This is a genomic window from Sporosarcina saromensis (assembly GCF_033253735.1).
In the GTDB taxonomy this organism is placed as follows: Bacteria; Bacillota; Bacilli; order Bacillales_A; family Planococcaceae; genus Sporosarcina; species Sporosarcina saromensis.
The window spans coordinates 1-57,671 of the sequence record NZ_JAUBDI010000002.1 but is presented as its reverse complement, the minus strand read 5'-3'; the positions used below and the strand labels follow the sequence as shown (position 1 = coordinate 57,671).

At 41.8% G+C, this 57,671-nt stretch carries 52 protein-coding genes and 1 pseudogene (1 of these 53 running past the window's edge); 41 read left to right on the top strand and 12 right to left on the bottom strand.

Annotation, left to right across the window (positions count from 1 at the left end; genetic code table 11):
* The 5 genes from recN to QT711_RS02870 all read left to right on the top strand — a co-directional run.
* Positions 1-399 carry the 3' portion of a DNA repair protein RecN gene (gene recN / locus QT711_RS02890; protein WP_317942010.1) on the top strand. The gene continues 1,299 nt to the left of window position 1, outside the view, so the window shows 399 of its 1,698 coding nt (coding positions 1,300-1,698); the start codon falls outside the window, past its left edge; its stop codon occupies positions 397-399.
* 117 nt (positions 400-516) lie between these two features.
* Positions 517-1,488, top strand: a complete 972-nt coding sequence (locus tag QT711_RS02885) for a SpoIVB peptidase S55 domain-containing protein (RefSeq protein ID WP_317942009.1) — start codon at positions 517-519, stop codon at positions 1,486-1,488.
* 230 nt (positions 1,489-1,718) lie between these two features.
* The gene (gene spo0A / locus QT711_RS02880) at positions 1,719-2,507 is read left to right on the top strand and encodes a sporulation transcription factor Spo0A (RefSeq protein WP_317942008.1); all 789 of its coding nucleotides are present in this window, start codon (positions 1,719-1,721) and stop codon (positions 2,505-2,507) included.
* Positions 2,508-2,700: 193 nt separating this feature from the next.
* Positions 2,701-4,269, top strand: a complete 1,569-nt coding sequence (locus tag QT711_RS02875; protein ID WP_317942007.1) for a FapA family protein — start codon at positions 2,701-2,703, stop codon at positions 4,267-4,269.
* Positions 4,262-4,966: a glycerophosphodiester phosphodiesterase gene (locus QT711_RS02870; protein ID WP_317942006.1), complete on the top strand. Its 705-nt coding sequence runs from the start codon at positions 4,262-4,264 to the stop codon at positions 4,964-4,966. Before QT711_RS02875 ends, QT711_RS02870 begins: the two co-directional genes overlap by 8 nt.
* A gap of 58 nt (positions 4,967-5,024) precedes the next feature.
* On the opposite strand, the gene QT711_RS02865 is transcribed toward QT711_RS02870, so the two are convergent.
* Positions 5,025-5,255, bottom strand: a complete 231-nt coding sequence (locus QT711_RS02865) for a DUF2627 domain-containing protein (protein ID WP_317942005.1) — start codon at positions 5,253-5,255, stop codon at positions 5,025-5,027.
* Positions 5,256-5,381: 126 nt separating this feature from the next.
* Here QT711_RS02865 and QT711_RS02860 point away from each other — a divergent pair, with 126 nt between their 5' ends.
* From QT711_RS02860 to QT711_RS02805, 12 genes are all read left to right on the top strand, one after another.
* Positions 5,382-7,418 carry a sigma 54-interacting transcriptional regulator gene (locus QT711_RS02860; RefSeq protein ID WP_317942004.1) on the top strand — a complete coding sequence of 679 codons (2,037 nt, stop codon included), beginning with the start codon at positions 5,382-5,384 and terminating at the stop codon, positions 7,416-7,418.
* Positions 7,419-7,435: 17 nt separating this feature from the next.
* Positions 7,436-8,344: a phosphate butyryltransferase gene (gene yqiS, locus QT711_RS02855; RefSeq protein ID WP_317942003.1), complete on the top strand. Its 909-nt coding sequence runs from the start codon at positions 7,436-7,438 to the stop codon at positions 8,342-8,344.
* A 30-nt stretch (positions 8,345-8,374) separates the two neighbouring features.
* The gene (locus QT711_RS02850; RefSeq protein ID WP_317942002.1) at positions 8,375-9,472 is read left to right on the top strand and encodes a Leu/Phe/Val dehydrogenase; all 1,098 of its coding nucleotides are present in this window, start codon (positions 8,375-8,377) and stop codon (positions 9,470-9,472) included.
* 31 nt (positions 9,473-9,503) lie between these two features.
* A complete protein-coding gene (gene buk / locus QT711_RS02845; protein WP_317942001.1) occupies positions 9,504-10,586 on the top strand; it encodes a butyrate kinase in 1,083 nt (360 codons plus the stop codon).
* Between the two features lie 29 nt (positions 10,587-10,615).
* A complete protein-coding gene (gene lpdA, locus QT711_RS02840; RefSeq protein WP_317942000.1) occupies positions 10,616-12,043 on the top strand; it encodes a dihydrolipoyl dehydrogenase in 1,428 nt (475 codons plus the stop codon).
* A gap of 50 nt (positions 12,044-12,093) precedes the next feature.
* A complete protein-coding gene (locus tag QT711_RS02835) occupies positions 12,094-13,101 on the top strand; it encodes a thiamine pyrophosphate-dependent dehydrogenase E1 component subunit alpha (RefSeq protein ID WP_317941999.1) in 1,008 nt (335 codons plus the stop codon).
* A complete protein-coding gene (locus tag QT711_RS02830) occupies positions 13,101-14,084 on the top strand; it encodes an alpha-ketoacid dehydrogenase subunit beta (protein WP_317941998.1) in 984 nt (327 codons plus the stop codon). The genes QT711_RS02835 and QT711_RS02830 overlap by 1 nt, the downstream gene beginning before the upstream one ends.
* A 19-nt stretch (positions 14,085-14,103) precedes the next feature.
* A complete protein-coding gene (locus tag QT711_RS02825; protein ID WP_317941997.1) occupies positions 14,104-15,423 on the top strand; it encodes a dihydrolipoamide acetyltransferase family protein in 1,320 nt (439 codons plus the stop codon).
* A gap of 1,643 nt (positions 15,424-17,066) precedes the next feature.
* Positions 17,067-18,737 (top strand): methylmalonyl-CoA mutase family protein, encoded by a 1,671-nt coding sequence (locus tag QT711_RS02820; protein WP_317941996.1) that lies wholly within the window; start codon positions 17,067-17,069, stop codon positions 18,735-18,737.
* Complete coding sequence (gene scpA, locus QT711_RS02815; protein WP_317941995.1) at positions 18,734-20,887, top strand: methylmalonyl-CoA mutase; 2,154 nt, start codon at positions 18,734-18,736, stop codon at positions 20,885-20,887. The genes QT711_RS02820 and scpA overlap by 4 nt, the downstream gene beginning before the upstream one ends.
* Before the next feature lie 71 nt (positions 20,888-20,958).
* Positions 20,959-21,975, top strand: coding sequence for a methylmalonyl Co-A mutase-associated GTPase MeaB (meaB, locus tag QT711_RS02810; RefSeq protein WP_317942321.1), 1,017 nt, complete (start codon positions 20,959-20,961; stop codon positions 21,973-21,975).
* 80 nt (positions 21,976-22,055) lie between these two features.
* A complete protein-coding gene (locus QT711_RS02805) occupies positions 22,056-22,496 on the top strand; it encodes a BrxA/BrxB family bacilliredoxin (protein ID WP_317941994.1) in 441 nt (146 codons plus the stop codon).
* Positions 22,497-22,819: 323 nt separating this feature from the next.
* On the opposite strand, the gene prli42 is transcribed toward QT711_RS02805, so the two are convergent.
* A complete protein-coding gene (prli42, locus tag QT711_RS02800; protein ID WP_317941993.1) occupies positions 22,820-22,915 on the bottom strand; it encodes a stressosome-associated protein Prli42 in 96 nt (31 codons plus the stop codon).
* A gap of 114 nt (positions 22,916-23,029) precedes the next feature.
* Between prli42 and mce the strand changes: the two genes are divergently transcribed.
* Genes mce through rnz form a run of 6 tightly spaced genes read left to right on the top strand, consistent with a single transcriptional unit; the run spans position 23,030 to position 28,815 of the window.
* On the top strand, positions 23,030-23,434 hold the full coding sequence (mce, locus tag QT711_RS02795; RefSeq protein ID WP_317941992.1) for a methylmalonyl-CoA epimerase: 405 nt from the start codon (positions 23,030-23,032) through the stop codon (positions 23,432-23,434).
* A 2-nt stretch (positions 23,435-23,436) separates the two neighbouring features.
* Positions 23,437-24,984 carry an acyl-CoA carboxylase subunit beta gene (locus tag QT711_RS02790; RefSeq protein WP_317941991.1) on the top strand — a complete coding sequence of 516 codons (1,548 nt, stop codon included), beginning with the start codon at positions 23,437-23,439 and terminating at the stop codon, positions 24,982-24,984.
* Positions 24,985-25,011: 27 nt separating this feature from the next.
* Complete coding sequence (locus QT711_RS02785; protein ID WP_317941990.1) at positions 25,012-26,142, top strand: M20/M25/M40 family metallo-hydrolase; 1,131 nt, start codon at positions 25,012-25,014, stop codon at positions 26,140-26,142.
* Positions 26,142-26,618, top strand: a complete 477-nt coding sequence (locus QT711_RS02780) for a chemotaxis protein CheW (protein WP_317941989.1) — start codon at positions 26,142-26,144, stop codon at positions 26,616-26,618. Before QT711_RS02785 ends, QT711_RS02780 begins: the two co-directional genes overlap by 1 nt.
* A 56-nt stretch (positions 26,619-26,674) precedes the next feature.
* Positions 26,675-27,865: a DNA polymerase IV gene (locus QT711_RS02775; RefSeq protein ID WP_317941988.1), complete on the top strand. Its 1,191-nt coding sequence runs from the start codon at positions 26,675-26,677 to the stop codon at positions 27,863-27,865.
* A gap of 8 nt (positions 27,866-27,873) precedes the next feature.
* Complete coding sequence (gene rnz, locus QT711_RS02770; RefSeq protein ID WP_317941987.1) at positions 27,874-28,815, top strand: ribonuclease Z; 942 nt, start codon at positions 27,874-27,876, stop codon at positions 28,813-28,815.
* A gap of 48 nt (positions 28,816-28,863) precedes the next feature.
* Here rnz and namA read toward each other — a convergent pair whose 3' ends face one another.
* The 4 genes from namA to QT711_RS02750 all read right to left on the bottom strand — a co-directional run bounded on the left by namA (position 28,864) and on the right by QT711_RS02750 (position 33,805).
* Positions 28,864-29,883 (bottom strand): NADPH dehydrogenase NamA, encoded by a 1,020-nt coding sequence (namA, locus tag QT711_RS02765; RefSeq protein WP_317942320.1) that lies wholly within the window; start codon positions 29,881-29,883, stop codon positions 28,864-28,866.
* 496 nt (positions 29,884-30,379) lie between these two features.
* Positions 30,380-31,216: a pyrroline-5-carboxylate reductase gene (gene proC, locus QT711_RS02760; RefSeq protein WP_317941986.1), complete on the bottom strand. Its 837-nt coding sequence runs from the start codon at positions 31,214-31,216 to the stop codon at positions 30,380-30,382.
* 306 nt (positions 31,217-31,522) lie between these two features.
* Positions 31,523-32,641: a hypothetical protein gene (locus tag QT711_RS02755; RefSeq protein ID WP_317941985.1), complete on the bottom strand. Its 1,119-nt coding sequence runs from the start codon at positions 32,639-32,641 to the stop codon at positions 31,523-31,525.
* Positions 32,642-32,653: 12 nt separating this feature from the next.
* Positions 32,654-33,805 carry an SPFH domain-containing protein gene (locus QT711_RS02750; RefSeq protein ID WP_317941984.1) on the bottom strand — a complete coding sequence of 384 codons (1,152 nt, stop codon included), beginning with the start codon at positions 33,803-33,805 and terminating at the stop codon, positions 32,654-32,656.
* A gap of 165 nt (positions 33,806-33,970) precedes the next feature.
* On the opposite strand from QT711_RS02750, the gene QT711_RS02745 reads away from it, so the two are divergent.
* The 4 genes from QT711_RS02745 to QT711_RS02730 all read left to right on the top strand — a co-directional run bounded on the left by QT711_RS02745 (position 33,971) and on the right by QT711_RS02730 (position 37,754).
* The gene (locus tag QT711_RS02745; protein ID WP_317941983.1) at positions 33,971-34,915 is read left to right on the top strand and encodes an MBL fold metallo-hydrolase; all 945 of its coding nucleotides are present in this window, start codon (positions 33,971-33,973) and stop codon (positions 34,913-34,915) included.
* Positions 34,902-35,660: an SDR family NAD(P)-dependent oxidoreductase gene (locus tag QT711_RS02740; protein WP_317941982.1), complete on the top strand. Its 759-nt coding sequence runs from the start codon at positions 34,902-34,904 to the stop codon at positions 35,658-35,660. Before QT711_RS02745 ends, QT711_RS02740 begins: the two co-directional genes overlap by 14 nt.
* A 313-nt stretch (positions 35,661-35,973) precedes the next feature.
* Positions 35,974-36,891: an HPr(Ser) kinase/phosphatase gene (gene hprK / locus QT711_RS02735; protein ID WP_317941981.1), complete on the top strand. Its 918-nt coding sequence runs from the start codon at positions 35,974-35,976 to the stop codon at positions 36,889-36,891.
* A 32-nt stretch (positions 36,892-36,923) separates the two neighbouring features.
* Positions 36,924-37,754, top strand: a complete 831-nt coding sequence (locus QT711_RS02730) for a DUF2785 domain-containing protein (RefSeq protein ID WP_317941980.1) — start codon at positions 36,924-36,926, stop codon at positions 37,752-37,754.
* Positions 37,755-37,839: 85 nt separating this feature from the next.
* Here QT711_RS02730 and QT711_RS02725 read toward each other — a convergent pair whose 3' ends face one another.
* Complete coding sequence (locus tag QT711_RS02725; RefSeq protein WP_317941979.1) at positions 37,840-38,496, bottom strand: helix-turn-helix domain-containing protein; 657 nt, start codon at positions 38,494-38,496, stop codon at positions 37,840-37,842.
* A gap of 298 nt (positions 38,497-38,794) precedes the next feature.
* Between QT711_RS02725 and QT711_RS02720 the strand changes: the two genes are divergently transcribed.
* From QT711_RS02720 to QT711_RS02705, 4 genes are all read left to right on the top strand, one after another.
* A complete protein-coding gene (locus QT711_RS02720) occupies positions 38,795-40,297 on the top strand; it encodes a BCCT family transporter (protein WP_317941978.1) in 1,503 nt (500 codons plus the stop codon).
* 30 nt (positions 40,298-40,327) lie between these two features.
* Positions 40,328-42,376 carry a CocE/NonD family hydrolase gene (locus QT711_RS02715; RefSeq protein ID WP_317941977.1) on the top strand — a complete coding sequence of 683 codons (2,049 nt, stop codon included), beginning with the start codon at positions 40,328-40,330 and terminating at the stop codon, positions 42,374-42,376.
* Positions 42,377-42,488: 112 nt separating this feature from the next.
* Positions 42,489-43,622, top strand: coding sequence for a M24 family metallopeptidase (locus tag QT711_RS02710; protein ID WP_317941976.1), 1,134 nt, complete (start codon positions 42,489-42,491; stop codon positions 43,620-43,622).
* Between the two features lie 24 nt (positions 43,623-43,646).
* Positions 43,647-44,159, top strand: a complete 513-nt coding sequence (locus QT711_RS02705; RefSeq protein WP_317941975.1) for a DUF2179 domain-containing protein — start codon at positions 43,647-43,649, stop codon at positions 44,157-44,159.
* A 761-nt stretch (positions 44,160-44,920) separates the two neighbouring features.
* Here the strand turns inward: QT711_RS02705 and QT711_RS02700 are convergent.
* Positions 44,921-45,367 carry an OsmC family protein gene (locus QT711_RS02700; RefSeq protein WP_317941974.1) on the bottom strand — a complete coding sequence of 149 codons (447 nt, stop codon included), beginning with the start codon at positions 45,365-45,367 and terminating at the stop codon, positions 44,921-44,923.
* A 109-nt stretch (positions 45,368-45,476) separates the two neighbouring features.
* Between QT711_RS02700 and QT711_RS02695 the strand changes: the two genes are divergently transcribed.
* Positions 45,477-46,076 carry a manganese efflux pump MntP gene (locus QT711_RS02695; protein WP_317941973.1) on the top strand — a complete coding sequence of 200 codons (600 nt, stop codon included), beginning with the start codon at positions 45,477-45,479 and terminating at the stop codon, positions 46,074-46,076.
* Between the two features lie 42 nt (positions 46,077-46,118).
* Here QT711_RS02695 and QT711_RS02690 read toward each other — a convergent pair whose 3' ends face one another.
* Positions 46,119-47,297 carry an MFS transporter gene (locus QT711_RS02690; RefSeq protein WP_317941972.1) on the bottom strand — a complete coding sequence of 393 codons (1,179 nt, stop codon included), beginning with the start codon at positions 47,295-47,297 and terminating at the stop codon, positions 46,119-46,121.
* A 271-nt stretch (positions 47,298-47,568) separates the two neighbouring features.
* Here QT711_RS02690 and QT711_RS02685 point away from each other — a divergent pair, with 271 nt between their 5' ends.
* On the top strand, positions 47,569-47,748 hold the full coding sequence (locus QT711_RS02685) for a hypothetical protein (protein WP_317941971.1): 180 nt from the start codon (positions 47,569-47,571) through the stop codon (positions 47,746-47,748).
* Between the two features lie 114 nt (positions 47,749-47,862).
* The gene (locus QT711_RS02680; protein ID WP_317941970.1) at positions 47,863-48,717 is read left to right on the top strand and encodes a YitT family protein; all 855 of its coding nucleotides are present in this window, start codon (positions 47,863-47,865) and stop codon (positions 48,715-48,717) included.
* A gap of 55 nt (positions 48,718-48,772) precedes the next feature.
* On the opposite strand, the gene QT711_RS02675 is transcribed toward QT711_RS02680, so the two are convergent.
* Positions 48,773-49,156 (bottom strand): SLAP domain-containing protein, encoded by a 384-nt coding sequence (locus QT711_RS02675; RefSeq protein WP_317941969.1) that lies wholly within the window; start codon positions 49,154-49,156, stop codon positions 48,773-48,775.
* Positions 49,157-49,315: 159 nt separating this feature from the next.
* Here QT711_RS02675 and ytxJ point away from each other — a divergent pair, with 159 nt between their 5' ends.
* Positions 49,316-49,642 (top strand): bacillithiol system redox-active protein YtxJ, encoded by a 327-nt coding sequence (gene ytxJ, locus QT711_RS02670; RefSeq protein ID WP_317941968.1) that lies wholly within the window; start codon positions 49,316-49,318, stop codon positions 49,640-49,642.
* A 111-nt stretch (positions 49,643-49,753) separates the two neighbouring features.
* Here the strand turns inward: ytxJ and QT711_RS02665 are convergent, their stop codons facing one another.
* Positions 49,754-50,734: an LCP family protein gene (locus QT711_RS02665; RefSeq protein ID WP_317941967.1), complete on the bottom strand. Its 981-nt coding sequence runs from the start codon at positions 50,732-50,734 to the stop codon at positions 49,754-49,756.
* A 294-nt stretch (positions 50,735-51,028) separates the two neighbouring features.
* Here QT711_RS02665 and QT711_RS02660 point away from each other — a divergent pair, with 294 nt between their 5' ends.
* Positions 51,029-51,259 (top strand): hypothetical protein, encoded by a 231-nt coding sequence (locus QT711_RS02660; protein ID WP_317941966.1) that lies wholly within the window; start codon positions 51,029-51,031, stop codon positions 51,257-51,259.
* A gap of 270 nt (positions 51,260-51,529) precedes the next feature.
* Here the strand turns inward: QT711_RS02660 and QT711_RS02655 are convergent, their stop codons facing one another.
* Positions 51,530-51,919 (bottom strand): NUDIX hydrolase, encoded by a 390-nt coding sequence (locus QT711_RS02655; RefSeq protein WP_317941965.1) that lies wholly within the window; start codon positions 51,917-51,919, stop codon positions 51,530-51,532.
* A gap of 750 nt (positions 51,920-52,669) precedes the next feature.
* Here QT711_RS02655 and QT711_RS02650 point away from each other — a divergent pair.
* The 5 genes and pseudogenes from QT711_RS02650 to QT711_RS02630 all read left to right on the top strand — a co-directional run bounded on the left by QT711_RS02650 (position 52,670) and on the right by QT711_RS02630 (position 57,595).
* Positions 52,670-53,284, top strand: a complete 615-nt coding sequence (locus QT711_RS02650; RefSeq protein WP_317942319.1) for an MOSC domain-containing protein — start codon at positions 52,670-52,672, stop codon at positions 53,282-53,284.
* Positions 53,285-53,625: 341 nt separating this feature from the next.
* Positions 53,626-55,428, top strand: coding sequence for a glutamine--fructose-6-phosphate transaminase (isomerizing) (glmS, locus tag QT711_RS02645; protein ID WP_317941964.1), 1,803 nt, complete (start codon positions 53,626-53,628; stop codon positions 55,426-55,428).
* Between the two features lie 379 nt (positions 55,429-55,807).
* Positions 55,808-56,479 carry a DNA alkylation repair protein gene (locus QT711_RS02640; protein WP_317941963.1) on the top strand — a complete coding sequence of 224 codons (672 nt, stop codon included), beginning with the start codon at positions 55,808-55,810 and terminating at the stop codon, positions 56,477-56,479.
* A gap of 33 nt (positions 56,480-56,512) precedes the next feature.
* Positions 56,513-56,661, top strand: a pseudogene (locus tag QT711_RS02635) (DUF3658 domain-containing protein); the annotation flags it as partial.
* 457 nt (positions 56,662-57,118) lie between these two features.
* Positions 57,119-57,595: a GNAT family N-acetyltransferase gene (locus QT711_RS02630; RefSeq protein ID WP_317941962.1), complete on the top strand. Its 477-nt coding sequence runs from the start codon at positions 57,119-57,121 to the stop codon at positions 57,593-57,595.
* The last annotated feature ends 76 nt before the right edge of the window (positions 57,596-57,671 follow it).

Sequence of the window (57,671 nt, the reverse complement as noted above, 5' to 3'; positions counted from 1 at the left end):
GCTTCAGGTGGCGAACTTTCAAGGATTATGTTAGCGTTAAAAACAATCTTTTCAAAACATCAAGGTATTACTTCCATCATTTTTGATGAAGTGGATACAGGTGTGAGTGGACGAGTCGCACAAGCAATAGCGGACAAAATCGCAATGATTGCTACACATTCGCAAGTATTGTGCATTTCCCATTTACCACAAGTTGCGGCGATGGCAGATCATCATTTCTTCATTTCCAAAGATGTAAAAGGTAACCGTACAACGACAGCTGTAACCGAAATTGTGGATCTTGACAGGACGAAAGAGCTGTCAAGAATGCTTTCTGGTGCAGAAATTACTGCGCTAACACTTCAACATGCCGAAGAGTTATTGACAATGGCAGAAGAAAGAAAAGAGCAATTTCGTTAACGGATTAACTGGAATCGGTGGCGCATACTTTTGTATGCGTTTTTTCTTTATTTAACCTTTCATAAGTTCGGTTTGAAAGGACATACCAATAGTATCTTTCAGCCGAGGAGGTGAACCATGGGATGGAGTAAACGAGTCAAGTTGTCCGTTTCGTTCGCTGCGATTTTGTTTTTTCTCCCGTTCCATCATGAAACATCAGCATTGGCAAGTGAACAAGTGATACCGATGGGGCACTCCATAGGGATTCAAATGGAATTGTCGGGTGTGTTTGTCACGAACGATGTGCTATTGAATGGCGATAATTGGTTACGGGCCGGAGATGCTGTCGAACAAATTGATGATGCTGTCATAAGTAATCTGAAGGATTTTGAATCCGTTATGGCAACAGCTACATCAAAGCAAAATGTGTTGAAAGTGAAGCGACACGATTCGACACTTGAAATTTCAGCAGACCAAGAAGCCGTAAAACGCCTTTTACCCTTCTTGAAAGACCGGACAGAAGGGACAGGTACGTTAACTTACGTCGATCCAAAAAAAGGGACGTATGGTGCGCTCGGCCATCAAATCGTGGACAGTTCTTTGAAATCTCCACCTACCTTTAGACACGGCGCAATTTACCTCTCTGAAATTGAACAAATTAAGAAAAGTACTCCAGGAACCCCGGGTTATAAAATTTCCACCATCATTGCTGATGAAGACTATTTAGGCACCATTCAAACGAATGGGATTTATGGGATTTTCGGCATCTGGAATGATGCTTATAAGAAAGTGTTAGCGAAACCACTCGATATTATGCAACCATCCGAATTACAAACAGGGGACGCAGAGATTTTTACAACTGTAAAAGGGACCGATGTCGAAACGTTCTCCATCCGGATAACGCAAATTGAAGACGAACAATTTCATTTTGTATTAACGGACCCCGAATTGCTGAAAACAACGGGTGGCATTTTACAAGGAATGAGTGGAAGTCCTGTTATCCAAGAAGGAAAATTTGTCGGTGCAGTCACACACATGTTTGTGGATGAACCGACGAAAGGTGCAGGGTTGTTTTTAGTAACGATGAGAAGTGGGGAAAAAAATAAGTAAGTGTTACATGAACAATGGCTACAAAAAAAGGTCAATCCTGCGTGGATTGGCCTTTTTTATAAATTTCGGTCGAAAATTAGCGAAACCATCGTACGGAAGGTCTATTTTTAAAGAAATAAGAGGATAATCTATTTGTTTGTCGAATTTTTCCTTTACAGCAAACTAAATTCATGCAAATAATGGAACAAGACGTTTTGCCATGGATGAAAAATGAGTAGGGGGAAAAAGGGATGGGGAAATTGAAAGTTGCAATAGCAGATGACAATAAGGAACTCGTAAAAACGATGAATGTTTATTTTGATCAGCATGAAGAGCTTGAAGTGATTTGGAATGCACATAATGGGAAGGTCTGTTTAACGATGCTCGAGGACAAAAAACCGGATGTCCTGCTTCTCGATATTATTATGCCTCACCTTGATGGAATCGCAGTTCTAGACACCATTAAAGGAAATCCTGATTTTGCTGATATGCATATCATTATGCTAACTGCATTTGGTCAAGAAGACGTAATGGCACAAGCTGGAGGACTTGGTGCTTCTTACTTCATGTTGAAGCCATTTGAGTTTGATCGGCTAGTTTCTCAAATATTCCAAGTCGTCGGCGCGCAAAAGCAAGTGAAACCAACTCTTCAACAACCAAGTGAACAAGACCCTGCATTAACACAACGTGCTTTAGATACAACAATCACTTCCATCATTAAGGAGATTGGTGTTCCGGCTCATATTAAAGGGTACGCGTTTTTGCGGGAAGCCATTCAAATGGTTTATATGGATGTTGAATTACTCGGTTCAGTTACAAAAGTGCTCTATCCCGATATTGCCGATAAATATAAAACTACGCCATCTCGTGTAGAACGAGCAATTCGTCATGCAATTGAAGTGGCATGGAACAGAGGGAATTATGACGTAATTTCTAAAACATTTGGTTATACTGTCCATCACCTGAAAAGCAAACCTACAAATAGCGAATTCATTGCAATGATTGCGGACAAAATACGATTGGAACATCTAGTAAGCTAATTTTCTTAAACAATTAATCTTGCATTCATACAAATCGATTCTAGTACAATCCACGCATTCTTTTACGAAAGTAGAAGGGGGCGTTTTTTTTGTTTTGCAGTGTAATGACGAAAATTTTCATTTATCAACTATTAAAACATGCCCCAACGTACTATAATGGTTAGAATAGCTTGAATTAAAGAGGTGTCCAACTATGTTAGTTGAAAATGATTTTTTCACTTTATATATCGAGGGAGAAGAAGTGTTCATTGACTTACAAAAAATCGGATTCCCGTTAAAGTCTTTTGAATTGATAACAAATCAGCATCCACGAATAAAAATCAGTTCGTTCCCAGAATTGCGCAAAGCGCTTATGGAAGTAGGGGAAAAACATAAAATCGGTTACTATTTACCGATTATAGATATTCAAGTAAGCCAAAACAAAATGCGTGCCGATGTACTCTTTAATGTGACGTCTAGTCAGTTGGAAAATGAGAAGGCGCGTTTAATTAGCCAAGCCGAGAAAGCACTTGATGAATATGGAATCGTTTTTGGAAGAACGAATTTAGCCGAATCTGCTATTTACCCTTGCACACCTATTGTTGCAGCTGTCGGGCAAGACCCTGTTAAAGGGCAAGATGCGAAAATTACCTATATTGCGCGACCTGAAAGAAAACCGGTCATTCGTGAAGATGGGATAGCGGATTATTATGAAATGAACTTTGTGACTCATGTGCAAGAAGGTGATTGGTTAGGTGAAAAAATTCCTCCACAAGAGGGAATACCAGGAAGAGATATTTTCGGTGTGGAAATTGCAGCGTTAAGAGGAACGGACGCAAAATTACTATATGATCGGAAAGCTGTCATTGAAGTAGACGAGGATGGTAAAACTGTTCTTCGTGCAATGTTCGGGGGCGCACTAGAATTCATAGATGACGATGTTGTGAGTGTCAGTCGCGAGCTGATCATCAATGGGGATGTAGGTCCAGAAACCGGTTCGATCACCTTTGAAGGTGCTGTCACAATATATGGAACAGTTTTGGCGGGCTACTCAGTTAAAGCAACAGGAGATATATCGATTGAAGGAAACGAAGGCGTAACGAATGCAAAAGAAATTTGCTCGTCAGAAGGTGATATTTATATTAAAGGCGGCGCGTTCGGTGGAGATATGTCCTTAATCGAAGCAAGTGGTGATCTGTTCATTAAGCACGCAAACAATTGCAAAATCTATGCAAAAAATCTGTACGTAGGTTTATATATACTCGGATCCGAAGTAGTCGCTGATCACGTTTTAGTGGATAAAAATCGCGGGAAAATCATTGGTGGCCGAATCGAAGCACTTTTTAGTATCGAATCCGCATATGCCGGAAATGTACATGAACGCTTGACGCACTTAATTGCAAAAGGGATTGACAAAGATCGAATTTACGAAGACATCCAACAGATGGCGCAAGAATTAAAAGATTTACAGACAACTGTTTCAACCCTCGAAGAACAATTGGCTAAAATCGATCAACTTAGCGGTAACCAGTTACTCGGTGAGCAGGCAAATGTCTATGCAAAGTTAAGAGCAACGCTAGATGCAAGTAGAAGTAAAATGTTCGAACTAGACCAAGACATTCAAATGGGACTTCGTAAAATAAAGGTCGCAGAACCACCACGAATTCATATAGCTAAAGAGGCTCACGCGGGTGTCGTCATTCAAATCGGTCGACTGTCAAGAACAATTACGTCAACGACTATGGGAACATTTGAAGTGATTGACCAGGTGTTACATGTCTAGACGGCTTGTGTTTGCACATAGAGGAGCCTCAGGTAGCCGATTTGAAAACACGTTATCTGCGTTTAGTGCAGCAGTGCAACAACGTGCAGATGGAATCGAACTCGATGTGCAAGTGACAGCAGACGGTGTCCCGGTTGTTGTGCACGATGAGGATTTGGTACGTGTTGCGGGTATTCGACGTAAAGTTTCCGACATGTACGCGAGTGAATTGCAAAACATTCGAGTCGGAAAGCGATTTATCCGCTCTCTATTCGGGCATCCAATTCCAACATTACGGGAAGCAATCTCTTTTTGTGCAATCAATCAATTGGCACTCAACATTGAACTAAAAGCCTCTGTTGCAGAGAATTGTTCAATTTTAGAGGAGATCATTGACATGGCAGGTTTGTTGGATAACGTACATATTTCTTCGTTTGACGAAACACTCATTCAACAAATTAAGACATTGCATCCTCAAATGGAGACCGCGTTACTTCTTCGAAAGAAAACGACAGATTGGGATTCATTACACAGGTATACGTTTGCAGATGGCTTTCACTTTCATAAAAGATTGTACAAGGAACCTTTTTTGAGTAAGCTGGAAGCGAGTGGAAAGCGCTTACGGGTTTATGGTGTAACGGGGAACGAGCCGTTTGTACAATCTCCCTCTGCAGCAGTTGTTGGATGGATTACAGATTTCCCGCAACGATTTTCTTGAGGACATAGGTAAAGGGCTATCGGAATATCCGATAGCCCTTTACCTATGAAGAAAAGTTTTATTTCAATCGTTCTTGTACTCGCCCTTTTCTACGATCTCTGCGTAATAGAAATCCTGCAAAAAACCATAGCCCTGCACCAAACATCAGAAAACCTACCGTAAACTGAAGCCAAATGAAAGGGAACAGACTGAATTGAATGCCAAATATGGAATCACGCATTAATTTAATGCCACCAGCCGTGATCAATATAGGGATTAAAAGAACAATAAACGCTGCCATACGTGCCATATTATCAATCTCCTTACTGTTTTTAATTTTACCTGCTCATGAAATATTGTCAAGACAGGCGCAGTCGTGTATGATAGAAATAGATTTGCAAAAGATTGCATGCTGCAAAAAGGAGATTGAATATCCTTGCAAAATGTTCTCATCGTAGGAGCGGGTTCTGGTGGTACAATCATTCTGAATCTCCTCTTGAATTTAGATTTCATGAAAGTAAAAGCAATTATTGACAAAGACGAGCAAGCACCTGGACTGCGTATTGCAAAAGAAAAAGGAATTTCATACGGCACGGATTGGAAAGAATTCATGGTAGATGACATTGACATCGTTTTTGATGTCACAGGGGATGATGCGGTTTTCAATGCGTTATTAGCAAGTGTTCAACCGAGCACTTTACTTATCCCGGGGTCAGTTGCAAATCTTTTGGTTGGTTTGTTGAACGAAAATGATCGGTTCATTAGAAGTATGCAAACGCAAATGGATCGCCAACGCCTTATTTTTAATTCAATCGATGAAGGGATGATCGGGGTCGATCGTCACGGGACAATTGATTTTATTAATGAAAGCGCTTGCATGATGTTAGAAGTTTCTGATAGTTATGCATTAGGAAAGCCTATTCACACGATTATCCCTGAAAGTAATTTGCCGAAAGTTTTCAAAACAGGTAAGCCTGAGCTAAACATTGAACTCGTGCTGCCGAATGGGCTGGAAATTGTCAGTTCTAGGTACCCATTGTTAACTGCCGAGGGAGAAGCATTCGGAGCTTTTGCGGTGTTTAAAGATGTGTCGGAAGTTGTTCAGTTGGCCGAAGAAATTACCGATTTGAAATCCATTAAAACGATGCTTGAAGCGATTATCCATTCAAGTGACGATGCCATTTCTGTCGTAGACGAAAAAGGCAATGGCATTATGGTCAACCCTGCGTATACACGAATTACAGGACTTACAGAAGACGAAGTGATCGGTAAACCAGCGACTGTGGATATTAATGAAGGCGAAAGTATCCATATGAAGGTACTCCAAACACAGCAACCGGTTCGTGGTGTCAATATGCGCATTGGAGAAGACAACCGAGATGTTATCGTCAATGTCGCACCGATTATCGTTGACAAGCAAATGAAGGGAAGTATCGGCGTCATCCACGATATTACAGAAATGCGGAGCTTGATGAAAGAATTGGATTGGGCTCGTCAAATCATCCGTAAGCTGGAGGCGACGTATTCATTTTCGGATATCCGAGGCACGTCGATGAATATTTCAATTGCGATCGACCAAGCTGAAATAGCAGCAAAAACGGTCATTCCTGTTATGTTGAGGGGGGAACCGGGTACTGGCAAAGAATTGTTTGCAAATGCAATTCATAGTGGCAGTGAGCGGAAAGCACACAAATTCATTCGACTGAACTGCAGTGCAATCGATCCTTCCATTATGGAAAGAGAACTGTTCGGGGAAGCGCAGCATGAAAGTTTGAAAAACCGACGAATTGGATTGTTGGAGGAAGCAGCTGATGGGACGCTTTTTCTAGATGAAGTGACTGATTTGCCGATCAGTACCCAAACAAAACTGCTTGACTACTTACAAGAAACGAGTATTCCTTTGTCACCCGACGAATTGACGGGAACGAAGAAAGCACGAATCATTGTCGCAACTTCAAAGAATTTGGAAAAGGCCATAAATGATGAAACCTTTAATATGGAGCTCTATTATTTTTTAAATCGTCTATCCATCCAAATTCCACCTCTTCGTACGAGAAAGTCTGATATTCCCGCTATTGCAAAACACTTGTTAGTCAAGTTGAACCAAGAGTTTGGCATGAATGTGGAGACATTAACGGAAGAAGCCTTGGACAGTTTACAACAATACGATTGGCCAGGAAATGTACGTGAATTGGAAAATGTTCTTAGTCGAGCGATGATTTATATGAAACCCGGCACAACAAAAATCCATGACACAGACATTAAAAGATCACTTTCCACAAATGGTGAGAAAACGGGAGAGCCTGTATTACCTGAGAAGAGCACGCTCGCATCCATAATGGATGAATACGAACGATCCGTTTTGGAGAAGGCATTGGAAGAACATGATGGCAATAAATCACTGACAGCAAATCGTTTAGGAATCTCGTTGCGTTCCTTATACTACAAACTAGAGAAATACAAACTCATCTAATGACAAGGAGGCAACTGATGAAAACACTTGAAGCGTTAGTCGATGAAACAGCTACATCCGGTACACGCATTGTATCCGTAGCATGTGCAGCAGATAAGGAAGTACTTGCTGCTGTTGAAATGGCGATGATGAGAGGGATTGCTTCGTTTATCTTAATAGATGACGAAGACCATTTACATACGATGATCAACAAGGAATTTCCTGAACTTGTCCGTCATCCAGCCATCCAGATCGTTCATAGCAACTCGAAGAAAGACGCTGCGGAAAAAGCAGTGCGAGCTGTATCGAGCGGGCAAGCACATGTGTTAATGAAAGGGAACGTACCGACTGCTACACTGTTGAAAGCTGTATTGAATGGTGACTACGGGCTGCGGACCGGTAAAGTATTGTCACATGTAGCTGCTTTTGAAGTGACGGGGTATGAGCGGTTATTGTTCGTGACAGATGCAGGCATGAACATTGCTCCTACGCTAGAAGAGAAAGCACAAATCATTCAAAATGCTGTCGTTGCAGCACGTGCTTGTGGCGTAACCTTGCCAATTGTAGCACCTTTAGCTGCAATTGAAACAGTCAATCCAAAAATGACGCCGACGATGGATGCCGCTGCACTCGTCGTGATGAACAATCGTGGCCAAATAACGGATTGCATCGTGGATGGACCGTTAGCTCTCGATAATGCAGTGTCCATCGACTCTGCAAAACATAAAGGCATAACAAGCGATACGGCAGGTAAGGCGGACATCTTACTTGTGCCTTCAATCGAAGCAGGGAATATTTTGTATAAATCATTGATGTATTTCGCCAACGCAAAAGTAGGCGGTATCATACAAGGTGCTAAAGCGCCAATTGTCCTCACGTCCAGATCGGACAGTGCGGAAAGTAAATTGTATTCGTTAGCACTTGCAATCCAAACATCAAAACAATAACATCGGGCAAACCGAAGGAGGATATTACTCATGGAAATTTTCAACTATATGGAGAAACACGATTACGAACAATTAGTCATCTGTCAAGATAAAACATCGGGGTTAAAGGCGATTATTGCCATTCACGATACGACATTAGGACCTGCTTTAGGTGGTACTCGCATGTGGACATATGCAAGTGAAGAAGAAGCGATTGAAGATGCACTTCGTCTTGCGAAAGGTATGACATATAAAAATGCTGCAGCTGGTCTAAATCTTGGTGGAGGAAAGACGGTTATAATTGGAGATCCGAGAACCGATAAGAACGATGAAATGTTCCGTGCATTCGGCCGTTTCATTGAAGGGTTGAACGGACGTTATATTACTGCTGAAGATGTTGGTACAACAGAAGCGGACATGGATTTAATCCATTTGGAAACAGATTATGTAACAGGCGTATCAGCTGAATTCGGTTCTTCAGGCAACCCATCCCCTGTAACTGCATTCGGAGTATTTAAAGGCATGCAAGCAGCTGCAAAAGAAGCATTCGGAACAGATTCTCTTGAAGGTAAAGTCGTTGCTGTTCAAGGTGTAGGAAATGTAGCGTATACACTCTGTGAGTATTTACATGAAGCAGGCGCGAAATTGATCGTAACGGATATTAATAAGGAAGCTGTGCAACGTGCAGTAGATGCGTTTGGCGCAACTGCAGTTGAAACAGACGAAATTTATTCGCAAGATGTAGACATTTTTGCACCATGTGCATTAGGTGCAATTATTAATGACGAAACGATTCCACAATTAAAAGCGAAAGTCATTGCAGGTTCAGCAAACAACCAATTGAAAAACCCGGAACATGGAGATTTGATTCACGAAATGGGCATCGTCTATGCGCCTGATTACGTTATTAACTCTGGTGGTGTTATTAATGTCGCAGATGAGCTAGCGGGTTACAATAGTGAACGTGCGCTAAAACGTGTTGCTGGAATTTACGATACGATTGAAAAAATCTTCGCGATTTCAAAACGTGACAATATCCCATCTTATGTTGCAGCGGATCGTTTAGCTGAGGAACGAATTGCTCGGGTAGCGAAGTCACGTAGCCAGTTTTTACAAAATGAAAAAAGTGTTTTGACTCAAAAGAAATAATAGCAACGCTAACATCATTGGGGGAATTATTGTGCAAGAAAACAGTTATACAATCCTTGTCATCAATCCAGGCTCAACATCAACGAAAATAGGTGTCTACAACAATGAACAATTAGTACTTGAACAGACCATCAGACACACTAACGAGGAACTTGCACAATATGCTTCAATTATTGACCAATATAGTTTCCGTAAAGATGCAATTCTCAGAAGCTTACAAGAGGGTGGGGTTGCATTAACGGAATTGCAAGCTGTTTGTGGGCGAGGTGGACTGCTCCGTCCAATCTCAGGAGGAACGTATGAAGTGAATGAGGCGATGCTCACTGACTTGAAGAAAGGGTACGCTGGGCAACATGCCTCTAATTTAGGCGGCATCCTGGCAAGTGAAATCGCTTCATCTCTAGGTGTTCAAGCTTTTATCGTCGATCCTGTCGTCGTCGATGAATTGCAGGCAGTCGCAAGGGTGTCCGGCTTCTCCCTCATCCAAAGGAAATCGATATTTCATGCATTGAATCAAAAAGCAGTTGCGAGAAGATATGCGAAACAAGTTGGTAAAAACTATGATCAGTTAAATCTCATCGTTACACATATGGGTGGTGGGATCACAGTAGGTGCCCATTCCGGTGGAAAAGTGATTGATGTGAACAATGGTTTGCACGGCGATGGTCCTTTCAGTCCTGAGCGTGCTGGAACGGTTCCAGCAGGAGAATTAGTAGAACTGTGTTATTCCGGTAAGTACTATCGCCATGAAATTATGGCAAAATTAGTTGGTCAAGGTGGTCTTGTCGGCTATTTAGGGACGAATGATGCCGTCACAGTTGAAAAGCGTATCGAAAAAGGTGACGAAGACGCTGCGCTTATTTACGAAGCGATGGCGTACCAAGTTGCGAAGGAAATCGGTAGTGCTGCAGTCGTACTGGGCGGAAAAGTCGATGGAATCATCTTGACGGGTGGTCTTGCATACGGAAAACAATATGTCGAAATGATTGCATCCAAAGTTCGGTGGATTGCGGATGTTACGGTGTACCCTGGAGAAGATGAACTAAAAGCATTAGCTGAAGGTGCTTTACGAGTATTGCAAGGTGAAGAAAACGCAAAAACGTATCCTGGGTAAAAGGATAGTTGAAGGAGGCCGTGTAAAGAATGGCACAAGAATACGATGTAGTGATATTAGGCGGAGGGACTGGTGGTTATGTTGCCGCCATCCGAGCAGCCCAATTAGGCTTAAAAACAGCACTAGTTGAAAAAGATCTACTTGGAGGCACTTGCTTGCATAGAGGATGCATTCCTAGTAAAGCATTACTGAAGAGCGCTGAAGTCTATCAAATGACTAAAAACGAAGCGACGCATTTTGGCGTAGATACAACAGGAACGACGTTGAACTTCTCAAGAGTGCAAGCTAGGAAAGACGAGATTGTCAGCCAGTTACATAAAGGTGTTACAGCCCTTATGAAAAAAGGTAAAATTGATGTCTATGAAGGACATGGAAGAATGCTAGGACCGTCAATCTTTTCACCAATGCCAGGAACCATTTCAGTGGAAATGAATAATGGCGAAGAAAATGAAATGCTTATTTTGAAAAACTTGATTATCGCGACAGGTTCAAGACCACGTACACTACCGGGTCTTGAGTTGGATGAACAACAAATCCTTTCATCTGATGGAGCGTTACGAATGACCGAGTTGCCTACGTCAATGCTCATTGTTGGTGGCGGCGTCATCGGAATTGAATGGGCATCCATGTTAAATGATTTCGGTGTAGAAGTAACAGTCGTTGAATACGCAGACCGCATTCTCCCAACAGAGGATGAAGACATTTCTAAGGAAATGAAGAAGCTATTGAGTAAAAAAGGGATTACATTTGTAACAGGTGCAAAAGTGTTGCCGGATTCATTGGAGAAGTCCAAGGATTCCATTTCCATTGCTGCAGATGTATCTGGTGAAACTACACAATTTACAGCAGAAAAAATGTTAGTTTCGGTAGGAAGACAGGCAAACACAGAAGGCATTGGCATTGAAAACACGGAGATTCAAATCGAAAATGGTTATATACAGACAAAAACGACTTTCCAGACGAAAGAGAGTCACATTTATGCAATTGGTGACTGTATCGGTGGTCTGCAATTAGCACACGTCGCCTCCCACGAAGGAATTACTGCTGTGGAACATATTGCAGGTAATAACGTTGAACCGATAAATTATACAACTATCGCGCGTTGTATCTATTCAAGTCCAGAAGCTTCAAGCGTTGGTTTGACAGAAAAACAAGCGAAAGAGCAAGGATATGACGTGAAAGTAGCAAAATTCCCGTTTGCCGCAATCGGTAAAGCGCTTGTAAATGGTAATGCTGATGGGTTTGTAAAAGTGATTGCCGATAAACAATCGGATGACTTGTTAGGTGTTCATATGATTGGTGCACACGTAACGGATTTAATTTCAGAAGCTGGTCTTGCAATGGTGCTAGACGCAACGCCTTGGGAAGTGGCGTCTACTATTCACCCGCATCCATCCTTATCTGAAGTCATTGGTGAAGCGTCCTTAGCGGTTGACGGTAAAGCCATTCACATGTAATCCGAAAGCATATGAACAATTGAATTTAAGAGTAGAAGGGGGATTCTATAATGGCAAATCTGCGTCACGAAGAACTAGGATTGACGAAAGAGGACGTATTAGAAATTTATGAAACAATGGTTATGGCGCGTCGATTGGATGAGCGTATGTGGTTGTTAAACCGTGCTGGGAAAATTCCGTTCGTTATTTCCTGTCAAGGTCAAGAAGCGGCTCAAGCCGGAGCTGCTTATGCGTTAAATAAAGAAAAAGATTGGATTGCACCGTATTACCGTGATATGGGCGTTGTTTTACATTTTGGAATGACACCGAGAGATTTAATGTTATCGGCTTTTGCGAAAGCAGAAGATCCAAACTCAGGTGGTCGACAAATGCCAGGGCATTTCGGTCAACAGAAAAATCGGATTTTGACGGGTTCTTCTCCTGTAACGACACAATTACCGCATGCAGTTGGTGTGGCACTGGCAGCGAAGATGAAGAAAGAAGATTTCATCACATTTGTCACATTAGGTGAAGGGTCTTCCAACCAAGGGGATTTCCATGAAGGGATGAACTTTGCAGGTGTTCACAAGTTACCGACAGTCGTCATGGTAGAGAACAATAAATATGCAATTTCCGTACCACTCGAGAAACAGTTGGCATGTGAAAACGTTTCTGATCGTGCAGTCGGCTATGGTATGCCGGGCGTCACAGTAGATGGAACAGACCCACTTGAAGTATATCGAGTTGTAAAAGAGGCAGCTGATCGTGCGCGAAGCGGTGAAGGGCCGAGTCTCGTCGAAGCAGTATGCTACCGATTGACAGCACACTCTTCGGATGATGATCATCGTTTATACCGCGATGCAGAGGAATTGGAAACCGAAAAGAAACTGGACCCAATCCCTAAATTTGCAGCGTACTTAAAAGAAGCAGGACTTATGGATGAGGCATATGAAACTGAATTAGAAAAACGTATTATGTCCATCGTCAACGAAGCGACTGAATATGCAGAGAAAGCTCCTTACGCAGAGCCGGAATATGCACTCCGTCATGTGTATAAAGAGGATGGGGGGAACGAATAATGGCTGTTTTATCGTACATCGATGCAATTACACTTGCGATGAAAGAAGAAATGGAACGTGATGAAAATGTCTTCGTTCTTGGAGAAGACGTCGGTCGCAAAGGTGGCGTCTTTAAGGCGACTACTGGCTTATACGATCAGTTCGGCGAATACCGTGCACTCGATACTCCGTTAGCAGAGTCTGCAATTGCTGGAGTCGGTATTGGAGCTGCGATGTATGGAATGCGTCCAATCGCTGAAATGCAATTCGCTGATTTCATCATGCCTGCTGTGAACCAAATCGTTTCGGAAGCTGCGAAAATCCGTTATCGTTCGAACAATGACTGGTCATGTCCGATTGTAATCCGTGCGCCGTTTGGCGGTGGAATTCACGGTGCACTTTATCACTCCCAATCCGTTGAATCGATGTTTGCGAGTACACCGGGTCTGAAAATTGTCATCCCATCTACACCGTATGATGCGAAAGGGTTGTTAAAAGCAGCAATCCGTGACGACGATCCTGTTCTTTTCTTTGAACATAAACGTGCGTATCGGTTAATTAAAGGGGAAGTGCCTGAAGAAGAGTATGTATTGCCAATCGGAAAAGCAGATGTTAAACGTGAAGGTGACGATCTAACGATTATCACATATGGTCTTTGTGTCCATTTCGCATTACAAGCGGCAGAAAGACTTGCTGAAGATGGCATCACAGCACACATTCTAGATTTACGAACTGTTTACCCGTTGGATAAAGAAGCGATCATTGAAGCTGCTTCTAAAACGGGCAAAGTATTATTAGTAACAGAAGACAACTTGGAAGGCAGCATTATGAGTGAAGTGTCTGCTATTATCGCAGAAAATTGCTTGTTCGAGCTTGATGCACCGATTAAACGTTTAGCAGGACCGGATATTCCCGCGATGCCATATGCGCCGACTATGGAGAAATTCTTCATGGTTAATCCGGACAAAGTTGAGAAAGCAGCACGTGAACTTGCGGAGTTTTAATTGACAGGAGGTTGTCGTTTTGGCAATTGAAAAAATTGAAATGCCTAAATTAGGTGAAAGTGTCACAGAAGGAACCATTGAAAAATGGCTCGTTAAGCCGGGGGACACTGTTAATAAATACGATCCGTTGGCGGAAGTGAATACAGATAAAGTAACAGCTGAAATTCCGTCATCTTTTGAAGGGACGATTAAAGAGATTATCGTCCAAGAAGGTGAAACTGTTGAGGTAGGTGTCGTCGTCTGTACAATCGAGACGGCAGGTGGAGGAGAAACGCCGTCAGTTGCGACAGACAACGAAGTGGCTGCTCCTGCTAAAGAAGAACCTGCTAATGAGATGCCTGCAGCACGTAGTACAAAACCCGCTACTCCAGTTGCAAAAGGAGCTGGGGCGGCGCGCTATTCACCAGCGGTCATGCGCTTAGCTCAAGAACATGGAATTGATTTATCGCTCGTGCAAGGGTCAGGGAAAGAAGGCCGTATTACACGTAAAGACTTGCAAGCAATCATTGCATCAGGTGAAATTCCAACTGCTCATGCGGAAGTGACGTCTGCAGCTCCTGCTGAACAGCAACAGACACAAGCTTCTCCACAACCGACAAGCAAGCCTGTTGAGCAGCCGTCTATACCTACTGCAGCCGGCGATATTGAAATTCCAGTGACTGGAGTCCGTCGTGCAATCGCGTCCAATATGCTACGCTCTAAACACGAAGCGCCACATGCTTGGACAATGATTGAAGTCGATGTGACAAATCTCGTTCAATACCGGGATTCCTTGAAAACTGAATTCAAACAACGTGAAGGCTTCAACTTGACGTACTTTGCGTTCTTTGTCAAAGCAGTTTCACAAGCGTTAAAAGAGTTCCCGATGATGAATTCCATGTGGGCTGGCGACAAAATCATTCAAAAGAAAGACATCAATATCTCCATTGCAGTTGCTACGGAAGATGCACTCTATGTACCTGTTATTAAGCATGCGGATGAAAAGACAATTAAAGGAATTGGACGCGATATTAATGACCTCGCTTCAAAAGTCCGTTCCGGCAAGTTGAAATCCGAAGAAATGCAAGGTGGCACATTTACCGTAAACAATACGGGATCATTTGGCTCCGTACAATCAATGGGAATCATCAATTATCCACAAGCGGCAATTTTACAAGTGGAATCGATCGTGAAACGTCCTGTTATTATGGATGGTGGCATGATTGCTGCTCGTGATATGGTAAACCTTTGTTTGTCACTGGATCACAGAGTATTAGATGGCCTCGTAGCTGGCCGTTTCTTAGCTCGCGTAAAAGAGATCCTCGAAAACATCACGCCTGCAAATACATCTATTTATTAATGACTACAAGAAGAGCTGTCCAGAAAGTCAGTGAACACTGATTTTTGCGGAGGCCATTGAAAAAGGCAAATACAATTGATTTCCGCTTCAGTCGGACGCTTTCCGGGGGGCGGGCGGTGAGCCTCCTCGGTCGCTTTGCTCCACTGCGGGGTCTCACCTGTCCCGCTTATCCCCCAGGAGTCGCCGACTTACGCTGCAATCAACGGAGACTACCAGGAATCAGGATTGGTTTTTCAAAGAGTTAGATAAACAAAGTCCACTACCTCAAAGAACAGTTTGATTTCTCTAAGAATTTTGATGCTCGTGTCGGACATAAAACAGCGGATTCCCACCTACACGGGATTATTTGGGATGCAGATCCAAGGTGCCATGATCAGATGAGCAGTAAATCTTAATCGAATCTTGACCTTTATGAAGGAAGTAGAGTAGGAAATAACAAAGAAAAAGGCGCCAGATTGGTCGAAATTGAACCAATTTGTCGCCTTTTTTTATTTTTGTGCATAGTCCAACTTCAAAAAAAATTTCAGTGGCTCATTTTCAGTGGCAGCTTTTTTCATGATAAATGGAGCAAAACATCACTCCATCGTTTCTATTCGTCAATAATATCCAAAAATCGTTATCATTTCACTCCTAGATTTTGTTGTGGCATTTTTTCCATGTTTTAATGGTAAATTCAGGAAGCTTAATAAAAAAATATAGCTTATAACCAGTGTCCAAAGGGCTTCTGTATCAATCACATTGAAAAGGTACAGAGACCTGTAAATAAAAAAAATCTCCAGATTATTAAATACATCTTCATTAGTTGGGGAAGTTGTTAAATTTGCAACTTTGCTCAAAAGGGTAAATGTTCAAATTCTAGTCAGAAAAATAATTCAGATTAAATAGTCACTTTTCGGTGCATTTTCGTCAGAATAGAAAGCGAGTCCTCACGTGCTTTTCTTAAATCGAAACTTTTAATCTTAAAGATGGTTGGTTAATCTTGTCTACATTTATAACCATATACAAAGAAAGAGATAAGAGCCGAGATACCTGATATGACAACAAGATAGAAAAATAGAAAGAACAAAAATTCTCCATAATCCTCTAGAGAATGAAAGGGATTGTTACTTATATAGGGCTCAGATAGAATGCCAACTAGTGAAAAAGGTATGAAAATAACAAAGAATGTTTTCCAGAAAAACGTTTTTCGGGTCAGTACCATGCTAAATAGCTCCTTTCAATAGAAAACCTCTGATTTTATCTAAAATATTGAGTAGAACATTTACTAGTCTATCATACAATTATAAAACCGAAGTGTTGTTTACTGTTTTTTTGTTTGATTCCGCGAAATAGATTGTTCTTCCAATTGATTTTTTGCGCCTATGAATGTTTCTTAAGAGAAATGCATTAGTTTACAACTACTAGTAATAAACCAATGATATACCCCTCGAATCTACCTCAGCTATTTGACTTGCCTAACAATTTGACTTTAAAAGTGTGAAAATGTCAGTTACACTAGTAATAGAAGTACATAGGTAGTTATCTAGCATTCATCCGCCAGAGCATTCACTTATTACAGAGGGTAGGGTATGTGCTAAAAAGTGAGACGCGACACACCGTTTCGCATTATCTCACGACTCCAAAGGAAGAAAGGAGCAACAGCTATGTCGATCGAACATATGAAAAATACTTCATTTGACAAAGTAGATTTCCAACAATGGAAAGATCTCACTGAACAATCACTCAAAGGTAAACCTTATGAGACTTTGTTGACAAAGACTTTCGAAGGAATTGAACTTCAACCGCTTTATATTGGAGAAACGCCAACGAATAATGCTTCGCATATTCAACAGATGAAAGGTGAGTCAGGATGGACAATTGCGCAGCAAACAATTGCAAAAGACGGTGCTACGTTCATTCAACAATTACGCCATTCACTTGAGAGAGGGAATGAAGCAATCGTCTACGATGGTATGTTGAAAATTGATTGGACAGCTACGGATTTAGATGAATTGTCTTCCTATTTTTCTGATTACCCTGTAATTTTCTTGAATATCGATAAATCTGATCCCGTATTAGAAGCATTTGACCGTGTCCCTCATGAAGTCCGATCTTCCGTCAATGGCATAGTGGATTGCCACGACTGGACAGCTCCTGTCGGTTATGACAACTTACGGACGATAGGTGTAGACACATGGAATATTCACCATCAAGGTGCTGACGCTGTGACAGAACTCGCATTTACATTGGCGGAAGCATCTCAACTTGTGACACAATCAACTTCATTTGAGGCATTTTCGAATCAGTTTTTCGTCCGTTTTGCCGTGGACACGCACTTCTTTATGGAAATCGCCAAGCTTCGTGCTTTCCGCCTATTATGGAAAGCGTTTTCAACAGCATTTGAACAGACTGAAGTGCCGGAGATTCCTGTCATGGCGGTTACATCTGTCCGATCGTATTCGAAGTTGGATCCTTATGTAAATCTCCTAAGAGCTGGCAATGAAACATTTGCTGCTATTTTAGGTGGAGCGGATATCATTACAACACACCCGCATACGGTTCTCACAGAACCAGATGCCAGCTCTATTCGATACGCTCGAAACATCCAATTAGTGTTAAAAGAGGAGACGCATGTTGATAAAGTTATTGATCCTGCAGGGGGGTCTTACTTTATCGAACAGTTGACGAACGAGCTAGTTGAAAAAGCATGGGCGCTTTTCTTGCAACTGGAACAGGAAGAAGATATCAATCAATTCATTGATAGGCGACTGGCAGGTATTTGCCAAGAACGCCAAGGAGAAGTAGCAAAAGGGAAAAAAGCATTAATTGGCACGAATGCTTATGCCGAGTTGACGGATACAAACTTTCATGACTGGGAAGGAATTGAAGCTTTTCAACGGTTGGCGATTCCTTTTGAAAATATGCGAAAGCAATTTAGTGTCCAACAGCCAAAGACAGTGATTCTAACTTTCGGTTTACTGAAAGAATTTAAACCACGCGCAGATTTTGTGACGAGTTACTTGTTTGCTGGTGGTGTGAAAACAACGTGGAGTCCAGCTTTTCAACGTGTAGAGGAAGCAATTGAATGGATGCAACACGAACAACCGGAGTACATCGTCGTTTGTGCGCAAGATGATCAATTACACGCTGTCATGGACGAACTGCTCGAACGCATTCCGGCAAATTGCCTTGTCGACGTTGCAGGGAAAGTAGATGAGCCAAGTGCCCAACGGTGGAAAGAAAAAGGCTTAAATGGATTCTTACTGAACGGTCAAGACAAAATTGCTAAATTGCAAAGCATCTATTCGGCTTGGAAAGGAGTGGATGACAAATGAAGAAACCGAATTTTAGTAAAGTCGACATTGCATCTCTCCTCGTTGAGCAGAAACTAGGCATTCAAGGACAACCTTTTGTTAGCAATGAAGAGATTGAAATTCAATCCGCTTATTCAGCGAAAGATACAGAAGGACTCACACATTTAGAAGATTTACCTGGCATTGCACCTAATACACGGGGACCTTACCCAACGATGTATGTATCCCGTCCATGGACAGTAAGGCAATATGCCGGTTTCTCAACTGCAGAAGAGAGTAACGCATTTTATCGAAGAAACTTAGCGATGGGACAAAAAGGTCTATCGGTTGCGTTTGACTTAGCGACACATCGAGGATACGACTCGGATCATCCACGAGTGACAGGCGATGTTGGAAAAGCCGGCGTTGCAATCGACTCCGTAGAAGATATGAAAATCCTATTCGACGGCATCCCTCTTGACCAAATGTCTGTATCGATGACGATGAACGGTGCCGTATTGCCGATTATGGCTTTTTATATTATTGCAGCCGAAGAACAAGGGGTTTCTCCAGACAAATTAGCTGGGACGATTCAAAATGATATTTTAAAAGAGTATATGGTACGGAACACGTATATTTTCCCGCCTGACATGTCAATGAGGATTATTGCAGATATTTTTCAATACACGTCTGCGCATATGCCGAAATTCAACTCCATCTCCATTTCCGGTTATCACATGCAAGAAGCAGGTGCAACGGCAGATATCGAACTGGCGTACACATTGGCAGACGGACTCGAATATGTACGGACTGGCTTGCAAGCTGGAATTGATATTGATGCTTTTGCTCCGCGTCTTTCATTTTTCTGGGCGATTGGCATGAATTATTTCATGGAAATTGCAAAAATGCGAGCAGCCCGTAAAATTTGGGCGCAAATGATGGCGAGCTTCTCTCCAAAAAATCCAAAATCATTGGCATTAAGAACACATTCGCAAACGTCTGGTTGGAGTTTGACTGAACAAGATCCATTCAATAATGTGACGCGTACATTAATTGAAGCGAATGCCGCAGCAATGGGGCATACACAATCGCTGCATACGAATGCGCTCGACGAAGCGATTGCTTTGCCAACCGATTTCTCTGCACGGATTGCGAGAAATACACAGCTCTTCTTGCAGGAAGAAACCTACATGACGAAGACGATCGATCCGTGGGGAGGATCGTATTACGTTGAAAAACTGACTGCGGAGTTGATGGAAAAAGCATGGGGATTAATTGAGGAAATCGAAGAACTTGGTGGAATGGCAAAAGCGATTGAGACGGGCTTACCGAAAATGAAAATCGAAGAAGCAGCCGCAAAACGTCAAGCAAAAATTGATTCGCGGACAGAAACGATTATTGGTGTGAATAAATACCGACTCGACAAAGAAGAAGCGATTGATATATTAGACATCGATAATACGCTTGTCCGACAGAAACAGATTGAACGGATTCATGCGATGAAGGCTTCACGTGATGAAGAAGCGGTAAAGAAAGCACTTGCTGCTTTGACGGATGCTGCTAAGAATGGAACGGGTAATTTATTGGCATTGTCAGTAGATGCAGCCCGTGTGCGTGCGACAATCGGAGAAATTTCGGATGCAATTGAAAAAGTATGTGGCAGGCACAAAGCGGTCATCCGCTCGGTCAGCGGCGTTTACAGTTCCAATTTCTCGAATGCAGAGGAAATTGAAGAAGTAAAACAGATGACGGAAGAATTTATGGAAAACGAAGGTCGCCGTCCGCGGATTTTAATTGCCAAAATGGGGCAGGACGGACATGATCGTGGCGCAAAAGTCATTGCTTCATCGTTCGCGGACTTAGGCTTTGACGTAGATATCGGGCCGTTGTTCCAAACCCCTGAAGAGACAGCTCTGCAGGCGGCTGAAAACGATGTACACGTTATCGGTGTAAGTTCACTTGCTGCAGGTCATAAGACACTTGTGCCGTCTTTGAGGGATGAATTGGCCAAAATCGGTCGTCAAGATATTCTAATCGTCGTAGGTGGGGTGATTCCTGCTCAAGACTACGACTTTTTAAGAGAAAACGGGGCGACCGCAATTTTCGGACCGGGAACTGTTATCCCAGTCGCCGCTCAAAAGGTAATTGAAGACATTTATCGTGCGCTCGGGTACGAGGAAGTGATCGAGTGAGTCGGATAGACGATACAAATCGAGAGAGTGCGTTACATGTGAAGAATGGCATTGAATCCCAGCATGACGGCATGGTCTCTTCTCGTCGAAAGCGGTTTGCGAAGAAACAGCGTGTCATTGATGTGGATGAAGTGTATGCCAAGATTTGTGAAGGATCGAGATTGCATTTATCAAAAGCGATTACACTCTTAGAAAGTATCCATGAAGAGGACAAGAAGGCAGGGCAAGCGTTACTGAAAAAGCTGCTGCCTAAAACCGGTTCGAGTATTCGCATTGGTATAACGGGGGTGCCGGGTGCCGGTAAAAGCACGTTCATTGAAACGTTTGGGCTCATGCTTGCTGAGAAGGGCTACAAAGTGGCGGTGCTTGCCATCGATCCGAGTTCTACAGTGAATGGTGGAAGCATTTTAGGCGACAAGACAAGGATGGAAGCACTTGCTCGTCATCAGAACGCTTTCATCCGCCCTTCACCCTCTTCAGGAACATTAGGTGGTGTGCATAAAAAGACGCGAGAAACGATGTTACTGTGCGAAGCTACGGGCTATGACATCATTCTGATTGAGACGGTCGGTGTTGGACAAAGTGAAACGGTCGTCCGCGGAATGGTCGATTTCTTTGCATTGCTCGTATTGACGGGTGCAGGCGATGAATTGCAAGGGATGAAAAAAGGCATTATGGAGTTGGCAGACGCAATCGTTGTCCATAAAGCTGATGGGGATAATGAAAGACTTGCCAAAAAGACGGTACGAGAATACCGGCAAATCTTGCATTTTCTTCAACCGGCATCACCCGGTTGGACAACGACCGCAATTCCGGTATCATCGTTGCATCATACAGGTCTTGATGTCTTTTGGGAAACGGTCCTTTCATTTCAATCCACGATGGAAGAAAGCGGGGAATGGCAGCTCCGTAGACAAAAGCAGACGAAGGATTGGTTCCATGCGATGATCAGGGACCGACTCATCGACAATTTTTTTGCACAGGCAGGCAAGAAAGAACTCGTCACTACACTCGAAAAAGAATTGCTTGTAGGAGAATTGACAGTGGCAAGCGCGGTAGATCTGTTAGTTTCGGACAATGGGTTTTGAACGCTTATTGGCAGACATACTTTTTTGCAAGTACCCGATTCTCCTGCTATGATGAAAGCATATAGAAAGGGGACAATGAAATGACAATGGATTTTAATTTCTACATGGAAGATATAACGAAACAAGCACGGTCTGAAATGGAAGCAAGCGGCTACGAACAATTGACGACACCCGAAGAAGTAGAAGCAGCATTTAATCGCCCGGGTACGACGCTTGTTATGATTAACTCTGTATGTGGTTGTGCAGGAGGCATTGCCCGCCCAGCTGCAGCACATGCCATCCATTATGATAAACGCCCGGATCACCTCGTAACAGTATTTGCGGGACAAGATAAAGAAGCAACAGCTTATGCACGTATGCTTTTCGGTGAAGATCACCTGCCGTCTTCTCCATCATTTGCATTGATGAAAGATGGGAAGTTGGTAGCTGAAGTAGGTCGTTATGAAATCGAAGGCCACGATCCAATGTCGGTCGTCGTAAACTTGCAAGGCCACTTTGAAGAACATTGTGAAGAGATTTAAGTTGAGTAATTTTTTATAAAAGCAGATGGAGAAAAACGGATTGTTTTTCTTCATCTGCTTTTTATTGTGGATGAAAGAGGGGGCGTGCGAGTGTTGTCTCGAAACCCGCATTAACTTGGTGAGACGGTGATAAAGTCGTGTGAATCGGTGATAACATGCAGAGAATCGGTGATAAAGTCGGTCAAACCGGTGATAAACCCTCCCGAACCGGTGATAACCGCTCAAGAATCGGTGATAACACCAAAAAGAACGGGCACATCCTCGCTATAGAAAAAGACTGTCCTGTAAAGTTTGCTTTCGCATTCTTTAGGACAGTCCTTCTATTAAAGAATCATACTTAATCCGATCATAACACTTGAAGCGACCATGGCAGCAACCATTAAGTAGACGACAACCTTTTGGAATTTTTTATTGCTCATTTGGCAAATCTCCTTACGCTTATAGATAGTTCCATTTTAACAGATTTACTGAAATTCTCAAGATGTAGCACATTGGTTTAGAAAACGTTACAATAGAAAAAAGGGGGCGTATGAATGAAAAAGGTAGATCATATCGGCATTGCGGTAAAGGATTTGCAACTTGCATTACCCTACTATACGGAAGTTTTACAGTTGCCATTACTAGGGATCGAAGAAGTTCCAAGTCAAAATGTTACGGTCGCATTTCTTGATGCGGGAAACATTAAACTTGAGCTATTGGAGCCGATAGGAGAAGAAGGGGCAGTTGCAAAATTCATTGAAAAACGTGGGGAAGGCATGCACCACATCGCGTTTGGCGTTACCTCTATCCAGGAGAGGATGGAAGAGTTAAAAGCGAAAGGCGTTCAGCTACTGCAAGATCAGCCAAAACAAGGAGCTGGTGGAGCAGCTGTGGCGTTTATGCATCCTAAAGCATCTTTTGGTGTCTTATATGAACTATGCGACAAGGGGGAGAAATAAGAATGGATATATACGACAAAATTAATGAGTTATATGATAAAAAACGAGAAATTGAATTAGGGGGCGGCGATGAGCGGATTGAAAAGCAACACGAAAAAGGAAAATTGACCGCTCGTGAACGCATTGAGTTATTGGTGGATGCAGGCACATTTGTCGAGTTAAATCCATTTGTTATCCATCGCACACGCGATTTCGGAATGGACAAGCAAGTGGGGCCAGGCGATGGCGTTGTTACGGGCTATGGCAAGATCGATGGCCGTCCAATTTATCTTTTTTCACAAGATTTTACGGTTTTCGGTGGTGCATTAGGGGAGATGCATGCGATGAAAATTGCGAACGTCATGGATCTAGCCGCTAAAAATGGTGCACCGTTTATCGGTTTAAATGATTCAGGAGGCGCACGTATCCAAGAAGGTGTCGTGTCATTGGATGGTTATGGAGAAATCTTTTATCGGAATGCGATCTATTCAGGTGTCATTCCTCAAATTTCCGTTATTTTAGGCCCTTGCGCTGGCGGTGCAGTGTATTCCCCTGCGATTACAGATTTTGTTTTCATGACGGACGAGACAAGCCAAATGTTCATTACGGGTCCAAAAGTTATTGAGACGGTTACTGGGGAGAAGATTACTTCAGAAGACTTAGGTGGATCGAAAGTACATAATCAAATTAGTGGAAATGCACATTTCCGAGGAAAAGATGAGAAGACGGTTCTAGCTCAAGTACGAAAGTTACTGTCTTATCTTCCACAAAACAATGAAGAAAAGACACCGATTTTGCCGATAGAAGATGAAGAGGACTACCGCAAGGATTTAGCGGATGTTGTACCATTTGAAACGATTCGTCCATACGATGTCCGTAAAGTGATTGATCAAGTCGTGGATGCCCATTCATTCATGGAAGTACAAGCAGAATTTGCAAAAAATGCGGTTGTCGGCTTTGCGCGCATGAAAGGTGAATCGGTCGGCTTAATTTGTAACCAACCGAAAGTGATGGCGGGCGGTCTCGATATTAATTCATCTGACAAAATTGCTCGTTTCATACGAACGTGTGACTCGTTCAACATACCGATTATTACATTTGAAGACGTGACAGGTTTCTTCCCGGGCGTGAAGCAAGAACATGGCGGAATCATTCGTCACGGTGCAAAAATCTTGTATGCTTATTCTGAAGCGACAGTGCCGAAAATTACAGTCATTTTGCGCAAAGCTTTTGGGGGTGCGTATGTCGCTTTGAATTCCAAAGCGATCGGGGCAGACCTTGTGTATGCATGGCCAAATGCTGAAATCGCGGTGATGGGTGCAGAAGGGGCTGCGAATATCATTTTTGCAAAAGAAATAGCAAATAGTGATACGCCTGAACAGACACGAAACGAAAAAATTGAAGAATACCGGACGAAGTTTGCGAATCCGTATGTTGCGGCATCACACGGGATGGTTGATGATGTCATTGATCCACGTGAGACGCGCATTAAACTTCTGCAAGCATTGGAGATGATGCGCAACAAACAAGAGACTCGATCGAAAAAGAAACATGGAAATATCCCGTTATAAAAATTTGAAGGCAAGGAGTGATAGGGTTTGAATGAACAACGACTACTCGATGAATTTTTTGAACTCGTTCAAATTGATTCAGAGACGAAACACGAAGGAACAATTGTGACAATCTTAAAAGAGAAAATGGAAGCACTCGGATTCGATGTGATTGAAGACGAAACGAAAGAAGTGACAGGACATGGTGCAGGGAACCTTATTGCAACGTTGAAAGGTACTGTTGAGGAGGCAGATCCAATCTACTTCACTTGTCATATGGATACAGTCGTCCCTGGGAAAGGCATCAAGCCTGAGTTACGTGAAGACGGGTATATTTACTCGGACGGCACAACAATTCTAGGGGCAGATGATAAAGCCGGTATCGCTGCGTTGTTCGAAATGGCAAAAGTCCTGAAAGAAAGCGGCATGCCGCATGGCGATATCCAATTCATTATTACGGCAGGCGAAGAAAGTGGTCTCGTCGGTGCAAAAGCCATGGATGCATCATTATTGAAAGCGAAGTATGGCTATGCAGTGGACAGCGATGGGAAAGTTGGAGGGATTGTGACGGCCGCTCCTTATCAAGCTAAACTTTGGACGACCATTCATGGCAAGACTGCTCATGCGGGTGTCGCGCCCGAAAAAGGCGTTTCAGCAATTACGATTGCTGCCAAGTCCGTCGCAGCGATGTCATTAGGTCGAATTGACAGTGAGACTACAGCAAACATAGGCAGATTCGAAGGTGGGCAAGCGACGAATATCGTCTGTGATGAAGTGAAAATTCTCGCAGAAGCGCGTTCAATTAATGAGACAAAATTGAACAAACAGACTGCACATATGATGGAAACATTTGAGAAGACTGCAGCTGCAATGGGTGGACACGCAGAAACGGATCTTCAATTGATGTACCCTGGTTTCAGTTTTAGTGAAGAAGATGAAGTCGTCCAGACGGCAATGCATGCAATTAGCAATATTGGAAGGACGCCTAAATTAATGACAAGTGGCGGTGGCAGTGACGGTAATGTATTTAACGGTGCTGGCGTTCCAACGGTGACATTGTCTGTTGGTTATGAAGAGATTCATACGAAGAACGAACGGATGCCAAGAGAAGAATTGAATAAGTTGACCGAACTTTTGCTTGAGATTGTTCGGGTTGTTGCGACGAAAGGGGCTTCATGATGAACGATTTTAAAGCGGTTATTATCCAATGCGGGCAGGAAGAATATGCATTGCCTGTGGAGACAGTCATTTCAATTGAGAAATTGGAGCACGTAAATCCAATTCCTCATTTACCGGAATACATGCTTGGTCTAATGAAAAACCGAGGAGAGTTAGTACCAGTTCTTGACTTTCAACAGATTCTGTATGGCAACTCGGCGAAAAATGATGAACAGGCGAGAGTCGTCGTCGTTGAGACTGAAAACATTGTCATGGGGTTGTTAGTCCTCGATGCTAAAGAAATACTAGACATCCCTGGCGATCGATTGACCTCTTCAGGCCTTATGGCTTACTCACGCACTCCGTACTTTACGACAGTTGCCAATTTGGAAGATCGCGTCATTACGATTGTCGATCCACATATTTTGTCACGCACATTAGCAGGAATGGATGCAATTGGTGACTATGTCGAGGCACAAAAATCTAAAGAAATGTAACGAATTGACCGGGTGGTTTTCATCCGGTTTTTCTTCTACAAATGGAGGTGGAGTCCATGCCAAACTTCACGCATTCAAAGGCACGTGTTATTTTACATCTAGATATGAATAGCTTTTTTGCTTCAGTCGAACAAGCGCACGACCCAAAGTTGAAAGGGATACCAATGGCTGTTGCTGGCAATCCGAAAGAGAGGCGTGGCATTCTTGTTACGTGTTCGTATGAAGCACGAGCATTAGGCATCTATACGACAATGTCTGTTGGCGAAGCAAAGCGCATTTGTCCTGAACTTGTAATCGTGCCACCCGATCATGAAAAATACCGGGTCGCTTCAAATGCAGTGTTTGCCATTCTTCGGACGTATACCGATCTTGTGGAACCCGTGTCGATCGACGAAGCGTATATTGACATTACGGAGATCGGTGGGTTAACGGATGCGATGAACATTGCAATGCAAATGCAACAGCGAATCTTACGGGAATTGGACTTGCCTTGTTCTATCGGGATTGCGCCAAATAAGTTTCTCGCTAAGACGGCATCGGATATGAAAAAACCGATGGGAATAACCGTCTTACGTAAACGGCAAATCCAAGATGTATTATGGCCTCGGCCAGTTATCGAGATGCATGGTGTAGGGGAGAGTACGGAGCAAAGACTAAAAGAGCTTGGCATTACAACAATTGGTCAATTGGCGACGGTGGATGAACATCTCATTAAGGTGAAACTCGGGAAGAATGGTCAGCGTCTTCGCGAAAGGGCGAATGGGATTGATAATCGACCTGTGGATCCAGAAGCCGCAGCAGAACGAAAAAGTGTTGGCAGTTCCACTACATTGCCGATTGATGAAACTGAATTGCAACCTTGTTTGGCAGTATTAGCTCGTCTGGCAGCCAAAGTGGCGAAACGATTGGAAAAACAGCAATTGGCCGGCCAAGTCATTATGATTCAAATGCGGACGTCTGACTGGAGGAACCAGTCGAGAAGCCGAACAGTCATGAATCCAATCTATAAGGAACACGCTATTTATGAGGAAGCGAAAGATCTGTTCCAGCGGCATTGGGAAGGAGATCCGATTCGTTTGTTGGGAATCACCGTTTCAAACGTTATCCCAATGAGTGAATTACATGTGCAATTATCCATTGACAGTTTTGAGCACTATGCAAAAGAGGATCAGATGGAGCAACTTGTTTCCCGTTTAGAGAAGAAGTTTGGTCCAAATGCTGTCAAGAGAGGTTTTCGAGAAAGGTAGGCAATCAAATGGAATTGATTTTTTTAGGGACAGGTGCAGGAATGCCTTCCAAACAACGAAATACATCTTCTGTTGTGTTGAATTTATCAGCAGAAAAAGAAGGCTATTGGATGTTCGACTGTGGGGAAGCGACACAACACCAACTACTGAGAACGTCTATTAAACCAAGGAAAATCAATAAAATCTTTATCACACATCTTCATGGTGATCATCTATTCGGTTTACCTGGATTTTTAGGTTCCCGGTCTTTTCTAGGTGGAGAAGAAAAATTGACGATTTATGGGCCGGTCGGTATAAAGCAATGGATTGAAGTAACAATGCACATTACAAGGACGCATTTGACCTATCCTCTTGACATCATTGAGGTGCAAGAAGGTGGCGTTTTATTTGAAAATGATCATTTTACAGTGACGACTAAAGAGTTGCAACACGTCATTCAATGTTTTGGGTTCCGGATTGAGCAAAAACCGCTTCCTGGAAAATTATTTATTGAAAAAGCGTTTGAAGCAGGTGTTCCGAAAGGTCCATTATTAAAACGTTTGAAAGAGGGAGAGGACGTCCGATTAGACGATGGCACAATCGTCTACAGTAAAGACGTGACTGGAGAAGCACAAAAAGGATTCACGGTTGCCATTTTAGGGGATACTCGAATTTGTTCTGCGGCGAAGGAATTGGCACAAGATGCTAACATTCTTGTGCATGAGGCGACATTTGATATGGAAACGGGCGATTTGGCGAAGGAGTACGGGCATTCAACGATCGGGCATGCGGCGCAAACAGCAAAAGAAGCAAATGTTGATGTGTTAATTGCCAATCACATCAGTGCTCGTTTCATGCCAAGTGATTTAGCGAAGTTGAAGGAGCAAGGTCAATCAATTTTCCCTGAATTGCTTATCGCTGAAGACTTCTCGCATTATGAATGGAAAAATGGTTTTCTTGAATCAAAATGAAGCTGTCGCAATGTCGAATCGACTGCGACAGCTTCTTTTCATAAGGGATTAAATCCATCCACGGTCATATTGTGTGGGCGCTTCAATGTTGTACCCTAATTCTTTCGCTGCTGAATACGCCCAATACGGGTTACGAAGCAGCTCACGTGCGAGTAAGACGACATCTGCACGACCGTTTTTAAGTATTTCTTCAGCCTGCAAACCGGACGTTAGTAAGCCAACAGCGCCTGTCGGAATTTGCGCTTCTTTCTTTAACTGCTCTGCAAAGTTCACTTGGTAACCCGGATATGTGTCAATCTTGGCCGGCACGACACCACCCGAACTGACGTCAATTAAATCGACACCTTGACTTTTCATCCAACGTGCCATTTCGACGTATTGGGAAGTGTCCATTCCATTTTCAGCATAGTCTTCTGCTGAAATCCGGACGAAGAGGGGACCATCCCAAACAGAACGAACGGCATCAATAATTTCTCGTAAAAACCGATACCTGTTTTCAGAAGAACCGCCGTATTGGTCGTCCCGTTTATTCGTTAACGGCGATAAGAACTCATTAATTAAATACCCGTGGGCACCGTGCAACTCGATGACATCGAAACCTGCTTTTTTGGAGCGGATCGCCGCTTCTTTAAAAGCATTAACTGTCGTTTGAATAGCACTTACTGTCATTTCGACAGGTGTCTTATATTGTTCATTGAACCGTAGGGCACTTGGCGCATGAATCGTACCCTCCACAGTCGATTTCCTTCCGGCATGTGCAAGTTGAATACCAGCTTTTGCACCGTGTTGTTGCATCAGACGGACAACCTCTGACAAGCCATCAATGTGATCGTCTGACCAAATCCCGAGATCTTTATCTGAAATCCGTCCCTCCGGCTGTACAGCTGTTGCCTCAACGAGAATGAGACCGACTTGCCCGACTGCTCTTGAAGCATAGTGGATTTTGTGCCAATCTTCCACTTGACCATCCTTCTGCTCACTTGAATACATACACATCGGTGCCATTACAATTCGATTTTTGAATTCCACTCCGCGAATTGTTAACGGAGAAAAAAGCATTGCCATAATATGACCTCCTTCATATATGCAAATTATAACAAATGAAAGGATATATCCATACTTTAGCAACCACAAAAATTTTGGCGTTTGCTCTCAGTGTTTTTTACAATAGAATTAATAATTTGAATAGCTAAGAAGCTGGCTAGTTCGACATGTAGTAAACCGGCTACAGGGGATGAAATGATTCCATTGTCTTAAGGGATATCCAGTTGATTGGAGTGCAGGGCGGCGACTCCTGGTGGATCAGCGAAGCCTGAAGACCCCACAGGAAAAGCCGTCCCGTAGAACAGCTTTTGCGAGCATTAGCGTAGTGTTGGGAGCACGGATGCCTTAATTTCCGCAAAGAACGCAGAAATACGGCAAAGCGAACCCTATGCTGTTCGCTTGGCTGAGGGCAAGCCCCCCGGAAAGCGTCCGCTCGGAACGGAAATCAACGTTATTTCAGTCTACTAACAGTTAACATGCACCCTTTTGTCTACAGTCAGAACAAATGAAGCATTTGTCTTTAATGTTTTACCTCAATTGAAATTGTATCGGTCAGTGCGCCAAGTTCACGTGAGCGATTTTCAGCACTGTCAATACAAGCTGCAATGCTTTCTTTAAATCGTTGAGCCGCCAATGTATTGACGCCCGCTTCGGTTGTACCCCCTGGACTCGTCACATTACGTCGCAGTTCGCATGGCTCATTTTGTGTTTCTTTTAACATCGTTGCTGCACCGAGCAATGTTTGGATAATTAATTCACGCGCAATTTCTTTTGACAGGCCCTTCGCTAACGCTGCTTCCTCAAGTGCCTCAGCCATGTAATACACATATGCAGGTCCACTCCCAGAAAGGGCTGTAACGAGATGTAAAGCATCTTCTTCTACCTCTTCAACAATGCCGATGGCGGATAATAAATTTGTGATACGCTGTTTCATATCCAGCGAAACTGAAGAATTATACGCAATTCCTGTAGCAGACAGACCGATTGTTGCCGAAGTATTCGGCATGGACCGTGCAATTGCTCGACTACCCACACCTTTTTCAATTGTCGAGATAGACACCCCTGCGATGACAGATAAAACTGCTGTGTTATCCTGCAATAAGTGCGAGATATCTTGCATCGCTTGTTGGACGTCCTTTGGTTTCGTTGCCAAGATGACTAACTCTGCTTGTGCCAATTCACGTCGATCTGGACGTACGATCGATACTCCATATGTTTGTTGTAAATGTATTAATCGTTCTTCATCCGATTTATTCATGACAAACACGTCTGTTGCAGGCATGACACGCTGATGAACAATCCCTGCAATGATTGCTTCTGCCATCGATCCTGCACCTACAAATACGACTTTTCCCATTATATCCTTCCTTTCTCCATAAAAAAATGCGTTCTCATCCTGAATCATCAGGACGAAAACGCATGTTTCCGCGGTACCACCTAAATTTGCTGATCGTTGTCAGCACAACTTGAACCTTTCATAACGTGAAAGTACCCGGCTATGTTTTCATAGCAGCTCAGAAGTAGGTTCAAGATAGGAGAGGGATATGCGGCTTTCAGTCGATGACCGCACTTCCTGATTTCCTTCACTATCCATACTCGTCTTCCTCAACGCTCTTTTTTGATTACTAACGATTATTGCACTTGTTAGACAACTTGTCAATCGTCAAAAGCCTTCTTGAAAAAGATAAATGATGCCGATGATGAAAAGAATGATGGCGCTTAAGATCGATACTTTCCAAATGCTAATGGGTGCTTGTCCGCTTACTTTCCCTGTTTGTCCATTGACGAGAAAGCGATAAACTTTGTTGTTGAATTGGAAAGAGGATACCCAAATCGGGAGTAATAAATGCTTGAAAGTGATGGCATCGTAATTCGTATCGACGCTCACAATACGCACTTCATCTCCAATCTCTTTCTGGAAGATTCCATTACGTATACGGTTATCAATTATATCCTTCGCATCTGTCCATCCGTCTTTCAACGGAATGGAATAGCGTTCAGCCAAGAAACCCGATAAATACTCCATCCGATAGTCGACTAAATGATTTAATTGGAAGGGCTCTACTTTGTCAATTAAAGTGGATGCGACATTTTTAGAAGCTTTAACGAGGACATCATCATAAAATTTTTGGTACGTACCACTTTGTGTACGCCATCTAATTTTACGAACTTGCTCCGTTACTTGTTCGGTTTTTCCATCTCGATGGACTGTTCTCGTTTCGGTTACATAATAATACGTCCCAATTTTGACAATATAAGCAGAGTGAGTTTGAGCGTCAAATGTCCAGTAGGGGATATAGGCTCCACTAATTTTTTGCAACTCGTAATCATGTTTCAGTTTATTGGGGGCAAAGTAGCGTTTACGAATCCACAATTTGAATTTTTGAACAGCCTCTTCTTTTGCCACATGGAAGGGAATGAGTAGTGCCGGTTGAATGCCTGCATCATGATTGGTTACAGCAATATGCGAAGAACCACAGAAGGCGCAAAAATCAGCAATTTTATCTTTATCCAATACCGTTTCCGCGCCACAATTCTCACATTTGAATACACGCTTCTCTTCGGTCCAACTATGAGACGGTCCTTCAAGTGCTTCAAGAAAGTCATGTTCAGTCGTATTATGTTGTGTCGTTTCTATCGTTGTTTCAGTACCGCAAAATGGGCATTTCAATCCTTTTGTCGCCGGATCATACAAGGCATTACCGCCACAAGATGCACACTGATTCACTTCTGTTTTTTCAACGAATCCATTTTCAGTTGAATCCTTCTCAATGTTCGTCATCGCTTCACCTCATTACGATTGGCCCGAAAGCCCTTCGCCACATTCGCCACAAAATTTTGCAGAAACGTTGTTCACAGCTCCACAAGCTGTGCATTGTTTCTCCGTTACTTGTTGGGTCCCGCACTCTCCGCAAAACTTCGACCCTTCTTTGATCAATGATTTACAATTAATGCATGGCACTTTCAATTGTTGAACGGCCTGCCCACAATCTGGACAAAATTTAGCGGATGCCCTAATGGATGATTGGCAATGCGGACAAGACTGCTTGGTTTCTTCTTTGGCCACTGGTGCTGGCTGGGCGTTGTTCGAATTGAATGCACTTGCCATCGCATTACCAATCGCTGCTCCGGCTCCAATACCTGCGCCAGTTGCCGCCATTCCTCCGCCTTCATTGCGCGCAGCTTCTCGAATCGCTTCTGCGGCTTGGTATTGTGTATACGTTTGCATGTTTCCTAAAACACCCATGGAAGTGCGTTTATCCATCGCTTGTTCAACTTCTTTAGGTAACGACAAGTTCTCGATATACAGTGAAGTAATCTCAAACCCGAACGCAGCGAACCGTTCTTCCATCTTCTGTTTCCCTTGTGTGCTTAATTCGTCGTAATACATTGCAAGGTCGAGAGCGGGAATTCTGGATTCTGCAAATAAATCCGTCAAACCGGAAAGAATCATTTTTTTCAAATGCTCTTCTACACTCTTCGTATCAAAAGATCTATTTGTACCAAACAACTCTTTCAAAAATACAACGGGATCTGCTACTCGATAAGAATAAATGCCGTACCCACGTAAACGAATCATGCCGAATTCAGCATCACGCATCATAATCGGGTTCGACGTTCCCCATTTTTGATTAATGAATTGTTTCGTGTTAACAAAATAGACTTCCGCTTTAAATGGCGAGTTAAAACCCGTTTTCCATGATTTTAGTTTCGTTAAGACGGGTAAGTTTTGCGTATATAAAAGATGATTGCCCGGTAAAAATACATCTGCAATTTCACCTTCATTGACGAAAATGGCTACTTGAGATTCTCGTACAATTAAGCTCGCACCCATTTTTATTTCATTATTTTGTACCGGAAAACGGTACACCATTGTATCCGTATTTTGGTCTGTCCATTCAATGACTTCAATGAATTGGCTTTTAAAAAAATTGAAAATACCCATTGTCATCCCCCTCTACCTCTTTACAAGTAGTATAGCATACGTATGTAAGTCCCAAAGGTTTCAAGAAATGAGAATGAAAAAGTGACGTTCATGCCAAAAAACGGTACAATAGAATGAATGACGATTCATAAACTTAATTGAAAATTGTTTTGAAGGAGTAATGAGATGATCCATAAACTTACGATTCCCACGCCGTTTGCGGTAGGGGATGTCAATGCATACGTCGTTAAAGGGGATGCATTATCCCTTGTTGACGCGGGACCCAAAACGCCTGAAGCCTATGAAGCCTTAAAGCGGGGGCTAAAAGAACTCGGTTATTCATTCAAGGACATTGAACAAGTATTTCTTACGCACCATCATCCAGATCATGCGGGTTGGATGGATGCATTTGATCGCGCTGAAATCCTCGGTCATCCTTACACAGACATCTGGTTAAAAAGGGATCCAGCTTTTATGGCTTTTCACGATCACTTTTACCTTGACCGTCTAAAAGAAGAAGGGGTTCCTGAAACGTATTTTCATTGGGTTGAAAAGATGAAACGACCGATAAAGCTAATGGGCGAACGAACGCTGGACAGGGAAGTGGGCGAAGGGGAGGAGTGGAGCGGTCATCCTGGCTGGTCAATAATGGAAACATTAGGCCATGCACAAAGTCACCTTGTTTTATTCAATGAAAAGACGGGTGAAATGATCGGCGGAGACTTAGTACTTGAAAAAGTGTCCTCCAATCCACTTGTCGAACCACCGTACAACCAACAGGATGATCGACCCAAATCTTTGTTACAATATAATGATTCGTTAAAAAGACTTCTCGATTTACCTGTCTCACTCATTTACAGTGGCCATGGCAATGAAGTAAAAGACGTTCACCCGCTCATTGAGAGAAGATTGACCCAACAACATGAACGTGCAATGAAAGTACACGGAATGCTAGCTGATCGACCGAAATCAATTTTCCAATTGACGCAGGAATTGTTCCCAACAGTGTATGAAAAAGAATTAGGTCTTACATTATCCGAGACAATCGGTCAAACAGACTATTTGCTCGCAGAAGGATTCATTCGACAAACTAGGAACGAAGAAGGCATTTTGCATTATGAACAAGCGTAAGACAGTGTTAATTACAGGTGCAACAAGTGGTGTTGGGTATGCTGTTGCGCAACGGTTGCTAAATGAAAAGGAGAATTTCGAGGTATTCGTTACGGGTAGATCGATTGAGAAGTTGGCGGCTCTTACCAAACTAGGAGCAGTTGCAATCGAAGCTGATCTGACAAATCCAGCGGACATGAATCGACTAGTCAACAATTGTCCTTCTCCACAAATCGTTCTATTTTGTGCCGGAGTGGGCTTGTTTCAAGCAGCGCATCTATTACCGGACGATGCGAGTCGAGACATGATGGAAACGAATGTCCTTGCCCCGATTGCGCTGACGAAACGCGTGTTGCCTGCAATGATGGACCGACGCAGTGGTCATCTCCTGTATGTCGGTTCTCAAGCTGGAAAAGTCGCTACGCCAAAAGCTTCTGTTTACGCAGCTTCCAAGCATGCTTTACTCGGCTATACAAATGCTCTACGAATGGAAGTGGCAGCATTCAATATACAAGTATCCGTCGTAAACCCGGGCCCAATTGACACGCCATTCATAGATCGGGCAGACACGACGGGCACTTATCGGGCTTCCCTTGGAAAACATTTATTGACGATCGATGAAGTGGCAGATTGTATTCAAGAGACGATTTCAACTCCAAAAAGGGACGTTAACCTACCGGGAATTATGGGCTTTACGAGTAAACTGTACGGACTTGCCCCTACGCTTGTGGAAAAGCTAGGAAGAAAGTACTTTATGAAGAAATAGCGTTACTTGTTTTTTTGAATCATAAGTGGATTAAATGAAAATCCGGCTAATTAGTGTTGATTGATTAGCTACTTGCTTTTTGTGTTTTATGAAGTAAATACAGCTATCTTTTATGTTGCTTGAAGGGGTGGATTGTGGATGTATAGCGTATCTATAGACCTCTAATAATGGATTGTTCTCTTTGAAAATTGACGTGCAAAGAGACTATGGCAGCAAGGCAAAAGAGACGAATCTTATTCCAATTCGTGCTGTCGGTTTCCATGTTATACTAGGACGAAGCAATTCGCGGTTAATTAGCAGGAGGTCGAAGCGAGTGAAGGTTGTTACAATAGAAAACATCGTCAAGCGATTTAAAATGGAAGTGTTGGTCGGACATCACGAATTACATCGCCAATTAAAAAAGACAAAAGTGCGTAGACCCGGCTTGGAATTCATGGACAAATTCGATTTCATTGCAACGGAACACGTTCAAATTCTTGGCAAAAACGAAATCAATTACTTACATACACTGACTGATGAAGAATGCAAATTGCGAATAGCGAATATCGTACAATACGATCCGCCTTGTATTGTCATCACATCTAACCAGGAAGAGCCTCTCGGGTTAAGACAATATTGTATGGAAGAACATATCCCAGTATTGCGCACCCCTGACTCAACAAGTGAAATGAGTGCGAAATTGGATGCATTTGTCACAAAAGAGATGGCGCCGGAAATTGCCGTCCACGGTGTGTGTGTCAATGTCTCGGGCATTGGTATTCTTTTGCGTGGGAAATCGGGTGTAGGTAAAAGTGAAACGGCACATACGTTAATCGGTAGGGGACACAGACTCATTGCAGATGATATTGTTGTGTTAAAAAAACTGAGCCCTCAAACGCTTCTCGGTACGCATGATGAAAAAAATAAGGAATTTTTAGCGCTTCGAAGCATCGGCCTACTGAATGTTGTCCGGTTATACGGAAGGGCGGCGTTTCAAGAGGAAAGTAGAATCGCACTCGATATTGAACTGACTGAATGGCAAGATAACGCATTGAACAACGAGTTGGAATTGGACACGAAGTTCAAGACGTATATGGACGTCCCAATCCCACATATTCAAATTCAATTGCAGCCAGGGCGTGATGTGGCAGGTTTGATCGAAGCAGCCGCAAATAATTGGTATTTGAAACAACAAGGATACAGCGCAGTTGAAGAATTCATGAAAAGGTTGGAACCTGAATTTAACGATTAAAGCATAAGGGTAGAGGGACTGGGTGATAAACAATGAAACAGCAATTACTAGACCTCGTAAAGATGGAGAAAGCGGAACTCCAAAATTACATGGAGAAGCATGGCGATACGCTATTTCCATACATGCTTACTCATTTAGGAACGATCGATAGTGAATTACGAGATCAACTCATCTACCAGGCATTTTGTAAATTAATTACGTATGACTTGCTACGTGAAGAACAGTTGGCACATGCCTTCAGATTGATAATCAGTGACGAATATTTAATGCGTGGGATTGAAGATGGAGAATCGGATGAAGTGTTCACAAGATCATTTTCCACGTTATGGCTGACGGGCCTTTTTTGGATCGACAAACAGAAGCCATTTCTAGAACAAACAATGCGAAATGATGCGCTCAAAAGATGTGCGACTTACTTGCTAAAGGAACGCGATACACGTGGTTTTGTGGAGGATAAAGGTTGGGCACATAGTATTGCGCATGGGGCGGACTTAGCTGCTATGATTGTCGATCATCCAGATATAGAGAAGAGATTAATACCTGTTGTGTTGGAAGGAATCACTTCTTGTTTTTGGAAAGGTCGCGTGTACGTTGATGATGAAGACGAACGATTAGTCGCAGTTTTAATGACTTTGGTAACTGCCGAATATGAAGAGGAAGTTCTGATCGAGTGGGTGGAACAAGTTTTTGATCGCCTCGAACAAAAGACAAGAGTAGACGGGTATGACCGTTTGTTTTATCATGCACGCACTAACAGTCTCCAGTTCATGAAAACATTTTACTTTGCATTAAAGAAAAGCCATCGAACTCCAAACCTCCGCAACACAGTTGCTTTCTTTGTTGAAAGATGGCAAAACGCATAAACAAAAACCGATCGACTTTCTCCAGCATTGGAGCAATGTCTATCGGTTTTTGTTCGTAAAATACATGATTAGGTACTTATTGGAATCAGCGAACTTTTGCCATTTCCACGAGTTGATGAATATAATCGAGCGTTTTTTTCTCTGCTGTAACTAAATCATAATCGAGACGATTATTTAAGATGTTTGTCAGCATTCCTTGCCAAACAAGAATTGTCATATCGTTGAGCGATTCGATGTGATCTTCTGCGATTTGCTTTTGTTGAGCAGCTTGTTGCAATAGCGATTTGCCACGCATTGTAATGCGTCTTTCGAATAAAATAGGTTTTAATTCATCGGGAACGTTAATTAATTCAGCAGGATACATCTCATAGTAATCTTCAATCAATTTTTCCGGATGATCCCCTAAGTTCATAATGAACACGGCATGAAAAATGCTCGGTTGTTTAAAAGAGTGCTTGCAAAAGCATTCCCAGGAGAGCCAATACTTTTCTAATGGCGTTTGTCCGTTTTTAATATAATTGCTCACATCCTCCACGTAATCTTGTAAGAGCTTCATGGAAGCAAAAAATATTAAATGAGAAACCTCACCGAAATAATTGTAAATCGTCGCGCTGTTGTAACCCGCTCGATCAGCTACTTTCCGAATGGTCACTTGCTCAATACCGTCTTCTTGAATAATTTCCACGGTAGCTTCAATGAAATATTTCCACATTCTACTCATTTGTATCGTCTTGTTGCTCATTCATACACCCCGCATCTTCTGTTAATCAATTTAATTCACTTTATCATTCAGTATACAATATTTACAAATCAGTTTATTAGAATTTTAGATTGTTCTTCAATTTTGACTGTGGTAGAATAATCGATATTAATAAATAATCATGATTAGTTTATCTTATCTGATTGTGATTATTGTTGCAATGATGCTTTTGATGTTTATTGTAAAACTACTTCTAGCGTCCGTGAGGTGGTTTTGTAAGCGTTGTCAAACATGATGAAAGCCTTTGCAATCAATTAACTGTCAAAATAGGGGTGAGGACATGAAAAAAGCACGTATTGATTCAACAATTTTTTGGGCGTCTATCGTAGTTATCGTAGCTGTAACCGTGTTACTAGTACTAAACAAATCTACAGCACAACCCATATTGGATAATGTAATGACGGCCATCACTTATAAAATGGATTGGGCATTTCAGTTTTTAACAATTGGTTTGTTTATTTTACTGATTTGGTTGGCTTTTAGTAGATATGGAGCGATTAAGTTAGGCGATGGAAAACCAGAATTCTCAACTTTCAGCTGGGGAACAATGTTGTTCACTGCAGGTATGGGAACAAGTATTATGTACTGGTCAATGATGGAACCACTCTATTATTTCACCGGCCCGCCTTTTGGCATTGAACCTGAGAGTAACGAAGCAGCTGAATGGGCATTGACGTATGGGCTATTTCATTGGGGAATTTCCGCATGGTCACTTTATGCATTTCCAACTGTCGTCATCGCGTATTCATACTTCATCAAAAAGCGACCTTCATTGAAAATGAGTGTTGCACTAAGTGGGGCGCTTGGTAAGTATGCGGATGGTTGGGTAGGTAAGCTAATTGACATATTGGTCATTTGGAGTCTCGTTGGTGGACTAGGAACGTCACTAGGATTAGGTGTTCCAATGGTTTCTGCAGTAGTCGGTGCGATATTTGGACTTGAACAATCCTTAACGTTGGATGCTATTATCGTAATTTGTATTACGATTATTTACTCTGCGAGTGCTTATTTGGGGCTGCATAAAGGGATTAGACGTTTAAGTGACCTTAATGTCTATTTAGCACTTGCGCTAGCTATTTTTGTATTTATTGCAGGACCAACATTATTTATCTTGACGTACTTTACGAATAGTTTTGGTATGATGATTCAAAACTTCGCCATGATGAGCTTCTATACAGATCCAATTAGTCAGGGGGGCTTCCCTCAAGGTTGGACGGTCTTTTATTGGGCATGGTTTGCTGCTACAGCTCCGTTCATGGGCTTATTTGTAGCCAGAATATCTAAGGGTAGAACGCTACGTCAACTTATTACCCATATGCTATTGTGGGGATCTATTGGTGGTTGGCTATACTTCATGGTATTCGGCGGATATACGATGAACTTGCAATTGGAAAATATCGTACCAGTGAAAGACATTTTGGCAGACAGTGGCGGTCCAGCAGCGGTTGTAGCGATTTTACAATCCTTACCGTTAAGTGCAATTGTACTAGTGTTTTTTGTTGTCTTAGCCGTAATTTTCCTTTCAACATCAATGGACTCAGCAACATATATTCTTTCTGCGATTGCTACGAAAGAATTGAATGAAGGTCAAGAGCCAGCAAGATGGCACCGAATGGTTTGGGGCATAATTTTGGCAGCAATTTCACTCTCTCTACTCTTAATAGGTGGATTACGCGTTATTCAAACATCAGCAGTTGTCGTATCCATCCCAATTTATGTATTCTATTTGTTACTTATCGTTTCACTATTAAAATGGTTAAAACAGGACTTTCCAAAGCAATAAGGAAGATTTCAATTTTTGGAGGTAATCGTAATGGTTTTCAACGTACGTGAATCAAATCGTATTATTCGGGAAGAGTTTCCGAGAAAGGTAAAGGAAATTAAGAACATTTGGATTCCGATGTCTGATGGCACTCGTCTTTCTGCAAGTATCTGGTTACCGGAAGATGCAGAACAACATCCAGTACCAGCAATTTTAGAGTATATCCCTTACCGAAAAGATGATTTCACCGCTCTTCGCGACTCGTTGCGTCATCCTTATTTTGCGGGTCACGGCTATGCAAGTATCCGTGTCGATATTAGAGGTGCAGGAAATTCAGATGGGATTTTATACGATGAATACTTAAAACAAGAACAAGATGATGCCCTTGAAGTCCTCACATGGATTTCACAACAGCCTTGGTTTACAGGAGGCGTAGGGATGATTGGAAAATCGTGGGGTGGCTTTAATGGCTTGCAAGTTGCTGCACGACGCCATCCTGCTTTAAAAGCAGTGATTACCCTTTGTTCAACAGATGATCGATATGCAGATGATGTTCACTACAAAGGAGGAGCAATGCTTGCCTCTGACATGCTTTGGTGGGCATCGACAATGTTTGCTTATAATGCAAGACCTGCAGATCCGGCTGTTGTGGGTGAGAGTTGGCGTCAAAATTGGCTTGATCGATTAGAAAAGACCCCGCCGTATGTAGAAGAATGGGTAAAACATCAGCGTCGTGATGACTATTGGAAGCACGGGTCAGTTTGTGAGAATTATGATGACATTGACATCCCTGTATTTGCAGTAGGGGGCTGGGCAGATGGGTATACAAACGCCATCCCTCGGTTATTGGAAGGACTCAAAGGACCCTCTAAAGGCTTAATTGGCCCATGGGCGCACGAATATCCAGAAATGGCGGTTCCTGGACCGCAAATTGGATTCCTGCAAGAATGTCTACGATGGTACGATCACTGGTTAAAGGGAATTGACACAGGCATCATGGACGAGCCGAAGCTTAGAGCATGGATGCAGGACAGTGTTCCTCCACAAACAGATTATTTCGTCCGTCCAGGACACTGGGTTGCTGAAGAGCAATGGCCACCGGCTGATTTGATTGATAAAAAATACTATCTCAACGGGTCTAAACTACAGTGTGAAGTAGGAGCAGAAGAGGAGATTATTGTCGGCAGTGTCCAACAACATGGACTCCATGCAGGTGTATTTTGCCCGTTTGGTCAACCGGGAGATTTACCTGGTGACCAGCGGAATGAAAACGGCTATGCAGTTGTATTTACAACGGAACCGACAAAAGAGAAGGTTCATATTTTAGGACATCCTACGTTTCATGTTGAACTCTCATCCAACCAACCTAACGCATTATTGTCAGTGCGGTTGAATGATGTCGCGCCTGATGGTTCCTCAACGAGAGTTACGTGGGGATTATTGAACTTAACACATCGGAATAGCCATGAATTCCCTGAATTATTAGAGCTAGGAAAAACCTATGAAATAGCTGTGATGATGAATGCAATCGGTCACACATTAGCTGAAGGGCATCGATGGGAGTTAGCGATTTCTCCAACGTACTGGCCGCATGCTTGGCCTTCACCAGAAGAAGTGACATTGACGGTCTCTTCTAACGAAAAAACGTACTTGTCTTTGCCTGTACGTGAACCAAAACCGTTAGATTTCAAATTAACACCATTCCAGCATCCTGAAACAGCTCCAGTTCTTGAGAAGGACATTTTACGCGAAGCAAATCGAACTAGGGAAATCACACATGATGTGGTCACAAAAACGTGGACGCTCGATGATTTTTCAGATGAAGGAGCAAGGAAACTGCATAGTAATGGCACTGAATACGGAAGTACGAATCGCAATATCTACACAATTAAAGAAAATGATCCGCTATCTGCTAAAGTACAATGTGATTGGACATTAACAGTCGGTCGAGATGATTGGCAAACAAGCCTCGAAACTTCAAGTGTCATGACAGCCGATGAAAAGAATTTCTATTTAGTCAATCAGTTAATTGCATATGAAGGGGACGAGGTAGTATTCGATCGTACATGGAATACTGCCATCCCAAGAGAATTTGTTTAAAGGAAGACATGATTGAAGGAGGCGATAATTCGTCTCCTTTTCACTGGATAAATTTTTTTATAGGTTACTAATCATGATTAGTATATAATCAATGTGAAGTGAGGGTTTAATCGTGGTCATTCAAAAGCGAGTCAATCAAATTAGAAAGTTTATGGACGTTAATGATGTAAAGCTTTCCATAGTGTGGGAGCCAGATAATCAATTTTATTTGACGGGTTTTCGAGCCATCTCCTACTCACGCCCGATTGTCACTTTGCTAGAAGAGAATGAAGTGCAGTTAATTATTCCAGGTCTAGAAGAAGCGCATGCCGATGAAAAAGCGAACGTGGATCGGATCCATGTTTACTATGAGCAATATGGCTTGCGAGAACAAGTGTTGACGTACATTGAACATCTAACAAACATTTTGCAACAGTATCCGCGAAATACCAAAATTGGTGTAGAGGTCGGTGTGTTACCAGCATCCGTTTATTTGTTTGTGCAAAATATGGGTTTCCTGCTCGTTGATATTGGAGCTAAAATAACAGAAATGCGCTCGATCAAGGATGCTCATGAAATTGAACTGTTAAAAGTGGCAGGTCATTTGTCCGATTTAGCGATTGGTGAATCATTGAAAAATGTGAGGATCGGTATAAGTGAGCTTGAATTTGATTCGTATGGAGACCGACTTCTTCTCGAAATGGCTTCAAAAGATTATCCAGACGAATTAATCGGTTATGCTGATTGGACATGTTCTGGTTTACCTCGAAGTGAGATGCCACATCTATACTCCAGTACACGTAAATTCATGGATGGCGATGTTGTTGTCCATAGCCGTCAAGTATGGTTTAACAATTACCGTGCAGAAAACGAAAGGACATTTTTGATTGGAAATGTAACTGAAAGACAAAAAGATCTACTCAAATTAGCAATTGAAGCACAGCAAGTAGGGATGGAACTAATTCGTCCTGGTATCACTGCAGGTGAAGTAGATATTGCCTGTTTTAATGTTTTTAAGAAAGCTGGACTGGCTGATTACGTTCAACATCGTGTCGGACACGGCCTTGGTTTATCAGAACACGAAGAACCTTATTTACGGTTTGACAATGACTTGATCTTGCAAGAAGGAATGGTTTATACAATTGAACCAGGAATTTACGTTCCAGGTGTTGGTGGATTCCGTCATTCAGATACGGTTATTCTAACGAATAATGGAAGTTTTTCGGTTACTAAACATGCTCGAGATTTTGAAAGTATGCGATTTTAATTAAACGTAGAGTAGGGGAAAAGTATGCTGTCCATGATATTAACGATAATTGTCATTAACTTGGCGTATGTCTCATTGTTTACATTGCGTGTTCTCTTTACATTTAAAGGATTACGTGTGATTGCCTCTTTTGTTTCAATGGCTGAAGTATTTATCTATTTAATGGGTCTTACGTTAGTACTTGATAACCTCGACAAGCCTATCAATATTGCAGCATACTGTTTTGGGTGGGGATTAGGTGTTTATGTCGGAAGTCGAATTGAGAAAAAACTGGCGCTTGGTTATACCGTATTTGAAGTTGTTGTAAATGATACGGATATGGATATTTGTAGACAATTGCGAGAGAAGAATTATGGCGTAACCTCTTGGTTTGCAGACGGCAAAGACGGTAAACGACTTGTCATGAAAGTACTTGCAAAACGTAAGGATGAACAAAAATTGCGGAATATGATACTTGGAATCGCCCCAAAAGCGTTTATCATTTCGTATGAACCCACTACGTTTAACGGTGGATTCCTTGTGAAGAATTTACGCTAATTTTGAATAGATTCAAGAAAAACCCGAGTGAGACAAATGCATACGTCTCACACGGGTTTTTTGTCGATAGGTATGCATGTGGAAGATGTTGAATGTTTTGAGAGGAAAGAGTTGGTTTGAAGAGTGGATTATAAAGACGCGGGAAGAGTGAAAAAACCGCGTTACGCGTCGATAAGTGCTTTTAATGACGCGCGTGCGGTGAAAAAACCGCGTCCCGCGTCAATAAGCTGCTTTTAATGACGCGCGAGGAGTGTAAAACCTGTGTCCCGTGTCAATAAGCTGCCTTTAATGACGCGCGAGCAGTGAAAAACCTGAGTCCCGCGTCAATAAGCTGCTTTTAATGACGCGCGAGCAGTGAAAAACCTGAGTCCCGCGTCAATAAGCTGCTTTTAATGACGCGCGAGCAGAGAAAAAACCGCGTCGTGCGTCAATAAGCTGCTTTTAATGACGCGAGAGGAGTGAAAAACCTGAGTCCCGCGTCAATAAGTGCTTTTAATGACGCGCGAGCAGTGAAAAACCTGAGTCCCGCGTCAATAAGTGCTTTTAATGACGCGCGAGCAGTGAAAAAACCGCATCCCGCGTCAATAACCCGCTTTTATCGACGCGCGAGGAGTGAAAAACCAGTGTGCCGCGTCAATAAGCTGCTTTTATCGACGCGCGAGCAGAGAAATAACCACGTAACGCGTCAATAACCCGCTTTTAATGACGCGCAAGCAGTAAAATAACCGCGCCACGCGTCATTAAACAAAAAAACCACAAACTTATAGCAGAGTAATCGTTGCTTCTACGGTTACAAGTACGTTTCCTTGCAAAGCACGGCTAATCATGCAAGACGATTCTGCTTTTTTCGTTAACCGTTCAACTTTTTCTATCTCTTTTTCAGAAGCAGTCGCTGGTAAGACAACGAGCGGTTTATGGAGTATCTTTTTGTATGTAATGACGCCATTCGTTACATCTACTATCCCTACAGATTCCATCGTTAAACTCGTTTTCTCTAAATGATTTCTTTCCATCATGGCAGCAAGCGTAATGATATAACAAGTGGCTGCTGCGCCAAGCAGCATTTCATCCGGGTTTGTCCCCACTCCGGGGCCGTCCATCTCAGGTGGAATGGATACGTGTGTTTTTAAATTAGCTGTTTCAATTGTACCTACATCATTTCTCAAGCCTGGCCAGCTTGCAGATAGATGAAATTGGTGTTCTGCCATTGGCTCTTCCTCCTATCGTTATATATGTTTTATAGCTTATCAAATAACGAAAATGCATTCTACTATGGAAAACAACATGTAAAACCTGTTTCAATGCCTACCGTCTCCTATGCTTCAGCACATATACATAAAGGATGCTAGACGAGTGCGGAGGTGTACAATGATTTTCCTTACAATCCTATTACTAGGTATTGTTGCAAACTTGGATAATGTCGGTATTAGCATATCGTATGGGTTGCGTTTTAACAAAATCCCAATGAAATACACGTTATTCATTTCAGCGATTTCGGCTCTCTTTGCTTATGTCGCGTTAAGGATAGGAGCAGAGTTGGCGGAAACACTGCCTGTCATGTTTGCAAATTTGATTGGAGGAAGTTTATTAATCTGTATTGGCATTTGGCTTTTGTATAAAAACTTGTTGGGTACGCAACACGAAAAACCAAATCGGTTGGTAGCGATCAGCTGGAAAGAAGCTATCCTTCTCGGTTTTCTCCTCGCCATAAACTGTTTGTCAATCGGATTTGGTGCAGGGATTACTGGGGTTCCGCCATTACCTGCTGCGCTATCGATCGGCGTGTTCTCTGTAATTTCAATTGTCATCGGTGTCCAACTTGGCCAACAACTTGGACGGTCTTGGTTTGGTCGTCATTCCGATGCAATCGCTGGAATTTTACTCATCATCATTGGATTGTACGAAATGTTTATCTAACGACAAAAAGAGCGCTGTACATTATGACAGACGCTCTTTTCTTTATGACGTTAACTGTTTCACTGATTTCGCATACTTCAGATAGACAATGAAAAACAACAGGGCACTGAAGAATCGTACGGCTGAATTTATGTACATAGCGACGTCCACACCGAGTGTGTCCAAGAGGAGAATACCAATTTGTGGCGCGATCACGGCCACAACAGAGAGTAATACATTGTAAGTCGTAATACAATAGGTCCTTACCGCTTCAGGCGACTGCTCGAGTAGTAAATTGAACAATAACAGGACAATACCAGCCAAGAAAAAGCCTGATGACGTCTGAATAAGCGTTATGTAATAAAGGTTAGTGGACAGAACCGTAAGAAAGGGCGTTGTAGCCATTCCGATCGCAGCCCAAACAAATACGAGCGTGTTGGACCGTTTTTCTGCCCACTTACGCCATACTGGAAACGATATGAATTGCGCGAGCATACTACCGACTGAAAACATACTAATCCAAAAGATCGTTGCGCCTACAACCCGTACATGATAGATGTTGAAAATACCCCATGCCATTTGCCAACCTAGGTTAAAGACAAGCGCAGCGATCAGGAATGCCACATAATTTTTATGTTTGAAGATTGTCCAATCCATTGCTTTCTTTTTCCCGACGAGTCCGTCTGTTTTTAAAGGTTCTTCCTCATGTTTTAGCAATAAATACACTTCAAGTAATCCGAAACAGAACGCAATACCGAACAATACCTGATAAGCTACGACATTCGCGGAAGCATCTTTCATGATGATGCCAATGCTCAGTGTTGAAATCAAACCGACAATTGTCAACAATCGGTTTCGATCACTAAAAAATTGTCCACGTCTTGAGTCTTTTACTAAGCTACTAATAAACGTCTGCCAACCAATATTCGCCACCGTATTCGGCAAATTCATGAGTGCTACGATGATGAGGAATAACCAAGCTTGTGCTGGTTGAGAGGGGATGTTCACAAGAGCAATGATGAGCAAGAACATCAGTCTAGCAATTAATACAGACATCGCTACAAGCTTTTTCTGTAAGTGTGCACGGTTTAACAAGATTGCAGCGGGAATTGTCATTACTAACGCCATGAATGGCGGTAAAGAATTAATGAGACCTACTTGATAATTTGTCGCCCCTAATATTGTCATTGCAAAAATGGGGAAGAAATTGTTTGAGAAATTGACGGCGATCGTTGTTGCCATCCCATGATAAATACTGATCTTTTCGTTGTATGTTCGCATTTGCACACCGTGTTTCTGAAAAATTTTTCTACTTCTCAAATCAAAATTATATACCTCTATTACTAGAAAACAAGCTTTTTTCAAAATATCATTAAAGAATCAGCTACAGATAAGTTGTATTTAGGATAAAATAATTTTTTGATTATCATTGATAAATATTCTCAATTGACGTATGATGGTTGTGAGAAAACTTCTCAGTTAAATGCAAGTTGGGATGGAGAGGATGGGCTCGATGTTTCGAATTATGATTTTAGCACTATTTATAGGTTCTATTAGTAGTATGTCTGCAATTTCCCTTTGGAAAGGCTTCGACATGGAAGGAGTAGCAATCGGACTCCTGACCATTACACTTGTATTCGGTATTACGTCGCTTTTCTATGTGAATTATAAAAAACAGATCGTTCATTCTTGAGCACTAGCACAATTGCTAGTGTTTTTCTTTTGTTTTTCGATGGTTTAGGCAAGAATAATTATGGCATTTCGAGTATAATCAAATACTGGCTATTGAGAAGAGTAGGAGGTACTTATGTTTTTTATTGAAGCAAAACGGATTATTGTCGTCATTTTTGGCGCATTATTAATGGCGGTGTCATTGAATTTTTTCCTAATAAATGCAAATGTCTATGCAAGTGGTTTTTCCGGGGCAGCGCAGCTGGTTTCGAGTATTTTAGATGATCAGTTAGGAGTATTTGTGAGTACGGGGATTTTACTGTTCATCTTTAATATTCCTGTATTCATTCTTGGCTGGTTTAAAGTCGGAAGAGGATTTACGATTTATAGCATTGTTTCGGTCGTTTTCACAACGCTTTTCCTTGAACTGTTACCGGTGCTGTCGATGTCCGATGATATTATCCTCAACGCTGTGTTTGGCGGTGTGATTGCGGGTGTAGGGGTTGGATTATCGCTGAAGCTTGGGGCGTCAACAGGTGGTATGGATATTGTGGCGATGGTGTTATCACGCTTACAAGATAAGCCGATAGGCGTCTACTTCTTGTTACTGAATGGGATTATCATTGTTCTCGCTGGTGTTTTGTATGAACCGGAAAATGCACTTTACACAATGGTTGCATTGTATGTCACCACTTCTGTCATTGATATGTTGCATACACGTCACGAAAAAGTGACAGCTATGATTATTACGCATAAGGCGGATGAACTGCAACAGGCAATCCATGACAAAATGGTGAGAGGTATTACAATTGTTCCTGCGAAAGGTGCTTATTCAAAGGAAGACAAGAACATGTTGTATTTGGTCATTACACGTTATGAGCTCTATGATTTAGAGCAAATTATTAATGAAGTAGATCCGCAAGCATTTACGAATATCGTTCAGACAGTCGGGATTTTCGGTTTCTTTCGAAAAGAAGGCGAGACGGTCTGACCAAATTCCTGATAGTTAAAGGCAGGGGCAATGTTACAAATTGCCTCCTGCCTTTTTACGTATTCTCAAGAAGGATGGTGCAAGAATCGGTATCAAATTCATTTAACAGCATTGAAGCTGCGTTAAATACAAATGACCAAGGAATTGCTTGGTACGCTTGAATTGTTAGATTCTCTTTAAAAGTTTGGCGAGCGATCACTTTGCCGTTTGAATCGATCATTTGTACGTTAAATTGCTGGAGTTCGAGTGGGAATTCACGATTGTTCACGAGAAATACAGTTGCAGAGATACCGCCATTTTTCTTTTGGATGATCCGAATTGGCGTAATGTAAAATGACGCTTGTTGAGGTTGCATTAACTCAAAAGCGCGTTTATAACGGTCTTTTTCTTGATCGTCGACAACTCGTTCCCACACTGGATGAAACGCTAACTTTAGCATATATATCCCACCTATTCTCCTTTATTTTCAATCGCTCCTATTGATTGCTTACAAGTATGCTATAGGAAATACGTAGAAATGTGAACTGAAAAGCAATAAGGTAAGTGAAAATCGATATGCATGATATACTAGTGGGGGTATGTAGATTGGAGGTTAATTATGCAAAAGATGCAAACGTTAGCAGATTGGAATGAAGTACGGAAACAATCTGAAGAGATGCCTATTTTATTGTTCAAATTTAGTAAAACATGTTTGAGTAGTCTTTCAGCTGTAAAAGAATTGAGATCACTCGATAGTGATATTCAAGTTTACGTAGTCGTTGTGCAATCAGCGAGAATAGTTTCAAATACGATTGCACAGGAGCTTGGGGTAAAACACGAATCCCCGCAAGTCATTCTTATGAAAGGTGGTCGAGGCGTTTGGCAAGCAACACACTATAAAATTAAACGAGGACTAGTGGAGGAAGCAATTGTTACGTATCTTTGACCGCGTTCATAGAAAGAGAATCGAGTGATATGCAAAAAACCACAAAAACCCAAGCATACTGGATTCCTGTGGTTAATTACATTACGTGTTGATTCGGACAAGAAGAACCGATTAATCCACTTTTGGTTCTTCTGTATCTGCTAGATCGTTCTTATCATCTAAAAAGGCATTCAATGCTTCAATGTTTTTGTCGAAATCAAGTTCCAATACTTCCCCGACATTTACACGACGTTCAGTAAATGATTTATCGACAGGAATCCGTAGTGTTTCAATTTTTTCAGCTTTATTATCAAGCATACCTTTCCCAATCGAAAGCATTTTCATTTTATCAAGGTTTGTGTCAATGTAGGCATCGGCTGCACCTAGCAATTTTGGTAGTTTTGTTAAACTATGCACGCTGACTGCTTCGTCTTTTAACTTTGAAATAACTTCTTGTTGGCGGGCTACGCGGCCGAAATCATTTTGACTATCATGACGGAAACGAACGTAACCTAATAGTTGGTCTCCATGCAATGTTTGAACACCAGGGTTCAATGTCATGTAAATTCCGTGAGACATTGTGTAAGGAATATCCACTTCAATGCCATCTGGAGCTAAAATGTCCACGATTTTTGGAAAGCCTTTAAAGTCAACCATTGCGTAGTAGTGTGCGTCCAAACCAAAGTTTTCTTTAATCGTCTGACGGACTAACTCAGGTCCACCTAATGTAAATGCGGAATTCATTTTATGCATCCCGTGACCAGGGATATCCACATAGGTGTCACGCATGATGGATACGAGTTTCATTTTCTTTGTTTCTTGGTTGTAGTTTGCAATCATTAATGTGTCTGAACGGCCATCTTCATCTTTTCGCGCGTCGGAGCCGAGCAATAGAATGTTGATCTCGCCAAATTTCGGCTCAGGGCCGTCAAAGATTCCGTAGTCCTCATTTTGTTCTTTTAAAGTTCCATCGTCCGATAATGCAAGCCCTTGGTTATATTGGGTAACCCAGTAAAACACACCTGCGCCAAGTAACAGAACTACAATTCCTATAATAATGCCAAGTTTTTTTCGTTTTTTCGTTTTTCGAATTTCTTGTCTGCTCAAGTGCATCACCACCTCATTTATTAAAACAATTATAGTATACTTAAGCCCGCGTTATCATATCACCTAACTAGCAATTCGGCAAGATAATTATTCCGTATATATAGACGTACGAGCGGCAATAAAGTTCTTGTACAATTACTACTTGCAAAGGAAAAATATTCATCTACCCAATCATTCCCTCGATTGGTTGCTTGAAACCCGTTGGTGCAAATAAATTGATGAATTGTCGAAACACGCTAGTACATGGTCGTTGAGTTTGATACACTAACAATACGTATGAAAGAAAAAAGGAGAAGTGACATGAAAAATCCTGGAATTGCTGCGGTGTTAAGCTTTTTTTGGACAGGTGTAGGACAAATCTACAATGGCCAAATTTTAAAAGGGCTTATCTTGATTGGTGTACAGATGTTGAATGCATTATTGATGTTTTTACTAATTGGTTTTATTACCTATCCGATTGTATGGGTATGGGGAATCTATGATGCCTATAAAACAGCTGAACGATCTAACATGAAGAATAGTCATTTTTAAGGAACACCGTCTCACGATATTGTGAGGCGTTTTTTATTTGGGTTTTATGATGACGTTTATGTACACCTACTACGGGAATGGAAGGAGTGTTGTCTTTTGACGAGCCAAGAGGGTTCGGGTGCAGTGAAATTGTCAGCTCCTTAATTTCCTTCTCGTTGGTCAGTCAGACATTTATCGTTGACAATTGCCACGTTTTTTCTTCTGCAGCAAGTTTCACTTTTGGTCAAAGTTAAAATGACAGCTCTCGATATCTTCAACTATTCGTGACCGTTAATTGAATAAAGATTGTATTTTTTCGGCAACTTCCTTTGGTTTAATATCTATGGTGGACAAATCACTTATATCGACCCACATAGGAATGTAGGTCTCACTATTTTCATCGGAAAATTCTTCGCCTTGACCAGTACCAAATTCGCCACCTACAATATTACCCAAAAAGAAAAATTGCTTACCCTTAAAATCAATTTCAGCAAAACAATCATGAACGTCTATTTCAACTCCTAATTCTTCATATGCTTCTCTTATAGTTGCCTGCTCAGCAGTTTCACCTTGTTCTATACCTCCACCTGGAAAGACATAGTAAAGTAAATCGCCCTTTATTCTCTTTATTAATGCTACTTTTTTATTTTCTATAAGAACGACAGAACCTCTATCTCTCATACTAACCACCTCTGTCTCTTAATTACCTGCTAATAAATTCGTAAGTCCTACTCCACTAACTGGCTCGTTAACGAGTATTTCTTAATCCCAGCAACCCGATACTTTTACAATGGCTTTGTTTTTTCGTAGTTCATAAGATCAATCTCATAATTGATTGTTCTAGTTCGCTTGTAATAAATCATTTGAAAGCTTTCCGCCAAACTTGACTTATCAACTTCTGATAATTTTAAGGTTTCCCAGGGTTCAAAAATGTACTTTTTTGGAAAGACAAAAGTTTCCTTAGGTATATATGAGGAGAGAGTCTATTGAAGCAAGCATCCGATTTACAGGAGCTACTTAGGATTGCTGCTAGATTGGTTGAAAACGGTGCAGATGGACAAACGTTTGCGAATCAAACAAATCGTTCAACAGAAGGAACGCTGTAGTCAGATGAAGATACAGCTGGAAGAAAAGCGTAACAAATTTTAATCGTTATTCCTCATACAAATGTAGATACGACGTAATTTGACTACATTTTCAACGAGCCAAGTTTGAAACAAGTTTTTTATCGTACTCCCCAAAAAAGTTGTATCCGATGAGGAAATGGTCGTCTCATCTCTTCGTTGTAGAAAGAACACGACTATTGCTTGTGAACGAGGAAAAGTATATTGTTCTTTGGAAGCCATGTTATACTAATTGCAAGAAAATAATAGAAGGGATGGGCAAAGTTTGGCCAACATTATAAAGTTTGCAATTGGATTACCAAAAACGATGAAACACGGTGAAAACAAAGAAACAATTTCAGCGATTTGCAAAGAGCAAGTAGTTGAAGCGTATCTAACAAAAAACGGGTTCCGTGGGGATGGGGTAGCAGACCTTAAACACCATGGCGGGCCAGATCGTGCAGTTTGCATGTATCCTTATGAGCATTATGTCTTGTGGGAACAAGAATTTCAAACAAAACTTCCTGAGGCAACTTTTGGGGAAAATATTACAGTTGGCAACATGTTAGAGAAGGATGTACATATTGGAGATATCTATCAAATTGGGGAAGCGGTCATTCAGATTGCGCAAGGTAGAGTTCCATGCAGCACGATTACGAAACGGACAAATCTTCCTGGGTTGTTAAAGAGGATCGTTGAAACCGGCTACACAGGATATCTGTGCCGTGTCTTAGAGGAAGGTATCGTGAGAAGAGATTCGAAAATTGAATTGATCGAAAGACATCCAGAAGGCGTGTCCATCCTATTTGGCAATGAAGTCTATTTTCATAGACCGAAAGATCTCGACGGTATGCGAAAATTGTTAAGCCTTCCTGAACTCGCCGAAGATTGGAAAGAGACAATACAGAAAAGATTCGACAAATTAAGTAGTGCAATACAATAGATTGACAAGAAAAATAGAAGTTTTGTATGATAAACGGGTCGGATTGAGTGTCCGACCCATATACTAAAAGGGGGCCGGTTAATAGGTAAACGGAAAACAATTATAGCGCCAGTGCTGGAGAAATCGGACGACACACATCTTCAGCAGACGAGGTGGAGGAGTATCGAACTGTTCGGCGGATGCCTCCCGATCGACATTGCCCGATTGTAATTTTTGCTTTAAAAACGTTTGAGTGATCAGACGGACAAAGAAGCAAAAAGGCAAAATCATATAAGCAGACAAATGACACTTCTGAATTTAACGAGGTGTGCTTTGTCATTGCTTCAATCGGAGGAATCACTATGTGTGGAATTGTTGGGTATATTGGAACGTCAAACGCGATGGAAATCTTGTTAAAAGGGCTTGAAAAACTAGAATATCGAGGCTATGACTCAGCTGGTTTAGCACTTCAAACTGAAACAGGTGTTCACGTCGTGAAAGAAAAAGGACGCATTGCGGATTTGCGAAATGCAGTTGATTCATCCATCGAAACAAAAATGGGAATCGGTCATACACGGTGGGCGACACACGGGGTACCGGATAAGAAAAATTCACATCCGCATCAGAGTGCTTCAGGCCGATTTACACTTGTTCATAATGGCGTAATTGAAAACTATGTCCAATTGCAGAGAAAGTATTTATCTCATGTACAAATGACATCTGACACGGATACTGAAGTGATTGTTCAACTGATCGAGAAATTTGTGTTGGAAGGAATGAACACAGAAGAAGCATTCCGTCATACGTTAACACTTCTTCATGGATCTTATGCAATTGCGATGCTAGACGAAAACGAACGTGAAACGATTTTTGTTGCGAAAAACAAAAGCCCGTTGTTAGTTGGTGTTGGTGAAGATTGCAATGTCGTTGCGTCAGACGCGATGGCGATGTTGCAAGTGACTGACCAATTCATTGAGTTGCATGATGAGGAAGTGGTCATTGTCACAAGAGAAGCGGTAGAAATTAAAACATTAGAGGGTACAACGATTGAGCGTGCGCCTTATACTGCGATGCTCGATATGAGCGACATTGAAAAAGGGACGTATCCACATTACATGTTAAAAGAAATCGACGAACAACCAAGTGTAATTCGAAATATCGTGTCGGCCTATACAAATGCTGCAGGTGAATTGTCGATTGATGAAGCGATTGTCAATGCGTTTAAGGAAGCAGATCGTCTGTATATCATCGCAGCCGGTACGAGTTTGCATGCAGGGTTAATCGGTCAGCAATACATGGAGAAAGTGGCAGGCATACCGACTGAAGTCCACATTTCAAGTGAATTCGGTTATAACATGCCCTTGTTATCGAAAAAGCCACTGTTCTTGTTCATTACCCAATCAGGGGAAACGGCTGATAGCAGACAAGTGCTCGTGAAAATAAAAGCACTGGGCTATCCGACCATTACAATGACAAACGTCCCTGGCTCCACATTATCACGTGAAGCAGACCATACACTCATGCTGCATGCAGGTCCTGAAATCGCCGTCGCTTCCACAAAAGCGTACACAGCACAAGTTGCGGTGCTTGCAATTACAGCAGACGTTGTTGCAAAAGCATTTGGTAGATCAGTAGCATTTGATTTGAAACAAGAACTTTCAATCGCAGCCAACGCTATTCAAACGCTTGTCGATTCAAAAGAAGAAATGGAAACAATTGCGAGAGACTTTTTAGCAACTTCACGTAATGCCTTCTTCATCGGACGTAACATGGATTATTACGTTAGTCTAGAAGGTGCGTTGAAGTTAAAAGAGATTTCTTATATCCAAGCTGAAGGCTTTGCAGGCGGCGAATTGAAACACGGAACCATTGCGTTAATCGAAGAAGGTACACCTGTCATCACGCTCGTCACCCAAAAACAAGTGAGCCTCAACATTCGTGGTAACGTCAAAGAAGTCGTCGCAAGAGGGGCAAACCCTTGCATCCTTTCAATGGAAGGAATGGAGGAAGAAGACGATCGTTTTGTCCTCCCTAAGGTACACGAATTGCTGACACCTTTAGTATCAGTGCTGCCTCTTCAACTCATCAGCTACTATGCAGCGTTACATCGTGGCTGTGATGTTGATAAGCCAAGGAATTTAGCGAAGAGTGTAACGGTGGAGTAAAAGAATTTTGTTAGGGTATAAATTTAATATTGTACACTTCTTATCATAAAAAGTCTTCACGAATAAATCAGTGTTACAAAGATCGAAAAGGAATTGGGTAAATAGCCTATTTCCCTTCGATCTTTTTTTACGTGGTGAAGTCGTTTTACGTGAAGTTTAATTGGATTTATCGTATAGGAATAAAACATCTAAAAAGAGTCTGATAATTTATGTGGGATTTTGGTATAATCTTATGAAGGAGATAAAATATGACAAATTTCTATGAGGAAGATAGGATGTAGGACTGGCAGAGGAAAAATATTTAATGAAAAGACACTGTTAGAAGGAAAAAGATAGTCATGTAAGTCGCGGCAAACCTCAATTATAGGAGCTGTTTAAAATGGATGGACAAAGAGCATCAACAAAAAAACAATACTCTTCAAAAGCAGAAATCATTATCGGTCAGATTAATGCAAACACGAAGCTAGGTGACTTGCGGAAAATTGCGAAGGACATTAGAAAAGATCACGAACTAGCTATGGAACTGTGGTCAACTGAAATGTTTTTGCCTAGGCTATTAGCAATCTTAATTATGGATAAGAAACTACTTTCGCAAGATGTGCTAAATAGGCTTGTCCAGGATATGCACATACACACATTTGACGAGCGGAATAACTTAATGGATTGGTTAATGGCGAATCAGCTCACTAAAGACAAGAAGAACATCGCATTGATGCAGTCATGGCAAAATAGTCCTTCTGCTCTTCAAAGGCGTACTTTCTGGTATTATCAAGCGAGATTGAGATGGACTGGGCAAACACCACCTGATAACACGGCAGACTTGTTATCTGCAATAGAAGCTACAATTGAGCAGGAAGAACCCGAAGTTCAATGGGCTATGAATTTCACCGCAGGCTGGATAGGTGTTTATGATGAAATGTATCGTACACGGTGTATGAAAATTGGTGAGAAAACGGGGCTTTACAAAGATGAAAAAGTAGCAAAAGGCTGTACGCCAAGCTATTTGCCGGCGTTTATTACAATTGAAGTCAACAAGCGAAACAACAATTAGTTACTATAGAAAAAGATGCCGAATGACATTGTGAAATCAGCTAGACTAATCGGCGGGGTTTTAGGATATGTAGGTGACTCATTTTAGAATATCGCCTGAAAAAACGGATTGAAGCGGGAGTCTTTGAAGTAGAGGGGAGCCTTAGGGCAATGCGTTATTACAGTGTAAGATTGAAACGTTGAAAGGTAATTAAGAAAGTTTATGGTATCTGGGTCGCTTGGTTCTTTTCTTATTTAGTATCTAGTAATGATTAGTACTGTTAGGTTGAAACTACATTTTATAGTTCATCATTAAATTTTCTTGCGATTTATACAGACCTTGCAGCATTAACAAATCAGAATAAACTACTAACTAAAAAGGAGAGGTAGCTTGCGAAGATTTAATCTCAAAATTTATTGGCTAACAATAACTTTCATCATGATTACTGGTGTTTTTCTTATTGCTGTTTTACAAAGTAAGGGTTTCTTTTATGCTTATATTCTATTGTGCTTGTTTTGGTTAACCGATTTTATTATTGATAGAAAAATAAGGGGTAAATCTAAGTAGCTCAAGCCTCTTTCGTTATCATTAGAAAGAAGAGTGTTTTTATAATTTATTGTATATGTTGTCTTCATTGCAATCTAAGGTAGGTGTAGATAGATGATAGTAGAATTGAAAAAAGAAGAATTTTGGAAGTGTAGAGAATTAGTAAATGAGCATGGTCAAATAGAAGCCATTGCAGTAATTGAATCCATCAATCCGGGACGTATATTTGTCGACGATCGGAATCATCCGCTAACGGGGCTTATTTGGTTAGGAAATAATGATGGGTTTATCTTTTTTGGAGATGAACAAAACGAGAAATTTATTCGTGAAATTGATGGTTTTATAGACAGTGTAATCGTACCAGAAGCAAAAAAAGTTCAACTTGAGTGGTTTGAAGGTGTTGGTAATCATGAAAGATGGAATGAAGTTATTAAACATGTTTTTGATCACAGGCAATTAGGGAGCTGGGTTCAACGGGTTTACACATTGAAACGGTCCGATTATTATTTGCATTCTGAACCGGTTATTAATAAAGATTATGATGTGAATGAATTTCATAATTACCAGCCTATGTCTCCCAAGGGTTTGTAGACACAAAAAAGGAAGTACCTCCCCAAGTCTTGTATAATGGTAGTCGACGAAAACATTCCATAAAGACTGGAGGGGT

Coding starts and splice junctions, on each gene's coding strand:
- QT711_RS02885 (WP_317942009.1), top strand. CDS start 517: ATGGGATGGAGTAAACGAGTCAAGTTGTCCGTTTCGTTCGCTGCGATT.
- spo0A (WP_317942008.1), top strand. CDS start 1,719: ATGGGGAAATTGAAAGTTGCAATAGCAGATGACAATAAGGAACTCGTA.
- QT711_RS02875 (WP_317942007.1), top strand. CDS start 2,701: ATGTTAGTTGAAAATGATTTTTTCACTTTATATATCGAGGGAGAAGAA.
- QT711_RS02870 (WP_317942006.1), top strand. CDS start 4,262: ATGTCTAGACGGCTTGTGTTTGCACATAGAGGAGCCTCAGGTAGCCGA.
- QT711_RS02865 (WP_317942005.1), bottom strand. CDS start 5,255: ATGGCACGTATGGCAGCGTTTATTGTTCTTTTAATCCCTATATTGATC.
- yqiS (WP_317942003.1), top strand. CDS start 7,436: ATGAAAACACTTGAAGCGTTAGTCGATGAAACAGCTACATCCGGTACA.
- QT711_RS02850 (WP_317942002.1), top strand. CDS start 8,375: ATGGAAATTTTCAACTATATGGAGAAACACGATTACGAACAATTAGTC.
- lpdA (WP_317942000.1), top strand. CDS start 10,616: ATGGCACAAGAATACGATGTAGTGATATTAGGCGGAGGGACTGGTGGT.
- QT711_RS02835 (WP_317941999.1), top strand. CDS start 12,094: ATGGCAAATCTGCGTCACGAAGAACTAGGATTGACGAAAGAGGACGTA.
- QT711_RS02830 (WP_317941998.1), top strand. CDS start 13,101: ATGGCTGTTTTATCGTACATCGATGCAATTACACTTGCGATGAAAGAA.
- QT711_RS02820 (WP_317941996.1), top strand. CDS start 17,067: ATGTCGATCGAACATATGAAAAATACTTCATTTGACAAAGTAGATTTC.
- scpA (WP_317941995.1), top strand. CDS start 18,734: ATGAAGAAACCGAATTTTAGTAAAGTCGACATTGCATCTCTCCTCGTT.
- meaB (WP_317942321.1), top strand. CDS start 20,959: ATGGTCTCTTCTCGTCGAAAGCGGTTTGCGAAGAAACAGCGTGTCATT.
- QT711_RS02805 (WP_317941994.1), top strand. CDS start 22,056: ATGACAATGGATTTTAATTTCTACATGGAAGATATAACGAAACAAGCA.
- prli42 (WP_317941993.1), bottom strand. CDS start 22,915: ATGAGCAATAAAAAATTCCAAAAGGTTGTCGTCTACTTAATGGTTGCT.
- mce (WP_317941992.1), top strand. CDS start 23,030: ATGAAAAAGGTAGATCATATCGGCATTGCGGTAAAGGATTTGCAACTT.
- QT711_RS02790 (WP_317941991.1), top strand. CDS start 23,437: ATGGATATATACGACAAAATTAATGAGTTATATGATAAAAAACGAGAA.
- QT711_RS02780 (WP_317941989.1), top strand. CDS start 26,142: ATGAACGATTTTAAAGCGGTTATTATCCAATGCGGGCAGGAAGAATAT.
- QT711_RS02775 (WP_317941988.1), top strand. CDS start 26,675: ATGCCAAACTTCACGCATTCAAAGGCACGTGTTATTTTACATCTAGAT.
- rnz (WP_317941987.1), top strand. CDS start 27,874: ATGGAATTGATTTTTTTAGGGACAGGTGCAGGAATGCCTTCCAAACAA.
- proC (WP_317941986.1), bottom strand. CDS start 31,216: ATGGGAAAAGTCGTATTTGTAGGTGCAGGATCGATGGCAGAAGCAATC.
- QT711_RS02755 (WP_317941985.1), bottom strand. CDS start 32,641: ATGACGAACATTGAGAAGGATTCAACTGAAAATGGATTCGTTGAAAAA.
- QT711_RS02750 (WP_317941984.1), bottom strand. CDS start 33,805: ATGGGTATTTTCAATTTTTTTAAAAGCCAATTCATTGAAGTCATTGAA.
- QT711_RS02745 (WP_317941983.1), top strand. CDS start 33,971: ATGATCCATAAACTTACGATTCCCACGCCGTTTGCGGTAGGGGATGTC.
- QT711_RS02740 (WP_317941982.1), top strand. CDS start 34,902: ATGAACAAGCGTAAGACAGTGTTAATTACAGGTGCAACAAGTGGTGTT.
- QT711_RS02730 (WP_317941980.1), top strand. CDS start 36,924: ATGAAACAGCAATTACTAGACCTCGTAAAGATGGAGAAAGCGGAACTC.
- QT711_RS02725 (WP_317941979.1), bottom strand. CDS start 38,496: ATGAGCAACAAGACGATACAAATGAGTAGAATGTGGAAATATTTCATT.
- QT711_RS02720 (WP_317941978.1), top strand. CDS start 38,795: ATGAAAAAAGCACGTATTGATTCAACAATTTTTTGGGCGTCTATCGTA.
- QT711_RS02715 (WP_317941977.1), top strand. CDS start 40,328: ATGGTTTTCAACGTACGTGAATCAAATCGTATTATTCGGGAAGAGTTT.
- QT711_RS02705 (WP_317941975.1), top strand. CDS start 43,647: ATGCTGTCCATGATATTAACGATAATTGTCATTAACTTGGCGTATGTC.
- QT711_RS02700 (WP_317941974.1), bottom strand. CDS start 45,367: ATGGCAGAACACCAATTTCATCTATCTGCAAGCTGGCCAGGCTTGAGA.
- QT711_RS02695 (WP_317941973.1), top strand. CDS start 45,477: ATGCTTCAGCACATATACATAAAGGATGCTAGACGAGTGCGGAGGTGT.
- QT711_RS02690 (WP_317941972.1), bottom strand. CDS start 47,297: ATGGCAACAACGATCGCCGTCAATTTCTCAAACAATTTCTTCCCCATT.
- QT711_RS02685 (WP_317941971.1), top strand. CDS start 47,569: ATGTTTCGAATTATGATTTTAGCACTATTTATAGGTTCTATTAGTAGT.
- QT711_RS02680 (WP_317941970.1), top strand. CDS start 47,863: ATGTTTTTTATTGAAGCAAAACGGATTATTGTCGTCATTTTTGGCGCA.
- QT711_RS02675 (WP_317941969.1), bottom strand. CDS start 49,156: ATGCTAAAGTTAGCGTTTCATCCAGTGTGGGAACGAGTTGTCGACGAT.
- ytxJ (WP_317941968.1), top strand. CDS start 49,316: ATGCAAAAGATGCAAACGTTAGCAGATTGGAATGAAGTACGGAAACAA.
- QT711_RS02665 (WP_317941967.1), bottom strand. CDS start 50,734: ATGCACTTGAGCAGACAAGAAATTCGAAAAACGAAAAAACGAAAAAAA.
- QT711_RS02660 (WP_317941966.1), top strand. CDS start 51,029: ATGAAAAATCCTGGAATTGCTGCGGTGTTAAGCTTTTTTTGGACAGGT.
- QT711_RS02655 (WP_317941965.1), bottom strand. CDS start 51,919: ATGAGAGATAGAGGTTCTGTCGTTCTTATAGAAAATAAAAAAGTAGCA.
- QT711_RS02650 (WP_317942319.1), top strand. CDS start 52,670: ATGAAACACGGTGAAAACAAAGAAACAATTTCAGCGATTTGCAAAGAG.
- glmS (WP_317941964.1), top strand. CDS start 53,626: ATGTGTGGAATTGTTGGGTATATTGGAACGTCAAACGCGATGGAAATC.
- QT711_RS02640 (WP_317941963.1), top strand. CDS start 55,808: ATGGATGGACAAAGAGCATCAACAAAAAAACAATACTCTTCAAAAGCA.
- QT711_RS02630 (WP_317941962.1), top strand. CDS start 57,119: ATGATAGTAGAATTGAAAAAAGAAGAATTTTGGAAGTGTAGAGAATTA.